Source organism: Pseudomonas rhodesiae (assembly GCF_007858255.1).
Taxonomy (GTDB): Bacteria; Pseudomonadota; Gammaproteobacteria; order Pseudomonadales; family Pseudomonadaceae; genus Aquipseudomonas; species Aquipseudomonas rhodesiae.
The window spans coordinates 110,088-167,047 of sequence record NZ_VFEU01000003.1 but is presented as its reverse complement, the minus strand read 5'-3'; the positions used below and the strand labels follow the sequence as shown (position 1 = coordinate 167,047).

52 protein-coding genes (2 of these 52 cut by a window edge) are annotated in these 56,960 nt (G+C 60.9%); 23 read left to right on the top strand and 29 right to left on the bottom strand.

Translation table 11 applies throughout. The features are described from left to right. The 7 genes from bufB to FIV35_RS05455 all read right to left on the bottom strand — a co-directional run. A protein-coding gene (gene bufB / locus FIV35_RS05485; RefSeq protein ID WP_034137276.1) for an MNIO family bufferin maturase crosses the window boundary here: on the bottom strand, positions 1–554 show its 5' portion. Its footprint begins 322 nt before the window's first position; the window shows 554 of its 876 coding nt (coding positions 1–554); the start codon lies at positions 552–554; its stop codon lies off the left edge, out of view. Between the two features lie 26 nt (positions 555–580). Then, a complete protein-coding gene (locus FIV35_RS05480; RefSeq protein WP_034137277.1) occupies positions 581–874 on the bottom strand; it encodes a BufA1 family periplasmic bufferin-type metallophore in 294 nt (97 codons plus the stop codon). Positions 875–1,051: 177 nt separating this feature from the next. Further along, the gene (locus tag FIV35_RS05475) at positions 1,052–1,753 is read right to left on the bottom strand and encodes an ABC transporter ATP-binding protein (protein ID WP_034137278.1); all 702 of its coding nucleotides are present in this window, start codon (positions 1,751–1,753) and stop codon (positions 1,052–1,054) included. A 1-nt stretch (position 1,754) separates the two neighbouring features. Next, the gene (gene livG, locus FIV35_RS05470) at positions 1,755–2,522 is read right to left on the bottom strand and encodes a high-affinity branched-chain amino acid ABC transporter ATP-binding protein LivG (RefSeq protein WP_034096297.1); all 768 of its coding nucleotides are present in this window, start codon (positions 2,520–2,522) and stop codon (positions 1,755–1,757) included. After that, positions 2,519–3,772: a high-affinity branched-chain amino acid ABC transporter permease LivM gene (locus FIV35_RS05465; RefSeq protein WP_034137279.1), complete on the bottom strand. Its 1,254-nt coding sequence runs from the start codon at positions 3,770–3,772 to the stop codon at positions 2,519–2,521. The genes livG and FIV35_RS05465 overlap by 4 nt, the downstream gene beginning before the upstream one ends. Next, positions 3,769–4,692 (bottom strand): high-affinity branched-chain amino acid ABC transporter permease LivH, encoded by a 924-nt coding sequence (livH, locus tag FIV35_RS05460; RefSeq protein WP_034096299.1) that lies wholly within the window; start codon positions 4,690–4,692, stop codon positions 3,769–3,771. The genes FIV35_RS05465 and livH overlap by 4 nt, the downstream gene beginning before the upstream one ends. A 229-nt stretch (positions 4,693–4,921) precedes the next feature. Next, entirely contained in the window at positions 4,922–6,049 is a 1,128-nt protein-coding gene (locus FIV35_RS05455) for a branched-chain amino acid ABC transporter substrate-binding protein (RefSeq protein ID WP_034137280.1), read from the bottom strand. A 341-nt stretch (positions 6,050–6,390) separates the two neighbouring features. On the opposite strand from FIV35_RS05455, the gene FIV35_RS05450 reads away from it, so the two are divergent. Continuing rightward, the gene (locus FIV35_RS05450; protein WP_034112217.1) at positions 6,391–6,693 is read left to right on the top strand and encodes a DUF2288 domain-containing protein; all 303 of its coding nucleotides are present in this window, start codon (positions 6,391–6,393) and stop codon (positions 6,691–6,693) included. Between the two features lie 241 nt (positions 6,694–6,934). Here the strand turns inward: FIV35_RS05450 and FIV35_RS05445 are convergent, their stop codons facing one another. The 3 genes from FIV35_RS05445 to FIV35_RS05435 all read right to left on the bottom strand — a co-directional run bounded on the left by FIV35_RS05445 (position 6,935) and on the right by FIV35_RS05435 (position 12,086). After that, a complete protein-coding gene (locus tag FIV35_RS05445) occupies positions 6,935–9,112 on the bottom strand; it encodes a hypothetical protein (RefSeq protein WP_034137281.1) in 2,178 nt (725 codons plus the stop codon). 205 nt (positions 9,113–9,317) lie between these two features. After that, complete coding sequence (locus tag FIV35_RS05440; protein WP_034137282.1) at positions 9,318–11,582, bottom strand: putative bifunctional diguanylate cyclase/phosphodiesterase; 2,265 nt, start codon at positions 11,580–11,582, stop codon at positions 9,318–9,320. A 138-nt stretch (positions 11,583–11,720) separates the two neighbouring features. After that, a complete protein-coding gene (locus FIV35_RS05435; protein ID WP_034137283.1) occupies positions 11,721–12,086 on the bottom strand; it encodes a YkgJ family cysteine cluster protein in 366 nt (121 codons plus the stop codon). Positions 12,087–12,340: 254 nt separating this feature from the next. Between FIV35_RS05435 and FIV35_RS05430 the strand changes: the two genes are divergently transcribed. After that, positions 12,341–13,687 (top strand): spinster family MFS transporter, encoded by a 1,347-nt coding sequence (locus tag FIV35_RS05430; RefSeq protein ID WP_034137284.1) that lies wholly within the window; start codon positions 12,341–12,343, stop codon positions 13,685–13,687. Between the two features lie 242 nt (positions 13,688–13,929). Here FIV35_RS05430 and rapA read toward each other — a convergent pair whose 3' ends face one another. Then, positions 13,930–16,776: an RNA polymerase-associated protein RapA gene (gene rapA / locus FIV35_RS05425; RefSeq protein WP_034096306.1), complete on the bottom strand. Its 2,847-nt coding sequence runs from the start codon at positions 16,774–16,776 to the stop codon at positions 13,930–13,932. Between the two features lie 218 nt (positions 16,777–16,994). On the opposite strand from rapA, the gene FIV35_RS05420 reads away from it, so the two are divergent. Beyond that, on the top strand, positions 16,995–17,336 hold the full coding sequence (locus FIV35_RS05420) for a hypothetical protein (RefSeq protein ID WP_034137285.1): 342 nt from the start codon (positions 16,995–16,997) through the stop codon (positions 17,334–17,336). Here FIV35_RS05420 and FIV35_RS05415 read toward each other — a convergent pair. From FIV35_RS05415 to FIV35_RS05405, 3 genes are all read right to left on the bottom strand, one after another. Beyond that, positions 17,333–18,514 (bottom strand): aminotransferase class V-fold PLP-dependent enzyme, encoded by a 1,182-nt coding sequence (locus tag FIV35_RS05415; RefSeq protein WP_034137286.1) that lies wholly within the window; start codon positions 18,512–18,514, stop codon positions 17,333–17,335. The two genes, FIV35_RS05420 and FIV35_RS05415, sit on opposite strands and share 4 nt — an antisense overlap. After that, on the bottom strand, positions 18,511–18,981 hold the full coding sequence (locus FIV35_RS05410; protein ID WP_034137287.1) for a RidA family protein: 471 nt from the start codon (positions 18,979–18,981) through the stop codon (positions 18,511–18,513). Before FIV35_RS05410 ends, FIV35_RS05415 begins: the two co-directional genes overlap by 4 nt. Positions 18,982–19,072: 91 nt before the next feature. After that, on the bottom strand, positions 19,073–19,945 hold the full coding sequence (locus FIV35_RS05405; RefSeq protein ID WP_034137288.1) for a LysR substrate-binding domain-containing protein: 873 nt from the start codon (positions 19,943–19,945) through the stop codon (positions 19,073–19,075). A gap of 133 nt (positions 19,946–20,078) precedes the next feature. Between FIV35_RS05405 and FIV35_RS29555 the strand changes: the two genes are divergently transcribed. After that, a complete protein-coding gene (locus tag FIV35_RS29555) occupies positions 20,079–20,240 on the top strand; it encodes a hypothetical protein (protein ID WP_094064713.1) in 162 nt (53 codons plus the stop codon). Between the two features lie 143 nt (positions 20,241–20,383). Next, complete coding sequence (ccoM, locus tag FIV35_RS30075) at positions 20,384–20,500, top strand: cytochrome c oxidase subunit CcoM (RefSeq protein ID WP_034137290.1); 117 nt, start codon at positions 20,384–20,386, stop codon at positions 20,498–20,500. Between the two features lie 154 nt (positions 20,501–20,654). Here the strand turns inward: ccoM and FIV35_RS05400 are convergent, their stop codons facing one another. Both FIV35_RS05400 and FIV35_RS05395 read right to left on the bottom strand, forming a co-directional pair. Further along, positions 20,655–22,130 carry an inorganic phosphate transporter gene (locus tag FIV35_RS05400; RefSeq protein ID WP_034096310.1) on the bottom strand — a complete coding sequence of 492 codons (1,476 nt, stop codon included), beginning with the start codon at positions 22,128–22,130 and terminating at the stop codon, positions 20,655–20,657. A gap of 311 nt (positions 22,131–22,441) precedes the next feature. Next, complete coding sequence (locus tag FIV35_RS05395; protein ID WP_034137291.1) at positions 22,442–22,642, bottom strand: hypothetical protein; 201 nt, start codon at positions 22,640–22,642, stop codon at positions 22,442–22,444. A gap of 562 nt (positions 22,643–23,204) precedes the next feature. On the opposite strand from FIV35_RS05395, the gene pcaR reads away from it, so the two are divergent. The 11 genes from pcaR to pcaC all read left to right on the top strand — a co-directional run bounded on the left by pcaR (position 23,205) and on the right by pcaC (position 33,858). Continuing rightward, positions 23,205–24,047, top strand: coding sequence for a pca regulon transcriptional regulator PcaR (gene pcaR, locus FIV35_RS05390; protein WP_003189296.1), 843 nt, complete (start codon positions 23,205–23,207; stop codon positions 24,045–24,047). Between the two features lie 145 nt (positions 24,048–24,192). Continuing rightward, complete coding sequence (pcaK, locus tag FIV35_RS05385) at positions 24,193–25,533, top strand: 4-hydroxybenzoate transporter PcaK (protein WP_034137292.1); 1,341 nt, start codon at positions 24,193–24,195, stop codon at positions 25,531–25,533. Positions 25,534–25,674: 141 nt separating this feature from the next. Next, positions 25,675–26,532 carry a CoA transferase subunit A gene (locus FIV35_RS05380; RefSeq protein WP_034137293.1) on the top strand — a complete coding sequence of 286 codons (858 nt, stop codon included), beginning with the start codon at positions 25,675–25,677 and terminating at the stop codon, positions 26,530–26,532. Next, entirely contained in the window at positions 26,532–27,311 is a 780-nt protein-coding gene (locus FIV35_RS05375) for a CoA-transferase subunit beta (protein WP_034137294.1), read from the top strand. Before FIV35_RS05380 ends, FIV35_RS05375 begins: the two co-directional genes overlap by 1 nt. After that, positions 27,308–28,510 carry a 3-oxoadipyl-CoA thiolase gene (gene pcaF / locus FIV35_RS05370; protein ID WP_173603576.1) on the top strand — a complete coding sequence of 401 codons (1,203 nt, stop codon included), beginning with the start codon at positions 27,308–27,310 and terminating at the stop codon, positions 28,508–28,510. The genes FIV35_RS05375 and pcaF overlap by 4 nt, the downstream gene beginning before the upstream one ends. Before the next feature lie 23 nt (positions 28,511–28,533). Continuing rightward, positions 28,534–29,238: a protocatechuate 3,4-dioxygenase subunit beta gene (gene pcaH, locus FIV35_RS05365; protein ID WP_034137295.1), complete on the top strand. Its 705-nt coding sequence runs from the start codon at positions 28,534–28,536 to the stop codon at positions 29,236–29,238. Position 29,239: 1 nt separating this feature from the next. After that, entirely contained in the window at positions 29,240–29,806 is a 567-nt protein-coding gene (gene pcaG, locus FIV35_RS05360; RefSeq protein ID WP_034137296.1) for a protocatechuate 3,4-dioxygenase subunit alpha, read from the top strand. Positions 29,807–29,979: 173 nt separating this feature from the next. Further along, positions 29,980–31,272 carry an MFS family transporter gene (locus FIV35_RS05355; protein WP_034137297.1) on the top strand — a complete coding sequence of 431 codons (1,293 nt, stop codon included), beginning with the start codon at positions 29,980–29,982 and terminating at the stop codon, positions 31,270–31,272. A 10-nt stretch (positions 31,273–31,282) separates the two neighbouring features. After that, positions 31,283–32,647 carry a 3-carboxy-cis,cis-muconate cycloisomerase gene (locus FIV35_RS05350; protein WP_034137298.1) on the top strand — a complete coding sequence of 455 codons (1,365 nt, stop codon included), beginning with the start codon at positions 31,283–31,285 and terminating at the stop codon, positions 32,645–32,647. 10 nt (positions 32,648–32,657) lie between these two features. Further along, positions 32,658–33,449: a 3-oxoadipate enol-lactonase gene (gene pcaD / locus FIV35_RS05345; protein ID WP_034137299.1), complete on the top strand. Its 792-nt coding sequence runs from the start codon at positions 32,658–32,660 to the stop codon at positions 33,447–33,449. Positions 33,450–33,459: 10 nt separating this feature from the next. Then, on the top strand, positions 33,460–33,858 hold the full coding sequence (gene pcaC / locus FIV35_RS05340) for a 4-carboxymuconolactone decarboxylase (RefSeq protein ID WP_034137300.1): 399 nt from the start codon (positions 33,460–33,462) through the stop codon (positions 33,856–33,858). 43 nt (positions 33,859–33,901) lie between these two features. On the opposite strand, the gene FIV35_RS05335 is transcribed toward pcaC, so the two are convergent. The 5 genes from FIV35_RS05335 to FIV35_RS05310 form a co-directional block, all read right to left on the bottom strand. Further along, a complete protein-coding gene (locus tag FIV35_RS05335) occupies positions 33,902–35,464 on the bottom strand; it encodes a M91 family zinc metallopeptidase (RefSeq protein ID WP_080761404.1) in 1,563 nt (520 codons plus the stop codon). Between the two features lie 122 nt (positions 35,465–35,586). Further along, positions 35,587–36,486, bottom strand: coding sequence for a polysaccharide deacetylase family protein (locus FIV35_RS05330; RefSeq protein WP_034096322.1), 900 nt, complete (start codon positions 36,484–36,486; stop codon positions 35,587–35,589). 84 nt (positions 36,487–36,570) lie between these two features. Then, entirely contained in the window at positions 36,571–37,821 is a 1,251-nt protein-coding gene (locus FIV35_RS05325; protein WP_034137301.1) for an OprD family porin, read from the bottom strand. A gap of 137 nt (positions 37,822–37,958) precedes the next feature. Continuing rightward, positions 37,959–39,572 (bottom strand): J domain-containing protein, encoded by a 1,614-nt coding sequence (locus FIV35_RS05315; RefSeq protein ID WP_034137302.1) that lies wholly within the window; start codon positions 39,570–39,572, stop codon positions 37,959–37,961. 11 nt (positions 39,573–39,583) lie between these two features. Continuing rightward, entirely contained in the window at positions 39,584–41,281 is a 1,698-nt protein-coding gene (locus FIV35_RS05310; RefSeq protein WP_034096325.1) for a molecular chaperone HscC, read from the bottom strand. Positions 41,282–41,537: 256 nt separating this feature from the next. Between FIV35_RS05310 and FIV35_RS05305 the strand changes: the two genes are divergently transcribed. Then, complete coding sequence (locus tag FIV35_RS05305) at positions 41,538–41,990, top strand: hypothetical protein (RefSeq protein WP_034137303.1); 453 nt, start codon at positions 41,538–41,540, stop codon at positions 41,988–41,990. A gap of 78 nt (positions 41,991–42,068) precedes the next feature. Here FIV35_RS05305 and adeC read toward each other — a convergent pair whose 3' ends face one another. The 3 genes from adeC to FIV35_RS05290 are packed head-to-tail and all read right to left on the bottom strand — an operon-like array spanning position 42,069 to position 47,833. Further along, positions 42,069–43,526 carry an AdeC/AdeK/OprM family multidrug efflux complex outer membrane factor gene (adeC, locus tag FIV35_RS05300; RefSeq protein WP_034112333.1) on the bottom strand — a complete coding sequence of 486 codons (1,458 nt, stop codon included), beginning with the start codon at positions 43,524–43,526 and terminating at the stop codon, positions 42,069–42,071. Beyond that, on the bottom strand, positions 43,523–46,684 hold the full coding sequence (locus tag FIV35_RS05295) for an efflux RND transporter permease subunit (protein WP_034137304.1): 3,162 nt from the start codon (positions 46,682–46,684) through the stop codon (positions 43,523–43,525). Before FIV35_RS05295 ends, adeC begins: the two co-directional genes overlap by 4 nt. 3 nt (positions 46,685–46,687) lie before the next feature. Further along, positions 46,688–47,833 carry an efflux RND transporter periplasmic adaptor subunit gene (locus tag FIV35_RS05290; RefSeq protein WP_034137305.1) on the bottom strand — a complete coding sequence of 382 codons (1,146 nt, stop codon included), beginning with the start codon at positions 47,831–47,833 and terminating at the stop codon, positions 46,688–46,690. A 286-nt stretch (positions 47,834–48,119) separates the two neighbouring features. On the opposite strand from FIV35_RS05290, the gene FIV35_RS05285 reads away from it, so the two are divergent. Next, a complete protein-coding gene (locus FIV35_RS05285) occupies positions 48,120–48,752 on the top strand; it encodes a TetR family transcriptional regulator (protein WP_034137306.1) in 633 nt (210 codons plus the stop codon). 286 nt (positions 48,753–49,038) lie between these two features. On the opposite strand, the gene FIV35_RS05280 is transcribed toward FIV35_RS05285, so the two are convergent. From FIV35_RS05280 to FIV35_RS05270, 3 genes are read right to left on the bottom strand one after another with little or no spacing between them, the layout of a single operon-like run. Next, positions 49,039–50,094 (bottom strand): alkene reductase, encoded by a 1,056-nt coding sequence (locus tag FIV35_RS05280; RefSeq protein ID WP_034137307.1) that lies wholly within the window; start codon positions 50,092–50,094, stop codon positions 49,039–49,041. Positions 50,095–50,122: 28 nt separating this feature from the next. Beyond that, positions 50,123–51,289: an MFS transporter gene (locus tag FIV35_RS05275; RefSeq protein WP_034096331.1), complete on the bottom strand. Its 1,167-nt coding sequence runs from the start codon at positions 51,287–51,289 to the stop codon at positions 50,123–50,125. A gap of 13 nt (positions 51,290–51,302) precedes the next feature. Beyond that, positions 51,303–51,620, bottom strand: a complete 318-nt coding sequence (locus tag FIV35_RS05270) for an ArsR/SmtB family transcription factor (RefSeq protein WP_034096332.1) — start codon at positions 51,618–51,620, stop codon at positions 51,303–51,305. A gap of 153 nt (positions 51,621–51,773) precedes the next feature. On the opposite strand from FIV35_RS05270, the gene FIV35_RS05265 reads away from it, so the two are divergent. Then, positions 51,774–52,358 (top strand): acyl carrier protein phosphodiesterase, encoded by a 585-nt coding sequence (locus FIV35_RS05265; RefSeq protein WP_034137308.1) that lies wholly within the window; start codon positions 51,774–51,776, stop codon positions 52,356–52,358. A 37-nt stretch (positions 52,359–52,395) separates the two neighbouring features. Here the strand turns inward: FIV35_RS05265 and FIV35_RS05260 are convergent, their stop codons facing one another. Beyond that, positions 52,396–53,187, bottom strand: coding sequence for a lysophospholipid acyltransferase family protein (locus FIV35_RS05260; RefSeq protein ID WP_034096334.1), 792 nt, complete (start codon positions 53,185–53,187; stop codon positions 52,396–52,398). Beyond that, positions 53,187–53,942 carry an L-ornithine N(alpha)-acyltransferase gene (gene olsB / locus FIV35_RS05255; protein ID WP_034096335.1) on the bottom strand — a complete coding sequence of 252 codons (756 nt, stop codon included), beginning with the start codon at positions 53,940–53,942 and terminating at the stop codon, positions 53,187–53,189. The genes FIV35_RS05260 and olsB overlap by 1 nt, the downstream gene beginning before the upstream one ends. A 184-nt stretch (positions 53,943–54,126) precedes the next feature. Here olsB and FIV35_RS05250 point away from each other — a divergent pair, with 184 nt between their 5' ends. The 4 genes from FIV35_RS05250 to FIV35_RS05235 all read left to right on the top strand — a co-directional run. Next, a complete protein-coding gene (locus tag FIV35_RS05250) occupies positions 54,127–55,200 on the top strand; it encodes a serine hydrolase domain-containing protein (protein WP_034137309.1) in 1,074 nt (357 codons plus the stop codon). Continuing rightward, positions 55,197–55,511 (top strand): hypothetical protein, encoded by a 315-nt coding sequence (locus FIV35_RS05245; RefSeq protein WP_034137310.1) that lies wholly within the window; start codon positions 55,197–55,199, stop codon positions 55,509–55,511. Before FIV35_RS05250 ends, FIV35_RS05245 begins: the two co-directional genes overlap by 4 nt. Before the next feature lie 168 nt (positions 55,512–55,679). Continuing rightward, complete coding sequence (locus tag FIV35_RS05240) at positions 55,680–56,270, top strand: YceI family protein (protein WP_034137311.1); 591 nt, start codon at positions 55,680–55,682, stop codon at positions 56,268–56,270. A 1-nt stretch (position 56,271) separates the two neighbouring features. Next, positions 56,272–56,960, top strand: the 5' portion of a protein-coding gene (locus FIV35_RS05235) for a phospholipase D-like domain-containing protein (protein WP_034137312.1). The gene runs 469 nt beyond the window's last position; 689 of the gene's 1,158 nt are visible here — the first part of the coding sequence; it begins with the start codon at positions 56,272–56,274; the stop codon falls past the right edge of the window.

Here is a 56,960-nt window from a genome sequence, read left to right as displayed (position 1 = left end):
AACAGCAGCCCACAACCGGTGCGACGGATGACCTCGGTGATGAAGTCGGTTTCAGCCAGGGTGGAACGCTCCAATTGCAGATAAGTCGATGGGTTTTCCAGCAGCATGGGCCGCTTGAGTGTGCTTTGTACCTGGTCAATATGTTCACAGACGCGGTGCAGGGTGGCGCTGTCGTAAGCCAGTGGCAGCAGGTCATTGAGAAACACCGAGCCATGACTGGACCAAGCCAGGTGTTCGGAAAAGGCTTGAGGTTGATAGCGCTCGATCAGTGCGGCCAAGCGCGCCAGGTGCTCGCGATTGAGCGAACCTTCGCCGCCGATGGACAGGCCCACGCCGTGCAAGGACAGCGGGTACTGGTCGCGGATCAGCCCCAAATAATGATGAAACGGGCCGCCGGCCATCATGTAGTTCTCGGCGTGTACTTCAAAAAAACCGAGGTCGGGGGAGGTTTCGAGCACTTCGATGAAGTGCTCGTGTTTCAGCCCCAGCCCGGCTCGGTCAGGCAGGCCGGGCGCCTGAGCCGGTGAGGACGTGTGCGCGAATATAGGTGTCATCGTCAGTACTCAGGCGCGGCCGGGTTTCAGGACTTGGCGTCGAATGCGGCCTCCTGGCCGAAACCGGTCGGCGAGCTGGTGCTAGGGGTTTGGGTACAGGTGCCGGCAGGTACCAGTTTCCAGGCATTGGCCTGATCCTTGGTTTTCGAAGTGCCGGCGCAGGAAGTGCCGGGGCCTGCGGCGCAATCGTTCTTGCCGGCTTCCGCGATGCCATAGCATTTCACGTCGTCGGCGGCGTGGGCGGTGGTGGTCATTGCGGACAGGCTCAGGGACGAGCCAAGGGCGAGGATCAGCGCGGTGGCGGACAGTTTGGTGGTCATTGAATTATCTCCAGCAGTGGGTTGAGGAGCGGGCTTGAATGCCTGCTTGCACCACTAGAGGCGGGAGGACGCAGTTCGTTACAGGGGCGGGAGAATTAACTTCAAATAATGCAAAAAAAAAGTGGGAGGGGTTGCCCCCTCCCACATTGATAGCTCGGTTCATGTAGCAACCGGGTGTTAACCGCCCAGGTACGCCTCGCGCACTTTCGGATCGGTCAACAACTGCTCGCCCGAGCCCTCCATCACCACCCGGCCGTTTTCCAGCACATAGGCACGGTCGGCGATTTTCAGTGCCTGGTTGGCGTTCTGTTCCACCAGGAACACGGTCACACCGTCCTTGCGCAGTTGTTCGATGATGTCGAAGATCTGCTGGATGATAATCGGTGCCAGGCCCAGGGACGGTTCGTCCAACAGCAGCAACTTGGGCTTGCTCATCAGCGCCCGACCGATGGCGAGCATTTGTTGCTCGCCGCCGGACATGGTGCCGCCGCGCTGGCTGAAGCGCTCCTTGAGCCGGGGGAACAGGTGCAGCACCTTGTCCATCTGCTCTTGGTAGTCGCCCTTGTCGGTGAAGAACCCGCCCATGGCCAGGTTTTCTTCCACGGTCAGGCGCGAAAACACCCGGCGGCCTTCCGGCACCACGGCAATGCTCTTGCGCATGATCTGCGACGACGGCTGGCCCACCAGTTCCTCACCCATGTAGCGGATGCTGCCGCTGTAGGCCTGTGGCGAACCGCACAAGGTCATCAACAGGGTAGATTTGCCGGCACCGTTGGCGCCTATCAGGGTGACGATCTCGCCCTGGCGTACTTCCACATTGACGCCGTGCAGGGCCTGGATCTTGCCGTAGAAAGTGGAAACGTTTTCGAATTGCAGCATTTTACGCTTCCCCCAAATAGGCTTTGATCACTTCGGGATTGTCGCGGATCTGCTCCGGGGTCCCGTCGGCCAGCGGCGTACCCTGGTTGATCACCACGATATGGTCGGAAATGCTCATGACCAGTTTCATGTCGTGCTCGATCAGCAGCACCGTCACGTTGTTTTCCTCGCGCAGCACGCTGATCAGCGCCTTGAGGTCTTCGGTTTCCTTGGGGTTCAGGCCGGCGGCCGGTTCGTCGAGCATGAGAATCCGCGGGCGGGTCATCATGCAGCGGGCGATTTCCAGGCGACGTTGCTGACCGTAGGCCAGTGTGCCGGCGGGACGGTTGGCAAACTCGGTGAGGTTGACCTTGTCCAGCCAGTACGCGGCGTATTCCATGGCCTCGCGTTCGCTTTTGCGGAACCCCGGGGTCTTGAACAGGCCGGCAAAGAAGTTGGTGTTCAGGTGACGGTGCTGGGCAATCAACAGGTTCTCGACGGCGGTCATGTCCTTGAACAGCCGCACGTTCTGGAACGTGCGCACCACGCCTTTGCGGGCGATCTCGTGGCCGGCCAGGCCCTGGATCGGTTGGCCGTCCAGCAGGATGCTGCCGCCGCTCGGTTTGTAGAAACCGGTAAGGCAGTTGAACACCGTGGTCTTGCCGGCGCCGTTGGGGCCGATCAAGGCCACGACCTGTTTCTCTTTTACGGTCAGGGCTACGCCGTTGACCGCCAGCAAGCCGCCGAAGCGCATGCTCAAGTTTTCGACTTTCAGGATCTCGCGGCTCATTTGCGCAGCTCCATGTGTGGACGTTGCATGGGCAGCAGGCCTTGAGGTCGCCAGATCATCATCAGCACCATCAGGGCGCCGAACATCAACATGCGGTATTCGCTGAACTCACGCATCATTTCCGGCAGCAGGATCATCACGATCGCCGCCAGGATCACGCCCAACTGCGAGCCCATGCCACCCAGTACCACGATGGCGAGAATAATCGCCGACTCGATAAAGGTGAACGACTCCGGCGTCACCAAGCCTTGGCGCGCGGCGAAGAAGCTGCCGGCGAAACCGGCGAACGCAGCACCCAGGGTAAACGCGGAGAGCTTGATGATGGTCGGGTTCAGGCCGAGGGCACGGCAGGCGATTTCATCTTCGCGCAGCGCTTCCCAGGCACGACCGATCGGCATGCGCAACAGGCGGTTGATCACGAACAGCGCGGCCAGAGCCAGCAGCAGGGCGACCAGGTAGAGGAACACCACTTTGCTCACCGGGTTGTAGGCGATCCCGAAGTATTCGTGGAACGTCTGCAGGCCTTCGGCGGCGTTACGGTCGAACGACAGCCCGAAGAACGTCGGCTTGGGGATGCTGCTGATGCCGTTGGGGCCGCCGGTGATGTCGGTGAGGTTACGCAGGAACAAGCGGATGATTTCACCGAAGCCCAGGGTCACGATGGCCAAGTAGTCACCGCGCAGGCGCAGCACCGGGAAGCCCAGCAGGAAGCCGAACGTCGCCGCCGCCATGCCCGCCAACGGCAGGCAGATCCAGAAGCTCCAGCCCAGATAGTGCGACAGCAGCGCATAGGTGTAGGCACCCACCGCGTAGAAGCCCACATAACCCAGGTCGAGCAGGCCAGCCAGGCCCACCACGATGTTCAGGCCCAGGCCCAGCAACACGTAGATCAGGATCAGGGTGGCGATGTCCACCGCGCCGCGCGAGCCGAAGAATGGCCAGATCAATGCGGCCACGATCAGGCCGACGATGATGTAGCGCTGGGTACGCGGCAAGGTCAGGAATTGGCTGACCTTGGGCGATACCAGTGGGCCACGGTTGCCTTTGAACAATGCGCCGACCTGCTGGGTGAACAGCACGCGCAGGAACATCAGCACCGAGCACAGGGCAATGATGGTCAAGGTCACGGGACCGGTGCCATGCACTTCCAGGTTGATGCCGACAATGCTCAGCTTGAGGCCGAGGACCGGGAATGCCACGGCCCATACCAACAGGGCGCTGAAAAACGCCGATTTAAGATATCTGCTCATACTTTCTCAACCTCCGGACGGCCCAGGATGCCGGTCGGACGGAACAACAACACCAGGACCAACAGGCCGAACGCCACGACGTCCTTGTACTGGTCGCCGAAGATATCGGCGCCAAACGCTTCGGCCACACCCAGCACCAACCCGCCGAGCATCGCGCCCGGGATACTGCCGATGCCGCCCAATACCGCCGCAGTGAAGGCCTTGAGGCCCACCAGGAATCCGGCGTTGGGGTTGATCACGCCGTACTGCATGCTCAGCAGCACCGCCGCGACGGCAGCCAGCGCGGCACCGATCACGAAGGTCAGGGCGATGATGTTGTTGGTATTGATGCCCAACAGGTTGGCCATCTTGATGTCTTCGGCGCAGGCCCGGCAGGCGCGCCCCAGACGGGAGCGAGAGATAAACACGGTCAAGCCCAGCATGGCCACCAGCGTGACCACGAAGACCAGAATCTGCATGTAGGAAATCAGGACTTCTTCCGCGCCGCCCGGGCCGAAGGAGATGCTCCCCGGGATCAGGTTGGGGATGGATTTATCCTTGGAGTCCTGGGACAGCAATACAGTGTTCTGCAGGAAAATCGACATGCCGATGGCGGAAATCAGCGGGATCAAACGGTTGCTGCCGCGCAAGGGGCGGTACGCGACGCGTTCGATACTGTAGCCATAGGCACTGGTTACGACGATCGATGCAATAAAGGCAGCGGTCATCAACAGCGGCAGCGAGTGGATACCCATCATGGCCAGCCCGGCAAGGGCGATGAAGGCCACATAGGAACCAATCATGTAAACCTCGCCATGGGCGAAGTTGATCATTCCAATGATGCCGTAAACCATTGTGTAGCCAATGGCTATCAAGGCATAGGTGCTGCCAATGGTCAGGCCATTAACCAGCTGTTGGAAAAAATGATAGATCTCAGGCATTACAGCGCTCCTAAAAACCCGATACGCATTTCACTGGTGGAGTCATGTTCCGGCCCCGTGCTGTGTTCTGTGAGCACATTTGCACGTTGCGTTTGCCAGCGAACCGCTGGTGACGGTTTTAAGATTTTCAGGTGAGCCAGCGCCCGGATCGCGGGTGACATGGCCCATAAACCTCGTAAAACAAAGCCCACTGCTTTCACAGTGGGCTTGTTGACCAGTAACGCCTGGCTTACTGAGGGGAAACTTCGGTTTTAGGCTTGCCGAAGTGCCACTGGTAGACCACGAACTTGAAGTCTTTCAGGTCGCCCTTTTCGTCAAAGCTCAGGTCGCCGGTAGGCGTCTTGAAAGTGCCCGCGTGGATGGCTGCAGCCACTTTGGCGGTGTCTTCGCTCTTGGCGGCTTTGATGCCACCCGCGATGACTTCGATGGCCGAGTAGGCTGGGAACACGAACGGACCGGTTGGATCCTGCTTGTTCTTGGTGAACTCTTCCACGATGGCTTTGTTGGCAGGGTCGGTGTCGAAGGACTTCGGCAGGGTCACCAGCAGGCCTTCGGAAGCGTCCTGGGCGATCTGCGAGATGGAATCGTTGCCGACGCCTTCCGGACCCATGAACTTGGCGTTCAGGCCTTTTTCCTTGGACTGGCGCAGGATCAGGCCCAGCTCTGGGTGGTAGCCGCCGTAGTAGACGAAGTCGACGTTGGCTTGCTTGAGCTTCTGGATGATCGAGGAGAAGTCTTTATCGCCAGCGTTCAGGCCTTCGAAGACGGCTACTTTTACGCCTTTCTTCTCGAGGGTCTGCTTGACGGCGGTGGCGATGCCTTCACCGTATTGCTGTTTGTCGTGCAGTACCGCAACGACTTTCGGCTTCACGTGGTCGGCGATGTAGTTACCGGCCGCAGGGCCCTGGGCGCTGTCCAGACCAATAGTACGGAAGATCAGCTTGTAGCCACGGGCGGTGATTTCCGGGCTGGTGGCTGCCGGGGTAATCATGATGACGCCTTCGTCTTCATAAATATCCGAGGCGGGTTGGGTGGAGCTGGAGCACAGGTGGCCGACTACGAATTTGACGCCGTCGTTGACCACTTTGTTGGCTACGGCCACGGCTTGCTTAGGATCGCAGGCGTCGTCGTATTCCTTGGCTTCGAGCATCTTGCCGTCGACACCGCCTTTGGCGTTGATATCGGCGATGGCCTGCTTGGCACCCATGAACTGCATGTCGCCGTACTGGGTCACAGGGCCGGTTTTAGGGCCGGCGATGCCGATCTTGATGGTGTCGGCTGCGAACGAATGGCCGGCAACCCCAGCCAGGACCATAGCGGCAAACAGTTTGGAAATCTGCTTAGTAGCCTTATTCATAGTGCTCCACTCTTACTGTTGTATTTTTTATAGTTCTGGCGGCCTTGTGAGCTGCTGAACCGGATCGGATATCTCGGATATCCCCCCGGCAACCGCCTGGCAACTGTACCGGTACAGTGTAGAGCGCCGGTTGATCGCTTGAAAAGCTGGCTGCCAGGGGCAAATCCGGGGGTGTCGCTTAAATGAAAGAAAAAGACAGAATTGCGGCGGGGGTGATACCTGTATCTCGCGCATTCCTTGGCTTTCCTGACACTTTCAATCGATGAAGCATTTGCAACCGGGTTTTTCTGCCTGAAGCGTGACGCTATGATTGCGCCGATTTTTTCTTCAGGTGAACTCCCATGACGCAAGAACCTAGCACCCTCTATGCCAAGCTGCTCGGTGAAACCGCCGAAATCTCCTGGAAGGAGCTTGAACCGTTCTTTGCCAAGGGTGCCCTATTGTGGGTCGACCCCTGCCTGGATTTGATCGAGGCCGCTGAGGGAATGGCCGAGGACAATCGCGACAAAGTCGCTGCCTGGCTGGCCGCGGGCAGCCTCGGCGAAGTGTCTGCGCCGCGGGCATTGGACTTGGTGGAGCGTGATCCAAGCCTATGGGCGGTGGTGGTTTCGCCGTGGATTCTGATCCAGGAAAGGGCGTCGTAAGAAAATTCTGCACGAGAATGGTGCGTTATTTCTGCTCGAAGAAGTGTGTAGCGGAGTAACCGCTGGCGGCGTGATGGCATCTTGCCGTAGAGAAAGGTCACAGCCGAGGGTGACGTGCACGTCACGGGAACAGTTTTAAAGGGCTAGGAAGGCCTGGGCAATTGTTTCCAAGTATGCCAATGAAATGAAGGCCTTCATTCAAAGCGCCATCGCGGACCCGCCGCGATGGCATCGCCTCACGTCAGCCGGTCTTGCCGGTATGGTTGTTCAACGAGATCACCTTGGTCTTTCCGATCCGGTGACGGTAAATCTCACGCAGGTACTTGATCGCCTTTTTCACGCAATCCCGTGACAGGCGAATGTCATTGATCGACACGAACTTCTCTTTGTCGTTGATCAGCTCGCGGTACTTCTTCTCGTACATCGGTTTGATCGCGTACCAGTTGGTATCGAGGATCTTCGCCGGGTTTTCAAACTCATTGAGCAACTCGTCGATACGGTCTTCGTCGAAATCCTCGTGGATGATGAAGTCCAGGATCGAGTTGTCCAGGGTGTCGTCGAAACGATACGGATTGCGCGCAAAGCAGCGTTTGATAAACGCCACGATCAAAGTGAGGAAGTCGTCCGACAGGCACGGGCTCTTGGCGATCAGGGTGGTCAGCGACAGGTTGGCCGACGCGCCGATCACCAGGGCATAGCGCTTGAGCGTGGTGTTGGGGAACAGGCTGTTGAGGTGAGTCTTGAGCCGATTCAGGTCCATATAGGACAGCTTGTAGTCCTTGGGCAGCGAGACGATCGACACCACCGACGAGCAGTTCTTGAAGAAGTGCAGGTCGTGCAGCGCCGCCGCGTCATAGCCGGAGTTCTTGTACTGCTCCAGCGACGCCTTATAACGCTTGGACTCGATAGGCAGCAGGCTGATGCCTTCAATGGCCTGGGTGACTTTATTGAAGTGCGGTAAATCAATGGAGCGGAAGAACAGGTCGTCGATGTTCAGGCGCTGAGGTTCTTTTTCGAACACCTTGAACTTGTCATTCGACGGCGCCGGGGTTTCCGGGACCACGGATTCGGCGTAGGCAATCGCCACCGGGCCGGCCAGGCTCATAAACAGGTCGTTGGCATCCAGGCGAATGGTTTCGCCGATGTCGATACCGGCGCGGCGGAAGTAGTTCTGGTCGTAGTCGGTGGTCACCGCCTGGGCCGTGAGGATGTTGAAGATCTGCTGGGAGATGTACTGGTTGGCGTGTTTCTCCATGGCATTGACATCAATGTTCTGGATATTGCCGTCGTCGCTCTCTTCGGCGTAACGCATGATGTCGTTGGAGATCAGCATCATGGCGTTCCACGGCCGGATGCGGCCCTTCACGCTGGCTTCGCTGCTATCTTCATTGGCGAAGTTGTACGAGAAGTCCCATTCTTCGGAAAGGTATTTGCACAGTAGGCGCCCGGCGTTGATGTGCAAGGCTTCGGACATTTCGCTGCGGTGGTCGGAAATATTCGGCAGTACGCAAATGCCGCTGGTGAAGATCGGCTCGAATACAAAGGCATGTCCGCTCTTGCTGTCGTGCTCGTCGGCGGGTTTGGTGTCGAACGTTTTGTTCATGTACGAGTGTTGTTGGGCCAGGCCGAATTCGGACGCCATCCCCGAGCCGGTGCCGCCGCCGGCGCTGAAAATCGAAAAGTACAGGCGCGACTGGTTGGCTTTGATGCCGCAGGAGTCGATGAGGTACGAGTGGATCATCTTCCAGTCGGGGCTGGAGAAACGCTGGGTATCTTTGTTGAGGATGATCTTGGCCAGGTACTGGCCGAGGATCGGGGCGTTACCGGCGCCGCCGGCATGCACTTCCGACAGGTCCATGATTTTCATTTTGCTGTAGTCGCGCAGGAAGCCGCTCTTTTCGTTCTTGCGCGAGAAGCGAATGCGCCCGGCGATGTCCTTGTCCAGATCGCCCAGCATTACCAGCGGTTCCACCAGGAATACCGGTTTGCTGGCCTTGCCGTTGCCCAGGCGCAGGTTATTGCGAATCCATTGGGCTGGGCTGTAACCCTTATCGATCGACTTGTCTTCGGTGCTGAATTCGTTCAGGTAAAACTTGCGCGCGTTGTATACCAGCTCTGCCACATCCAATGCGATGTTCGAACCGCAGCGGCCCAGGCCGATCAGGCACACCGAGGGGAATTCCTGCTCGCTGTGCTGCTCGCCATCGCCTTCGGCGTGGGGCGGGCGCGGGAACACCATGTCGCGCAGGCCGTCGAGGTTATCGAGGATGCGGTCGGTGTTGGTTTCGGTGAAGTACAAATACTGCTGAGTGGCCAGCGCGGAGGGGGTGCTCAATGACTTTGAACCTGAGGTTTTTTCCGCAGGAGCTGTGAGCAACACGTCGGATACCACGTTGGCAGAGTTATTTTTAGAAGTCATTGTGCGCCATGTGCCTGGGCGGATGGCTGAGGTGAATCAAAAGGCCATCACGGAATGGGAGTTCGCGACTTTACAGTGCGTCCTTGTCCTGCGCCGTTGAACTTGAGGCTGAAGCACTCAAGAAAACGCTACTGCGGACTCTGATGAATCGGCCGTTCGTCGGCGATCTTTAGGGAAATGATGGCGAACTGCCAAAGATCGATAGTCAGCGGATGGGCCTTACGATCGAACTCGCGCCGCTGCGGCTGGGCGAAGGCTCCTTCACATGCGCTGACTCCTTGCTGGCGACCGCACGCATCCCGTGGAGGGGGTTGCGCCGCTCTATGCCCTGAACCACACCAATGATGTCACTGACGGCCACCGCCGGGCTTAACAGGTAGCCCTGGATAAAGTCGCAGCCCAGGCCATGCAGCAGTTCGAATTGGCTCTGGGTTTCCACGCCCTCGGTCACCACATGAAGGTGAAGGGTATGGGCCATGCCGATGATCGCCTGGACGATCTCCAGATCGGCGGTGGACTTGGGAATGTCTTGGATAAACGAGCGATCGATCTTCAATGTGTTGAGCGGCAAGCGTTTGAGATAAGCAAGGGAAGAGTAGCCGGTGCCGAAATCGTCAATGGCCAGTGACACGCCCAGTGAGCGAATTTGTCGCAGTAGCGCCAAGGTGCTGCTGATATTGCCCATCAGCGCGTTCTCGGTCACTTCCAGCTCCAGGCGATTGGCGGCCAGGCCGCTGAAGCGCAGGGCATCTTCGATTTCATCCGCCAGTTCATCCCGCGCCAGGTTCAGGGCCGAGCAGTTCACCGAGAGGGTCAGGTCAGTGTAGCCCCGGTCCGTGAGCAGGCTCAGGTCATGACAGGCCTGGCGCAACACCCAATGGTCCAGCTCGGCGATCAGGCCGTTGTTTTCGGCAATCTCGATAAACCGATCGGGCGCAAGCAGCCCATGCTGTGGATGCTGCCAGCGCACCAGGGCTTCCAGGCGACTGACTTTGCCCAGTTTCATGTCGAAGATCGGTTGGTAGAACAGTACCAATTGGGTTCCCGTGCGCAGGGCGTTGCGCAGTTCTTCTTCCAATTGCAGTTCGAGAGTGGCGCGGGCCTTCAGGTTGGAACTGAAGAAATTCAGGCTGTTGCGCCCCGCATCTTTGGACTGATATAGCGCCAGGTCGGCAGTTTTGAGCAGTTCCTCGCATGTCTGGCCGTCATCGGGAAACAGGCTGATGCCGATGCTGGTGGTCATCACCATCCGACGGCCAGCCAGTTCCACCGGTTCTTTCATTTTTTGCATGATGCGCTGGGCCAGATGCCGCGCTTCGTCGCGGTGGTGAATGCTGATAAGGATGCAGAACTCGTCGCCGCCGAACCGGGCGACCACGTCGGCATGGCTGCGCACCGAGCTTTTGATATGGCTGGCCAGCACTGTCAGTAGCTGATCCCCGGCGTCATGGCCGAGGCTATCGTTAATGCGTTTGAAATGGTCGATATCGAGGAAGATCACCGCCATCATGCCGTGGGTGACCGTTTTTTCCGCGACTTTCTCCGCAAAGATCTGGTTGAACCCGCGACGATTGAGCAGGCTGGTCAGCGCGTCGTAATGGGCCACCTGCTGCAACGAGGCGCGGGCCTGATCCAGTTCGCTGAGCAATGCGTTGACCCGGCGCAGGTCGCGTTCCTTGTGCTGCAGCTTCTTATCCGCCAGGGCCGCGCTGATGCTGCTGCCGATCACCAACAGCGTGATGACGGCCACGGAAAGGCCCAGTTGGATAGGGTTGTTGTCCAGTCGCAGCGAAAGGTCCGCACCCGTTGGCACCATCAATTGCAATGCCGCCATGCCGGTGAAGTGCATGCTGATAATGCCCGCCCCAAGCATCAGGCTGGCCGCGTATTTGAGCAGTTGATGGAAGATCCCGGCGCCGGTGCGCAGATAACTCGACAACAACAACGCCGCCAGGCTGGCGCCGATGGCGATCCCGATGGAGCCCAGTAGCAGCCATGAGTCGAAATACATTTGGGCTTGGGAGCGCATGGCCGACATGCCGACGTAATGCATCAAGGCAATGCCGAGGCCCATCCACACGGCTGCCAGCAGGTACTGATGCAATCGCACCGTCGTGTGACTGAGGGTTTTCATGGCGAACAGCGAAGCGACGAGGGCGATCAGCAGAGATGCGAAGGTCGTCAGCAGTTCATAGTGGATCGCGATGGGGGCCTGGAAGGCCAGCATGCTGATGAAGTGAGTCGACCAGATGCCGCCAGCCAGACAACCGGCGCCGAGCCAGCGCCAGTGGCGGCGGGCAGTGGGGGCTTCGACATGGCCGACCCGTTCGGCCATGTCCAGCGTGCCGAACCCGGCCGCGCAGGCGACCAGATAAGCCAGCAGCACCAGGAATGGGTTATGACTGCAGTTGAGTAATAAGTGCCCGTTCGCTGGAAGGTCGGTGAAAAAGTGCAGACCTAGCCATTCCATAGCATGTCCCGTCATAGCGTCACGTCACTGCCTTCGGCGATGACCTATGAGGTCGAGTATAGAAGCCTCGCAGGATTTTCCATGGCTAATGGCACTTTGCTCTGAACCGTTTCGGCATGCTGCCCATAGCGTTTGATGCTAAGCGCTGATGGGCAGGTCTAATTCGAACGGTGCTGGCAGCGGCGCCAGGCCGAACGCAGCGCGCGCAGCATCGCAGTCGACGTTCTGCACGCCCTGGCTCCAAGACGATTCGAACTCGCGGCACACACTGGAGCGTTGTTCATAGATGGTGCACCGGGTGCCTTCTCCTACCTGGCCTACAAGGCTGCAGCACCGCGCGGGTTTTTGATCGGTGCCGATCATCGCCACGCGGGTGGGGTTGATCTGTACCACCAGATCATCGGGCACCGTACCCCCCGACGAGGCGCACTCGCCCCAGAAGAACGACACGCGAAAATAGGAACAGCAGGCACCGCAACTCAGACACGGACTGGCTTCGGACATGGGCGTCATCGATACGAAAAGTGGGATAGGGGCACTACGGGAAGGCTCGCCATTCTATCCACGCCATCGCCGTTGGGAAGAGGGGGGCGCATATATATTTTGTGTGGGTTAAGTCCCGCAGCGCCGGGTGAAATTACGTCCTATCAGCTTTACGAATCATTACAGACAACCATCGCCAGCGTGACTATGTTGCAGGAACCTGAGCAGGATGCAGCGGGCATCGCAGCTCTCATAACAATAAAAGAGACGGACCCATGCAGAACTCGACCCAAGCGGCGAATGCCTGGCGCATTCTGTTCCTGCTGTTCCTCGCCAACCTATTCAACTTCTTTGATCGCACCATCCCGGCGATCATCATCGAACCCATTCGCATGGAATGGCACCTGAGCGACTTTCAGCTCGGCATTATCGGCACCGCCTTCACCATCGTCTATGCCATCGCCGGCCTGCCCCTTGGGCGTCTGGCCGATACCGGTTCGCGCAGCAAATTGATGGGGTGGGGCCTGTTTGCCTGGAGCGGGCTGACGGCGGTCAACGGCCTGGTGGGCAGTTTCTGGAGTTTTCTGCTGGTGCGTATGGGCATCGGCATCGGCGAAGCCAGCTACGCACCGGCCGCTAACTCGCTGATCGGCGACCTGTTCCCGGCGCACCGCCGCGCCCGTGCCATGGGGATCTTTATGCTTGGGCTGCCACTGGGGCTGTTGCTGGCGTTCTTTACCATCGGGGCGATGGTCAAGGCGTTCGACAGCTGGCGCGCGCCGTTCTTTATTGCCGCAGTGCCGGGGCTGATCCTGGCGGTGTTCATGTTCTACATCAAAGAGCCCAAGCGTGGCGCGGCGGAGGCCGTGCAGGTGTCCCAGACGCGTGTCGACCGCCCGATCCGCCGTGTGCTGGCGGTGCCGACGTTCCTGTGGCTGGTGCTGGCCGGGCTGTGCTTCAACTTCGCGACCTACGCGTGCAATTCGTTTCTGGTGCCGATGTTGCAGCGCTATTTCCTGCTGCCGTTGCAAGACGCGGCGGTGGCCACTGGGGTTATTGTCGGTGTGACCGGCCTGGTCGGCCTGACCTTGGGCGGTTGGGTGGCCGACAAGATTCACCAGCGGATTGCCAATGGCCGTCTGTTGTTCGCCGCCTGCAGCCTGATTATTTCCACCGTCACCACCGCTTGGGCGCTGCACGCCGGGCGCATTGAAATCGGCGTATTTGTCGCGTTGTTCAGCGTTGGCTGGTTGTTTGCGTACAACTTCTACACCTGTGTCTACACCGCGATTCAAGACGTGGTGGAGCCGCGCCTGCGGGCGACGGCGATGGCGCTGTTTTTTGCTGGGTTGTACCTGCTGGGCGGCGGCATGGGGCCGATTGTGGTGGGCGGCTTGTCCGACTACTTTGCCCATTCGGCGATGTATGCGGACGGGGCGCAACAGATGACGGAAGCCTACAAGGCCGTGGGGTTGCACGACGCCATGTACCTGATTCCGGTGGCGCTGTTGTTGACGATGCTGTTTCTGTTCCAGGCCTCGCGCAGTTTTGTGCGGGATGCCAAGCGGATGAAGGAAGGTTTGAGTGCGGTTGAAGTGCCGGCTGTTGCCGCGACCGCTTGAGACTGAGGTGATGCCATCGGGGGCAAGCCCCCTCCCACATTGATCAGTGATCGACATGACGGCTCGGTCAACTGTGGGAGTGGGCAAGCCCCCTCCCACATTGATCAGTAATCGACATGACAGCTCGGTCAACTGTGGGAGTGGGCAAGTCCCCTTCCACATTGATCAGTGATCGACATGACAACTCGGTCAACTGTGGGAGGGGGCTTGCCCCCGATAAGGTCACCAGGGCAGGAGAGTCATCAACCCGCCACCAGCACCCGAATTGCTTCCAGGCGCAGCGCGGCTTTGTCGAGCATGGCCAGGCCTTGCTCGCGTTGCTGGCGCAGGGCAACCAGTTCGCTGTCGCGCACGGTCGGGTTGACCGCTTGCAAGGCGGTCAGGCGCGCCAGTTCTTCATCGGTATCCGCCGCCAGGCGACGTTTGGCTTCGGCCACGCGTTCGGCGTGGCGCGGGGTGATCTTCTCTTCACCGGCGTTGATGCGCGGGGTGAGTTGATCGCGCTGGGCCTGTACGAACTTGTTGGCGCTGGCCCGTGGCACGCTTTCCAACTGATCGTTAAGGGTTTCGAACGACACGCGACCGGCCAGGTCGTTGCCATTGGTGTCCAGCAGGCAGCGCAGGGCCGCCGGTGGCAGGTAGCGACCCAGTTGCAGCGAACGCGGCGCCACCACCTCACTGACATACAACAGTTCAAGCAGCACGGTGCCGGGTTTGAGCGCCTTGTTCTTGATCAGCGCCACGGCGGTGTTGCCCATTGAACCGGACAGCACCAGGTCCATGCCGCCTTGCACCATCGGGTGTTCCCAGGTGATGAACTGCATGTCTTCGCGCGACAGCGCCTGGTCGCGATCGTAGGTGATGGTCACGCCTTCGTCGTCGCCCAGGGGGAAACTGGCGTCGAGCATTTTTTCGCTGGGCTTGAGGATCAGTGCATTTTCCGAATGATCTTCACTGTCGATACCGAACGCATCGAACAGGGTTTCCATATAGATCGGCAGTGCGAACTGATCGTCCTGCTCCAGGATGGCTTCCACCAGCGCATCGCCTTCACCCGCGCCGCCGGAGTTGAGTTCCAGCAGGCGGTCGCGACCGGTGTGCAGTTCCTCTTCCAGACGCTCGCGCTCGGCACGGGCCTCGTCGATCAGCGCTTGCCACTCGCCATCGTCAGCGTTTTCCAGCAGCGGCAGCAGGCGCGGGCCGAACTGATGCTGCAAGGCGTTGCCGGTCGGGCAGGTGTTGAGGAAGGCGTTCAGCGCTTCGTGGTACCACTGGAACAGACGCTCCTGCGGGCTGGTTTCCAGGTACGGCACATGCAGTTCGATCACATGTTTCTGGCCGATTCGGTCCAGACGGCCGATCCGCTGCTCCAGCAGGTCCGGGTGGGACGGCAGATCGAACAGCACCAGGTGGTGGGCGAACTGGAAGTTGCGGCCTTCACTGCCGATTTCCGAACAAATCAACACCTGGGCGCCGAATTCCTCATCGGCGAAGTAGGCGGCGGCGCGGTCACGCTCAAGAATGTTCATGCCTTCATGGAACACCGTGGCCGGAATACCGGAACGCACGCGCAGCGCGTCCTCCAGGTCCATGGCGGTTTCGGCGTGGGCGCAGATCACCAGGACCTTGGTGCGCTTGAGCATTTTCAGCTGGTCGATCAGCCACTCGACCCGTGGGTCGAAACGCCACCAACGGTTTTCTTCGTCGATATCCGGCTGCGACTGGAAGCTGACTTCCGGGTACAACTCGGCGTGCTCGCCCAGGGGCAATTCGAGGTATTCGTCCGGGTTCGGCAGCGGGTAGGCGTGCAACTTGCGCTCCGGGAACCCCTGCACCGCGGCGCGGGTGTTGCGGAACAGCACACGGCCGGTGCCGTGGCGGTCCAGCAGCTCACGCACCAGACGGGCGCTGGCATCGGTGTCGCCATCGTTGACGGCGGTGAGCAGCGCTTCGCCTTCGTTGCCGAGGAAGCCGTGGATGGTCTGGTGTGCGGCCGGCGACAGACGACCCTTGTCCAGCAGTTCCTGCACTGCTTCGGCCACCGGGCGATAGTTTTCGCTCTCGGCACGGAAAGCTTGCAGGTCATGGAAGCGATTCGGGTCAAGCAGGCGCAGGCGCGCGAAGTGGCTGTCCTGGCCCAGTTGCTCCGGGGTTGCGGTCAGCAGCAGCACGCCGGGAATGACCTCGGCCAGTTGCTCGACCAGCGCGTATTCCGGGCTGACCTTGTCTTCATGCCACACCAGGTGATGGGCTTCGTCGACCACCAGCAGGTCCCAGCCGGCGGCGAACAGCGCGTCCTGGGCTTTCTCGTCGTCCACCAGCCACTCCAGGGCCACCAGTGCGAGCTGGGTGTCTTCGAATGGGTTGGTGGCATCGCTTTCGATAAAGCGTTCTTCGTCGAACAGCGCAACCTGCAGGTTGAAGCGGCGGCGCATTTCCACCAGCCATTGGTGCTGCAGGTTTTCCGGGACCAGGATCAGCACGCGATTGGCGCGGCCCGACAGCAGCTGGCGATGGATCACCAGGCCGGCTTCGATGGTTTTGCCCAGGCCCACTTCGTCGGCCAGCAATACCCGCGGCGCGATACGGTCAGCGACTTCACGGGCGATATGCAGTTGGTGCGCGATAGGCTGCGCACGCACGCCGCCCAGGCCCCACAGCGAAGATTGCAGTTGGCGGCTGGTGTGTTCCAGGGTGTGGTAGCGCAGCGAGAACCAGGCCAGCGGGTCGATCTGCCCGGCGAACAACCGGTCGCTGGCCAGGCGGAACTGGATGAAATTGGAGAGTTGGGTTTCCGGCAGGGTGACCTGCTCGTTCTGCCCATTGAGGCCGTGATACACCAGCAGACCGTCGACGTCGTCGACTTCCTGCACGGTCATTTTCCAGCCTTCGAAGTGGGTGATGGAGTCGCCCGGCGAAAACCGCACGCGGGTCAGAGGCGCATTCCGTAGCGCATACTGGCGGGTGTCGCCAGTGGCCGGATAGAGCACGGTCAACAAGCGGCCGTCCTGTGCCAGAACGGTGCCTAACCCCAGCTCTGCTTCGCTGTCACTAATCCAGCGTTGCCCCGGTTGATACTGCTGCGCCATGCTGCCTGACTCCCGCCGTGAAAAAGCCGACTATCTTAACGGAACAAGGTCCACCGCCCAAGGACTCTGACAAAAACTACGCCGTTTGCATGCCGCCTTGGGCGCTGAATCGACGGGTGGCGGGCACTTGCGAGTGTCGACTGGGTCACAGCTTCGAACCGTGGCGCTCAAGTCGCTCCGCACTACGCCGACAGCCTGAGATCAGGAGATGAAAATTTATGCTGCCACCCATGTTGCCCGTCAGCGTTGTGCCGGTCACGTCACAACTCGATCCGGTGCGCCAGAAGCCGGATATCCCGCCCGTGGTGCCCGTGCAACAAGGCTCCAACGAAAGCACGATCGATCTGAAAAAGGGCGATGCCGAACAATCCACTTTTCTGCTGCGCGAAGAACAACGTCGTCAGCAGGAACAGCAGAAGCGTCGGCGCGAGGCGGATGAAGATCCCGAGCAGCACCTGGCCATTCCCGGCGATGTGCTCAACGCCGACAACACCGTGCCGGTAGTGCCACTGATTGAAGACGCGCCGCGCCAGGGCCTGTGGGTGGACGTCGAAGTCTAGCGGCGCAGCGCCCGCAGGGCGTTTAGCAGGACCTCGATATCGCCATCGTCGTTGAGCGGGCTGACGGAGATGCGTGCAATGCTGGACAGGCCCCGTGCCTGCATGTCCAACGGAGTGTAGGCCACACCGTTGGCGCCAATGTTGATGCCCTGCAAGCCCAACCGCCGTTTGAGTTCGAACCCATCCCAGTCGTCGAGCGTGAAGGCGATCAAGCCCGATTGATGCTCGCCCAAGTCATGCAAAGAAATACCCGGAACCTCACGCAATGCCTGGCGGATTCTGGCACTTAGCTGCGTAACCCTTTCCCACACGCGCTGAATCCCAAGCCGGTTCATCTCCTGCAACGCATTGCCCAATCCGCCCAATAAGGCATAGGACACTTCGCTGGTTTCAAACCGCCGGGCGTCGTCGCGCAGCTCGAAACCTTCGGCACCCCACGGCGCGGAAAACACGTCGCGCTGAGCCGGGTTCAGGCGCGGCAGGAATGCCGGTCGCACATACAACAGTGCCGTACCCCGTGGTCCGCGCAGGTGCTTGCGCCCGGCGGACTTGAGTACATCGCAGTGCAGTGTCTGCACATCCACCGGCAGTTGGCCGACGGCTTGGCCGGCATCAATAAAGTAGGCAATGCCATGGCGCCTCGCCACGTCGCCGATGGCCTGGGCAGGGTTGATCAGGCCGCTGTTGGCGGGCAGCCAGGTCAAGTCGATCAGCTTGACCCGTTCATCGATCATCCCCGCCAGCGCCAGCGGGCACACGGCGCCGCTGGCATCACAGGGGATCACCTCAATGCGGGCGCCCGCTTGCACGGCCACTTGCATGCTTGCCAGGTTGCCGCCCCATTCATGCCGCCCCACCAGAATCCTGTCCCCCGGTTGCCATGGGCCGAGGGCCTGGAATGCCAGGTTCCAGGCACTCGAGCCGCTGCTGGCGAAGGCGATGGAGGAGGGTGGGGCGTTGAGCAACTGCGCGGCGGCGCGCCGGGCATTGTCCGCCAGCGCGGCACCCTGCTCGCCGGCTTCCATCGGACCGTCGTGGGCCTCGCGCTGCAGTTGCTCGATGATGGCGTCCAGGGTTGCCTGGCTGGGTAGGGACGCGCCTGCATGATTGAAGTGCACCAGGCCCGCTTGGCAGCCCGGTGTGGCCTCGCGCAATTGGCGGATCTCCAGCGGACTCATGGCCGCACCTCGAAGATCGCGTCAACCTCCACCGCCACGCCGGCGGGCAGGCTGGCCACGCCCACCGCAGTGCGCACATGCCGGCCCTTTTCGCCAAGAACGTTGACCAACAGGTCCGACGCGCCATTGGCCACTGCGCCTTGGCGTTGAAAATCGCTGCTGCTGGCAATGAACACCCCCAGGCGCAGGATCCGCACCAGCCGCGACAAGTCATCGCCCAGGGCATCGCTCAGTTGCGCGAGCAGTCCCAGGGCTGCCAGTTCGGCCGCCTGAATGCCTTCCTCATCGCTGAGGGACTCGCCCAATCGGCCCACATAAGTAGGCTTGCCGTCCACCAATGGGATTTGCCCGGAGATAAACAGGTGCTGGTGGCTGACAACGTGATTGATGTAGTTGGCAATCGGCTGGCTGGGGGAGGGCAGCGTCAGGCCCAGAGCATTTGCGCGGGCGCGGAGGGAGTCGCTCATGATCAAGCCTCTTATGAGTGGGAGGCGTGAGCATGTTGGTCTTGATCGACAGCGACAAACGGATAGATCTCACCCGACGTATCGAAATAACTCACGCGTCAGTGCAGGCGTTCTTCAGCCACGCGACGAAGGATTCAGCCGCTGGGCTGATGCCACCTTGCGGGGCGATCAGCCAATAGCCGATGTCGCTGTGATAGGGCGGCCAATCGAAGGCCGGCACCAGGCTGCCGTCCTGCAAACGGCGTTCGATCAAGCGGTGACGCCCCATGGCAATGCCTTGTCCGGCCACAGCGGCTTCGACCACGATGTTGTAGTCGTGCAACAACACGCGGGGGTGTGGCTCAAGGTCTACATGGTAATGCGCGGACCAATCGGTCCATTCGAACGGTCGGTGCGAAGTGGCCATCAGCAATGGGCCATTGGGCACCTGGCTGGCCTTGAACGCGGGGCTGCACACCGGGGAGATCACCTCGGTCATCAGCCGGCTGGCCTGGACGTCGGCCCAGTCGCCCTTGCCGTAGCGGATGGCTAGGTCGACTTCGGCGGCGGCGACGTTGGCCAGTTGAATGGCTGGCAGCAACTCAACCTGAATAAGCGGGTAGCGGTTGAGAAAACCGGCCAGACGCGGGGCCAGCCACAGAGTGGCGAATGAGGCCAGCAGGCCGATGCGCAATACCGTCGTGTGCGGCGCAACTCGTTGCGCGCGGGTGGCGGTGGCGATTGCATCGAGGGCCGGACGGATAGTGTCGTAGTACTGTTGGCCATCAGCGGTCAGATCAATCGCACGGGTGCGTCGGATAAACAACGCTTTACCCAAGTGTTGTTCGAGTTTCTGCACTTGATGACTCAGCGCGCTTTGGGTCACTGACAATTCGGACGCTGCCTTGATAAAGCTCAAGTGCCGTGCCACGGCTTCGAACGCGCGCAGCGCCAGCAACGGCGGAAGGTCTTTGTGCAGTGCCACCTGAATGCACCTCGAACGGTTGGGCAGAAGCGCCGATTTTGGTCGATGGCCTGCCTTTTGTCGTCCGCTGATTTGCCGTGGGGCGGGGTTGGCCGCATTATTGGGGCATTCCCGCCACCACAAAAGCCAAGCCATGAGTGATGAACCCAAGCTGATCGACCTGAATGCCGAACGCGCCAAGCGGGTGCATGACCTTAACGAGAAACGTCTGAATGAAGTTCGCCAGGCATTCGAACAGGCCATGCCCCTTGGAAAAGCCAAGAAGAAACCGAAAAACAAACCTAAAAAGCGTTGAAATGGCCTGCATCTATTGATGCAGGTCAGTTATTTCCCTCCTTTACGCCCCGTCGCGGGCGACATTGATCCCCGTCAATTTTCCAATGTGCCTTCTCCATTAACTTAGCCCCATCGCAACAGGGCAAGCACAGGAGGCCGGTCATGTTTATCGATAATGTGGTGTTTGCCGGAGTGCTGACGGTCAGCCTCATGGTGTTGTTCTTTGTAGGGTTTGGAATTTTTATCTGGAAAGACTCGCATAAGCGTAAAAAACCTTAAGTCTTTCCGGATTACATGAGCACGCAAGGCATTTTGGGCGACTTCGGTCGCCCTTTTTTTTGCCTGTTATTTAAGCCTGGCATTAATGCGCAGCCATAAAAAAAGGTGCGGTCCTCCTGCGAGGCCGCACCTTTTTTTATTCAGCGCAGGGTGATCAGCTACCCAGCGCCTTGGACGCCAGCCAGAACAACCCGGCCGACAACGCCACCGTCGCCGGCAAGGTCAGCACCCAGGCCATCAGGATGGTCTTGACCGTGCCGCCTTGCAGGCCGCTTTTGTTGGCAACCATGGTGCCGGCAACGCCCGACGACAGCACATGGGTGGTCGACACCGGCAGGCTGAAGATGTTGGCCAGGCCAATCATGCTCGCCGTGGTGATCTGCGCCGACATGCCTTGGGCGTAGGTCATGCCTTGCTTGCCGATCTTCTCGCCGATGGTCAGCACTACGCGCTTCCAACCGACCATGGTGCCCAGGCCCAGGGCCAATGCAACGGCCAGGATCACCCAGAACGGTGCGTACTCGGTGGTGGCGGTCAGGTCTTTGCGCAGCTTGTCGAGGTCGGATTTCTCACGGGCATCCAGGCCTGGCAGCTTGCCGACTTTCTTCGCGGTGTCGTCCAGGCAAAGCAGGTAGCGACGCACTTCGATACGTTGATCGGCGCTCAGCGAATGGTAGTCGGACACACCTTTCAAGGTGTTGACCAGCGCGTTGATGGTCGGCTCGGTCTGTTGCGGGTTGCACTGGAACTTGCCCGGCAGGTCGTCCTTCATGCTTTTGCCCAGGGCCAGGAACTCGCCGAGGGTTTCGTTATTGCGCTGATAGAACTGACTCAAATGCACGGTGGCGTCGCGGGTGCGTTCGATCTGGTAAGTGGTGCTGCCCAGATCGAGAACGAACTGCGCCGGTACGATACCGATCAGCACCAACATGATCAGGCCGATACCCTTCTGACCGTCGTTGGAACCGTGCACGAAGCTTACGGCCATGGCTGAGATCACCAGTACCAGACGGTTCCAGAACGGCGGGTGCTTCTTGTCGTCGAGCTTGCGGCGCTGGTCCGGCGTCTTGTGCATCTTCGACAGCGGGCGCCACCACTTCAGGCCGATCAACACCAGGGCTGCGACCAGGAACCCGGCCATCGGCGAGAACACCAGAGAGGCACCGATATCGATCGCTTTCTGCCAGTTCACACCGTCAGCCAGGGGGATGTCGTTGATCAGTGCGTTGGCCAGGCCGACACCGAGGATCGAGCCGATCAAGGTATGGGAACTGGAAGCAGGGATGCCGAAATACCAGGTGCCGAGGTTCCAGGTGATCGCCGCCGCCAATAATGAGAAGACCATGGCCAGACCATGGCCGGTATTCACATTGATCAGCAGCTCCACCGGCAGCAGATGCACGATGGCGTAAGCGACACCCACACCGCCGAGCAACACGCCGAGGAAGTTGAACACCCCGGAGAAGAACACGGCCAGGTGTGGCGGCATGGCTTTGGTATAGATGACTGTGGCCACCGCGTTAGCGGTGTCATGAAAGCCATTGATGAACTCGAAGGCGAGGACAAAGGCCAGGGCGAGCAACAGGCTCACTAGAACCCACGCATCCAGTCCGCTGAATAAATCGATCATGAAGGTTTTCTGACCCGGTCGTAAGGGGGCGCGATTATGCCAGAAAACCTCGGTAATCGATGCACTAGCTGCTCATCGGTAACATTCATCAATGAAAAAATACCCAGGGACGGCGTGTATCCCAGGGATTCCGGGGCTTTGGCAAGTGTTTGATTTATAAAGCAGAGGGCGTGCGAGGAGGGGGAATGTCACCAAAATGTCATATCGGAAACATTTGTATGAAATTTTACTGGAAGTGGTGAGGTACCAAGGAGCCGGCTGCTAGCCATACGCCAGCAGCCAAGGCCACACCCAGGCTGTAACCGAATCGCTTATGGCTCTTGGGCCTTGAGTTCCTGTTCTATCTTTTGGATTTCCTGGGCAAACGCCTGATCCAGCAGGCTGGCGCGCTTGCGCCACGGTTTGCGCTCAGGTTCAGGCTGGGCGGCGTAGGTGGTGACTTCCCCGCCGTAAACGTCCTTGTAACGTTGTTCCTGGCGCTCAAGTTCCGCGCGCAGTTCATCTTTCGTCACATTGTTACCTAAATGAGTTGAGTGTATTTAAGTTCAAGCGTCATGCCTGATGGCCGCCCCGGATTGTTCAAAGTTGAACCGGTGTCGTGTTCAAGTTTGAAAATACAGAAGACAGACCGTGGCGGTCATTTCAGGCAAGTAGTTGCGCTCGGTCATGCACTGCCTGTGCACGATTTCGGGCCCGCTTGCGCTAGCAACGTCGAATGGGCCTGAGCACAGGGTGCATTATAGCCGCGCATCTGAATAACACTATCGGCATAGAGTTAAAAAGCTTCAAGGATGTGTGAACATCTTGTGATACCCGCGTGTGAGTATTAATAAAAGTCTAGCGTCAGAAAGTCCGCAACTGCTTTAACGGCGAACATCGTTTTGTATAACTTTGCGCAGCATCATCAGGTTTGAGCGCTGGGCCTGCCGGGCAGGAATACGACGAGTTGCGATAATCGAATACCCGTTCGATAATCGCCCGGCGTCGTCGCCCCAAGCTTGTATCGCGCGGCCGGCGCGGCTTGTAATACCGGGCAAACCTCCCCTGCGGCTGACAATAAGAGAAGGCATCGAGATGAATGATCAATTGCGCAATTCTTTCGCGTCCGTAGCCCCTCCGATCGTTGCCTCGCCGGCAAAACGCATCCAGGCGTTTACCGGTGATCCCGACTTTATGACCTCCCTGGCCCGCGGCCTGGCCGTGGTGCAAGCCTTCCAGGAGCGCAAACGCCACCTGACCATCGCCCAGATCAGCCATCGCACCGAAATCCCGCGTGCCGCCGTGCGCCGTTGCCTGCACACCCTGATCAAACTCGGCTACGCCACCACCGACGGGCGTACCTATTCGCTGCTGCCCAAGGTTCTGACCCTGGGCCACGCGTACCTGTCGTCCACGCCGCTGGCGGTATCGGCACAGCCCTATCTGGATCGCATGAGCGAGCAACTCCACGAAGCCTGCAACATGGCGACCCTCGAAGGCGATGACATCCTCTATATCGCCCGTTCGGCCACCACTCAGCGCCTGATCTCCGTGGACCTCTCCGTCGGCGGGCGTTTGCCGGCGTACTGCACCTCCATGGGTCGCATCCTGCTGGCGGCGCTGGACGATGCGTCGCTGCAGGACTACCTCGACCACGCCGATCTGCAAACCAAGACCAGCCGTACCCTTACCACGCCTCAAGCCTTGTTCGAATGCCTGCAACAGGTACGTCAGCAGGGCTGGTGCATCGTCGATCAGGAGCTCGAACAGGGCCTGCGCTCCATCGCCGTGCCGGTGTATGACGCCTCCGGCCAAGTGCTCGCGGCGCTGAATGTGAGCACCCACGCCGGGCGGGTCAGTCGCAGCGAGCTGGAACAGCGTTTCTTGCCCAGTATGCTCAGCGCCAGCCGCGAGCTGAGTGCGCAGCTGTTTGCCTAAGTGTTCGGTGACCGCACAGATCCCGATCTGATCAATTGACGGTGTTTCCCCCGGCTTATTAATGTGCGGCAGCGCTGTTCCAGCGCCCTTTAATAAGAATGACGGCCCCAGGCCGTCAGCCCGCCATCGGTGTGGAATAAAAATAATGAATCAGCCTTCTGTCGGTACTTCTCTGGACGTGCAGTCCTTTATCAATAGCCAGCCACTGTCGCGCTATCAGTGGCGCGTGGTCATCCTGTGTTTCCTGATCGTGTTTCTCGATGGCCTCGATACGGCGGCCATGGGCTTCATCGCGCCGGCTTTGTCCCAGGACTGGGGCATCGACCGCGCCAGCCTTGGCCCGGTGATGAGCGCCGCGCTGATCGGCATGGTGTTCGGCGCCCTGGGCTCCGGCCCGCTGGCCGACCGTTTCGGGCGCAAAGTCGTGCTGGTAGGCGCGGTGCTGGTGTTCGGTGCATTCAGCCTGGCTTCGGCCTACAGCAGCAGCGTCGATCAGTTGCTGGTGTTGCGTTTTCTCACCGGCTTGGGCCTGGGCGCGGGTATGCCCAACGCCACCACCTTGCTCTCCGAATACACCCCTGAGCGCCATAAGTCGCTGCTGGTGACCAGCATGTTCTGCGGCTTCAACCTGGGCATGGCCGGCGGCGGGTTTATCTCGGCCAAGCTGATCCCCGCGTTTGGCTGGCATAGCCTGTTGTTGATCGGCGGCATTCTGCCGTTGATCCTGGCCGTGGTGCTGCTGGTGTGGTTGCCGGAATCGGCGCGTTATCTGGTGGTACGCAACCGTGGCACCGACAAAGTGCGCCGGACCCTCTCGCCCATCGAACCCAATCTCGTCGCCCAGGCCACCCATTTCAGTGTGCCCGAACAAAAAACCGTGAAGGCACGCAACGTGTTCGCGGTGATCTTTTCCGGTACCTACAGCGCCGGCACCTTGTTGCTATGGCTGACCTACTTCATGGGCCTGGTGATCGTGTACCTGCTGACCAGCTGGCTGCCCACCCTGATGCGCGACAGCGGCGCGAGCATGGAGCAGGCCGCGTTTATCGGCGCGCTGTTCCAGTTCGGAGGTGTATTGAGCGCGGTCGGCGTGGGCTGGGCAATGGACCGGTTCAACCCGCATAAGGTCATCGGTACGTTTTACCTGCTGGCCGGTGTGTTTGCCTACGCGGTCGGGCAGAGCCTGGGCAGCATCACGCTACTGGCAACCCTGGTGCTGATCGCCGGGATGTGCGTCAACGGCGCGCAATCGGCGATGCCTTCCCTGGCGGCGCGCTTCTACCCGACCCAAGGCCGCGCCACTGGGGTGTCGTGGATGCTTGGCATCGGGCGTTTCGGCGCGATTCTCGGGGCCTGGATGGGCGCCACGCTGCTGGGCCTGGGCTGGAACTTCGAGCAAGTGCTCACCGCCCTGGTGATTCCCGCCGCACTGGCCACCACTGCGGTTGTGATCAAAGGCATGGTCAGCCATGCCGACGCGACCTGATCGATAGCCTGCCAACAATCAGTTCGATAATCGAACGCTTAGTCGATTATCGGATTGTTCGGCCCATTTGCCCGGCTTAATCTGCAAGCACTCGGCGCGCCCTCAGCGCCTTTTTCGATCAACACCGGGAGCCCGACCCCCATGGCTGAAATCCTTGCCCTGCGTGATGCGGTAAAGCAATTCGTCAACGACGGCGATACCGTCGCAATGGAAGGTTTTACCCACCTCATTCCTACGGCAGCGGGTCATGAAATCATTCGTCAAGGCAAGAAAGACCTGACGCTGGTACGCATGACACCTGACCTGATCTACGACCAGTTGATCGGCGCCGGTTGTGCCCGCAAGCTGATTTTTTCCTGGGGCGGCAACCCCGGCGTAGGCTCCCTGCATCGTCTGCGCGACGCGGTCGAAAAGCAGTGGCCGCAACCGCTGGAGATCGAAGAACACAGCCACGCCGACCTGGCCAATGCTTACGTAGCCGGGGCCTCCGGCCTACCGTTCGCGGTGCTGCGCGCTTACGCCGGTTCCGACTTGCCCAAGGTCAACCCGCTGATCAAGAGCGTGACTTGCCCATTCACCGGCGAAGTGCTGGCAGCGGTGCCGTCGGTGCGCCCGGATGTCACGGTGATTCACGCGCAGAAGGCCGACCGCAAGGGCAACGTGTTGCTCTGGGGCATTCTCGGTGTACAGAAAGAAGCCGCGCTGGCCGCCAAGCGTTGCATCGTCACCGTGGAAGAAATCGTCGACGACCTGAACGCGCCGATGAACAGCTGTGTGCTGCCGACCTGGGCCCTGACAGCGGTGTGCCATGTGCCCGGCGGCGCGCACCCGTCCTACGCCCATGGCTACAACGAGCGGGATAACCGTTTCTATCAGGCGTGGGACCCTATCGCTCGCGACCGTGAGACCTTTACCGCATGGATCGACGACTACATCCGCGGCACTGCCGATTTCACTGAGTTCCAGGCCAAGCTGGCCGCCGCACCGGAGGCCAAGTAATGACCTATTCGACCAATGAGATGATGACCGTCGCCGCCGCGCGCCGCCTCAACAACGGTTCGGTGTGCTTCGTCGGCATCGGCCTGCCCTCCAAGGCCGCCAACCTGGCGCGCCTGACCTCATCGCCGGACGTGGTGCTGATCTACGAGTCCGGCCCGATCGGCGCCAAGCCGTCCGTGCTGCCGCTGTCCATCGGTGATGGCGAGCTGGCGGAAACCGCCGACACCGTGGTGCCCACTGGGGAAATTTTCCGTTACTGGCTGCAAGGCGGGCGCATTGACGTGGGCTTCCTCGGCGCGGCCCAGGTCGACCGTTTCGGCAATATCAACACGACCGTGGTCGGCGATTACCACCAGCCCAAGGTGCGTTTGCCGGGGGCCGGGGGTGCGCCGGAAATCGCCGGCTCGGCCAAGAGCGTGTTGATCATTCTCAAGCAGTCGGCGCGATCGTTCGTCGACAAGCTGGACTTCATCACCTCGGTCGGCCATGGCGAAGGCGGCGACTCGCGTAAACGGCTGGGTCTGCCAGGCGCAGGGCCTGTAGGGATTATTACCGACCTGTGCGTCATGGAGCCGGAGGAGGGCACCCATGAGTTCGTGGTCACCGCGCTGCATCCCGGCGTGACCCGTGAACAGGTGGTGGCCGCCACCGGTTGGGCGATTCGTTTCGCCGAACAGGTCAGCACCACCGCCGAACCCACTGAGGCCGAGCTGACCGCGTTGCGCGACCTTGAAGCCCGCACCGCCGCCGCCCACGGCCAAGCCCCGGGAGAAGCCTGATGCGCGAGGTATTTATCTGCGACGCCATTCGCACCCCCATCGGCCGCTTTGGCGGTGGTTTATCCAGCGTACGCGCCGACGACCTGGCGGCGCTGCCGATCAAGGCGCTGATGGCGCGCAACCCGTCGGTGCAATGGGACGCGGTCGATGAGGTGTTCCTCGGCTGTGCCAACCAGGCCGGCGAAGACAACCGCAATGTGGCGCGCATGGCGTTGCTGCTGGCCGGCCTGCCGGAGAGCGTGCCGGGCGTGACCCTCAACCGTTTGTGCGCCTCGGGCATGGAGGCCATCGGCACTGCGTTTCGTGCCATTGCCAGCGGCGAGATGGAGTTGGTGATTGCCGGTGGCGTCGAGTCGATGTCCCGTGCGCCCTTCGTGATGGGCAAGGCCGATGCCGCGTTTTCGCGCAACATGACGCTGGAAGACACCACCATCGGCTGGCGCTTTATCAACCCGTTGATGAAAGCCCAATACGGCGTGGATGCGATGCCGCAAACCGCCGATAACGTGGCCGACGATTACAACGTCTCCCGCGCCGACCAGGACGCGTTCGCCCTGCGCAGCCAGCAACGCACGGCTGCCGCGCAGGCCGCCGGTTACTTTGCCGAGGAAATCGTGCCGGTGCGGGTCGCCCATAAAAAAGGCGAAACCGTGGTGGAACGCGATGAACATCCACGGGACACCACCCTGGAAGCCCTGGCCAAACTCAAGCCGGTCAACGGCCCCGACAAGAGTGTCACCGCCGGCAATGCCTCGGGGGTCAACGACGGCGCGGCGGCGCTGATTCTGGCGTCCGCCGAGGCTGTGCGACAACACGGTTTGACGGCCCGCGCCCGCGTATTGGGCATGGCCAGTGCCGGTGTAGCCCCGCGCGTAATGGGCATCGGCCCGGTGCCGGCGGTGCGCAAACTGTTGGCCCGTCTGGACCTGGCAGTAAGCGATTTCGATGTGATCGAGCTCAACGAAGCCTTCGCCAGCCAAGGCCTGGCCGTACTGCGTGAACTGGGCCTGGCCGACGATGCGCCGCAGGTCAACCCGAACGGCGGCGCTATTGCCCTTGGCCATCCATTGGGCATGAGCGGCGCGCGGCTGGTCTTGACGGCCCTGCATCAATTGGAAAAAACCGGCGGCCGCAAAGGCCTGACCACCCTATGCGTGGGCGTCGGCCAAGGCCTGGCCCTGGCGATCGAACGCGTCTGAGTCTAATAAGAGAGGATGGCTCCATGAGTGATAAGCCCGGTTACCGGCGCCCCCAGGCGGGCACCCAGCCTGAATACCTGCATCCGGCGTACCAGTCGACGAACCTGCGTTCGCCGTCCAAGCCGTTGGTGTTTCTGCCCCATTCCTTGTCGGAAATCACCGGCCCGACCATCGGCGCCGAGCGGGTCGGCGAGAAGGACAACGACCTCACCGCCCAGCATGACGGCGAGCCCCTGGGCGAACGCATCATCATCCATGGCCGCGTGCTGGATGAAAACGGCCTGCCGGTGCCCGGTATTCTGGTGGAGATCTGGCAGGCCAACGCGGCCGGGCGCTACAACCACCCGCGCGACCTGCACGATGCGCCGCTGGACCCCAACTTCACCGGCACCGGGCGTACCGTTACCGACGCCGACGGCTGGTACCAGTTCCAGACCATCAAGCCCGGCGCCTATCCGTGGGGCAACCACCACAACGCGTGGCGTCCGGCCCATATCCACTTTTCGCTGTTCGGCCCCAGCGTGCTCACGCGTTTGGTGACCCAGATGTATTTCCCCGGCGACCCGCTGCTCGAATACGACCCGATCTACAACTGCGTGCCGGACACCCGTGCCAAGGAACGCCTGATCGCGCGTTTCGATCTGGAAAAAACCATTCCGTCCTATGCCCTCGGCTACCGCTGGGACATCGTCCTGCGCGGCCGCGATGCCACGCCGATGGAGAAATAAGATGACACTCAACGCAACCACGTCCCACACCGTCGGGCCGTACTACCACATTGGTCTGACCTGGCTGAACCGCGAAGACCTGACCACCCCGGCCACCCTAGGCGAGCGCGTGGCGATCAGCGGGCAAGTGGTGGATGGCAAGGGCGAGGTCGTCAATGACGCCATGCTGGAAGTCTGGCAGGCCAACGCCGCCGGCAAGTACGACCACCCCGAGGACGAGCAGGACAAAGCCCTCGACCCAAGTTTTGAAGGCTTCGGCCGCGTGCCGGTGGACGCCGAAGGGCGGTTTCGCTTCACCACCATCAAGCCGGGCAGTGTGCCGGGGCTCAACGGCACGACCCAGGCACCGCACTTGGTGATATTGGTGTTTGCCCGTGGTCTGGTGAAGCACTTGCTTACGCGGATTTATTTCGATGGTGAAGCACTGAATGGGGATGACCCGTTGCTGGCCTGTGTGCCCGCGGAGCGCCGGAGTACCTTGGTGGCCAAGCCGGACGCGCACGGTGTGTATCAGTGGAATGTGATTTTGCAGGGGACCGATAAGGAAACGGTGTTCTTCGATTATTGAGTCGTTTGGTAGGGCCTGATCGGGGGCAAGCTCCCTCCCACAGTTGTTAGGCGGTGCGGTCAAGATGTGGGAGGGGGCTTGCCCCCGATCAGGCCGTCTCAGGCACCGCTTTCGGAACATGGCTGTTGCAAAGTGTGTCTAGGCTATAACCGTTCCCACTGAGTGAAAACACTATGACCACCACCAGTCATTACACCGGCGAAGAACGCAGCAAGCGCATCTTCGCGATTGTCGGTGCCTCTTCCGGCAACTTGGTCGAATGGTTCGACTTTTACGTCTATGCCTTCTGCGCCATTTATTTCGCTCCGGCGTTTTTCCCATCGGATGATCCCACCGTTCAACTGCTTAACACCGCCGGTGTGTTCGCCGCCGGGTTCCTGATGCGGCCGATCGGCGGCTGGCTGTTTGGTCGAGTGGCCGATAAGCATGGGCGCAAGAACTCGATGATGATCTCGGTGCTGATGATGTGCGCCGGGTCGCTGGTTATCGCCTTTCTGCCCACCTACAAGGATATCGGCGCCTGGGCCCCGGCATTGCTGCTGGTGGCGCGGTTGTTCCAGGGGTTGTCGGTGGGCGGCGAATACGGCACCACGGCCACTTATATGAGTGAGGTGGCGCTCAAGGGGCAGCGCGGCTTCTTCGCCTCGTTCCAATACGTGACGCTGATCGGCGGGCAATTGCTGGCCGTGCTGGTGGTGGTGATCCTGCAACAGCTGCTCAGCGAAGAGGAGCTGCGCGCCTGGGGCTGGCGCGTTCCGTTCGTGATCGGCGCGATTGCCGCGCTGATCTCCTTGTTGCTGCGTCGCACCCTGAAAGAAACCACCAGCCAGGAAACCCGCCAGGACAAAAACGCCGGCAGTGTGGCCGCGCTGTTCCGTCATCACAAAGCCGCGTTTATCACAGTACTGGGCTACACCGCCGGCGGTTCGCTGATTTTCTACACATTCACCACCTACATGCAGAAGTACCTGGTGAACACCGCCGGCCTGCACGCCAAGACCGCCAGCTTCATCATGACCGGCGCGCTGTTTTTGTACATGTGCATGCAGCCGTTGTTCGGCATGCTCTCGGACAAGATCGGCCGACGTAACTCGATGCTCTGGTTCGGCGCGCTCGGCACGCTGTGCACGGTGCCGATCCTGTTGACGTTGAAAACCGTGACCAGTCCGTTTCTGGCATTTGTGTTGATTTCCCTGGCACTGGCGATTGTGAGTTTCTACACCTCCATCAGCGGCCTGGTGAAAGCCGAAATGTTCCCGCCCCATGTTCGCGCCCTCGGCGTCGGGCTGGCTTACGCCGTGGCCAATGCGCTGTTCGGCGGCTCGGCGGAATATGTGGCGTTGGGCTTGAAGTCCATGGGCATGGAAAACACTTTCTACTGGTACGTGACTGGCATGATGGCGGTGGCGTTCCTGTTCAGCTTGCGTCTGCCGAAACAGGCGGAATACCTGCATCACGATCTGTAAGGACTCAGTTATGACGTTGCGCACGAGTAACCAACTGTTCGACGCCTATTTCACCGCCGACAGCATGGCCGAGGTGTTCTGCGACCAGGGGCGCTTGCAGGGCATGCTGGATTTCGAAGCCGCTCTGGCCCGGGCGCAGGCGCGCGTCGGGTTGATTCCGCCAGCGGCCGTGGCACCGATTGCCCAGGCGTGCCTGGCATCGCTGTACGACGTGGATGCCCTCGGCATGGCGATTGCCTCGGCGGGCAACTCGGCGATCCCAGTGGTGAAAGCCTTGGGCAAATTGATTGCCAGCGAGGACGCCGACGCCGAGCGCTATGTGCACCTGGGCGCCACCAGCCAGGACGTGATGGACACCGGCCTGGTCCTGCAACTGCGGCGTGCCTTGGTGTTGATCGAAAGCGACCTGGCGCAATTGGGCGATGTGCTGGCCGCGCAAGCCCAGCGCTATGCCGCGGTGCCATTGGCCGGGCGCACCTGGTTGCAACATGCGACACCCGTGACCCTGGGCATGAAAATCGCCGGATGGCTGGGCGCGGTGACGCGCAGCCGGCAACGTCTGGCCGAACTCAAACCGCGTTTGCTGGTGCTGCAATTCGGCGGCGCCTCCGGCACGTTGGCGGCGTTGGGCGAACAGGCCATGCCGGTGGCCGAAGCCTTGGCCGCCGAACTGCACCTGAGCCTGCCCGATCAACCCTGGCACACCCAGCGTGATCGCCTGGTGGAGTTCGCCAGTGTGTTGGGCCTGATCGCCGGCAGCCTCGGCAAGCTGGGGCGGGACATCAGCCTGCTGATGCAGACCGAAGCGGCGGAAGTGTTCGAACCTGCCGCGCCGGGCAAGGGCGGTTCTTCCACCATGCCGCACAAACGCAACCCGGTGGGCGCCGCCGTCCTGATCAGCGCCGCCACTCGTGTACCGGGGCTGGTGGCCACGATGTTCAGCGCCATGCCCCAGGAACACGAGCGCAGCCTGGGCCTGTGGCATGCCGAGTGGGAAACCCTGCCGCAGATTTGCCGGTTGGTTTCCGGTGCCTTGCAGCAGGCGGTATTGCTGAGCCAGGGCTTGGAGGTCGACCCGGCGCGCATGGCGCGCAACCTCGAATTGACCCAGGGCCTGGTGCTGGCCGAAGCGGTGAGCATTGTGCTCGCCCAGCGCCTGGGCCGCGAAACCGCGCACCATCTGCTGGAGCGATGCTGTCAGCGGGCGGTCGCCGAGGGGCGCCATCTGCGCGCGGTATTGGCGGACGAACCACAGATCACCGCCGAACTGTCCGCCACGGAGCTGGATCGCCTGCTCGACCCGGCCCATTACCTGGGGCAGGCGCACACTTGGGTCAGCCGCGCCGTGACCGATCATTTTGCATTGACTGCCTGAGGAGACTGCTGTGGCTTTTGTACAACTCGCCGAGGGCGACCTGCACTACCAACTGGAAGGCCCGGTGGATGCGCCGGTGCTGGTGCTGTCCAATTCGTTGGGCACCAACCTACGTATGTGGGATACCCAGATCCCGGCGTTCACCGAGCATTTTCGCGTGTTGCGCTATGACACCCGTGGGCATGGCAAATCGCTGGTGACCGAGGGGCCTTACAGCATCGAGCAATTGGGGCGCGATGTGCTCGCGCTGCTGGATGGGTTGCAGATTCGCCGCGCGCATTTTTGCGGGTTGTCCATGGGCGGCCTGATCGGCCAATGGCTGGGCATTAACGCCGGTGAGCGCTTGCAGCGTCTGGTGGTGTGCAACACCGCCGCCAAAATCGGCACGCCCGAGGTGTGGAACCCACGCATCGAGACGGTGCTGCGCGATGGCGCGGATGCGATGGTGGCTTTGCGCGATGCGTCGATTGCGCGCTGGTTCACCCCCGACTTCGCGGCCGCCAACCCACATCAGGCCAAACTGATCACCGACATGCTCGCCGCCACCGCGCCCCAGGGCTACGCGGCCAACTGCGCGGCGGTACGGGATACGGATTTACGCGCAAACCTAGGGTCGATCCAGGTGCCGACCCTGGTCATCGCCGGCAGTGAAGATGCCGTCACGCCGCCAGCGGGTGGGCACTTTATCCAGCAACAGGTCAAGGCTGCCGAGTACGCCGAGTTCTACGCCGCGCACCTGTCCAATGTGCAGGCCGGTGCTGCGTTCAGTGACCGGGTGATTAAATTCCTGTTGTGCCGCTAAGGAGCTTTTCGTGGACGAGAAACAACGTTACGCCGACGGCCTGCAAGTGCGTCGTGAAGTGCTGGGCGATGCCCATGTCGACCGCAGCCTCAATGCGTTGACCGAATTCAACAGCGAGTTCCAGGAGATGATCACCCGTCATGCCTGGGGCGATATCTGGACCCGACCGGGCTTGCCCAGGCACACCCGCAGCCTGATCACCATCGCCATGCTGATCGGCATGAACCGCAGCGAAGAACTCAAGCTGCACCTGCGCGCCGCCGCCAGCAACGGCGTGACCCGCGCCGAGATCAAGGAGGTGCTGATGCAGAGCGCCATCTACTGCGGGATTCCGGCGGCGAATGCGACCTTTCACCTGGCCGAGTCGGTGTGGGATGAGCTGGGTGTGGAGTCGCGGGAACCGGTTTGAACAGGGGGTTCCCGCGCAGGCGTGGAGGGCTCGGACCTCAGGTCTATGGATTCTCAAAGACACGTTTGCGTAACGGCAGACCCATCTCCCGCTTCAGGGCATTTTCGGTGAAGGGGGGCGGGTTGGTCGTGGTCGGGGCGGTGTTTGGGTCACCATCAAAGTCAAAAGGTGCTGAGGTGGTTTGCAGGCCCACGGCTTGCCGTTCCAGATTCGGCTCCTCGGTATTATTGTTGGCCGAGTCCGCCGTATTGCCCGGCACAAATGTGCCGGTGGCACCGTTGAACGCGTGGGCCATTTCATGGGCCAGGCCGGTGATTGGGCTGGAAGTTTCGTTATACATGGACAAAGGGTTGTAGAGGATTGTGCCGCGGTCAGCCTTTGCTCCCGGCTGACCGTCAACGATGAAACCTTGCTGTGAAAGCGTGAGCGAGTCCAAGTCACCTCCCGCTTCAAGGTGTTGTCCAATGGATGTGTTGTTGAAACCGTACAGCATGTCATCGCGGGCGCTTAATTCACGGAGGGTAATGGGGGCGTTGTTTTGCTCGGCCAGTTCGTCGGCCTTCTGCAATACGCCTTGGCCGGTCGGCGACATTCGCAACAGCTCCAGATTGTCCTCGAAGTTTTGTTTGAACTCGGCAGAGCCCTCTACTCGAAAGGCTTTTTTTCCGGCGTTACTGGGCTCTACATCGATCCGGCGTGAGTTGAGCGAGCTAACCACGTTGTCTGAGGGCTTGGCGTAGATCGTCGTATTGTCGTGGTAGGACCTGACCCTGTTGCTACCACGGCCGCTGTAGATGACCGCGCTGTCGTGGCTGACCATCAGGTTGTTACCACCGCCACCGTGCATCACGGCGTGGCGCTTTCTAGCGACCATTGTGTCGTCACCGTTTCCGCCGTCCATATGCACCATGCCTTTGGCGAGAGGCGTTACGGCATACATCCTATCGTTGCCATTACCGCCATACAGTGCAGTGCTACCGCTGCCCGCGACCAACAGGTCGTTGCCGTCCTCGCCCGAGGCCGCACCGCGCCCACTGCCCATGACGATATAGTCGTCTCCTGCGCCACCCCTGATCTGAGTAGTGGCGCCACCGGCATGGGCGTAATCGTTACCGGCGCCCAGGTCGATGCGGATGAGGGGGGTGGTGACGTCGGGGGCAATCACTACAGAGTCGTTGCCGCCGTGGGTTTTGATATGCAGGGGTTGGAACTGCCCCAGGTCGGGGCGCGCGTGTAACTGGAGGGTGTAGGCCTTTGCGTTGACGGTGGCGAGCAACTTTCCGTCGGTGCCCTTGGTGATGTGGATGTTGTCTGCGCGGTTGCCGGTTTCCAGCACGATCTGGGTGGATATCAGGCTTACGTCGCCTTTTTTTGTCGCTGCGAATTCGAAATCCTGGGAGATTTTGACGTTCTTGTCTTGGAACAAAACTTCGTTGTTGATGTAGTTTTTTTCTCCGATTCTGCCAGCCGGAGAAGGCCGGGAGGCGGCGGTGAATGCATCGGAGTCAGGGCGTTTGTACTTGATCTCAACGGACGGCTCTGGCGGCGTCGTTGATGAATGGCCGGAGTAGGTCGTCGGGCGAGATGTGCTTGCGGAAATAGTCATACTGAAGGCTCGGGGTTGTTAACGGATGTGCCTTATCAGTTGGTTTGCACATAAGTCCCGTTCCGCGTGGGGTCTCCTCGATTGCTTTTCGCGATGTTTATTAATGCCACTCGGCTTTGGTTTTAGTGCGAGTCCGCATCCCACACCCAATTCCACACGCCCGGCAGGTGTACGGTGTCATTCACGTCCTTGACCGTACGGGCCAGGGCGGCGCGTTCCAGTGCTGGGTGGTCGGTGTAGAAAGGTTCTGCGGCGGTTTTCATGCCGTTGATGCGGGCGCTGTCCAACAGGATCTGCAAGTACTCCTGCAGGTGCCGCGCGGTGTAGCGGTTGATGTCGTGGAAGGTCACCACCACCGGGATCACGCCGTCCACCGTGGGCAATTCGCCGAGGGCGATGCGCTCGCGCACCACCGACAGTTGCCGATACAGATTGGCGCGGCGGCGTGGGCTGGCATTGAAACCCCAGATCTTGCCGTCATTGGCGCTCAGGTCCGTAAGCAGTACCTGCATACCGTGGCGTTGATAGGCGGCAAAGGTGCGGCGGTCATAGTTCCAGAACGGCGGGCGCACCAGGCGCGGCGGTGCGCCGGTGATGGCGGCGATATCGGCCGCACCCTGGGTGAGGGTGCGTTCCAGTTCGGCATCGTTGAGCCAGCGGTGATTGGTGTGGAAGGTGGTGGCGGTGTGAAACGCCAGCACATGCCCGCCGGCGTACTCGCGTTCCATGGTCTTGCGACCCCGCGAACTGCCGCCTGCGCGCGCGGATTCGGTCTGTAAGAAGAACACCGCCTTGATGCCCGGCAGCACCGGGTTGTGTGCCAGGTCGGCGATCACCGAGCGGGTCGGGTTGTTATAGCCCGAAGCACTGGGACCGTCATCGAAGGTCAACAGAAAGCGGATTGGCGCCTGGGCTTGCAGGCGTTGTTCGGTCTGGGGCGTCAAGGCGATTGGCGCGCTGATGCAGCCGCCGAGGCTCAAGGCCAGGGCAAGCACGGCAGCGGCGAAAGCAAAGGGTTTCATGGTGGGCACGGGCTCGGCAAAGAGGCCGCTGCTGGGCGGATCAGCAGCGGCAGGCGCGCACCATACAGCAAGTGCCGCGCCGGTTTACAGCAGACTGATCGGGTAACTGACGATCAGCCGGTTTTCATCGAACTCGTTGTTGCTGTAGTCGCGGCGCATGCTGGAATTGCGCCAGCGAACCGTCAGGTTCTTCGCCGCGCCGCTTTGCACGGTGTAGCCCACTTCGCTTTCGCGCCCCCATTCCTTGCCATCGGTGACGATGCCGCTGTGCACATTACTGCCGCTGATATAGCGGTTCATCAGGGTCAGGCCCGGCACGCCGAGGGCGGCGAAGTTGTAGTCGTGGCGCACTTGCCAGGATTTCTCCTGGGCATTGTCGTAGCTTGAGTTGTAGCTGTCGTTGGCCAAGGTACCGCCGCTTGTGCCGTTGACGCGCATCCACGCGCTGTCGCCGCTGAGCTTTTGCAGGCCCACGTAGAACGTGTTGCCGCCGTATTTGGCCGAGAGCAGGCCGGACCAGGTTTTATTGTCCAACTCGCCCGCGCGGGCGCTGCCGTCTTCTTTGCCATAGAAGAACCCGAGGTTAGCGCCCAAGGTCCAGTCGCCCACGGGCTGGCTGTGGATCAGGTTGACGAACTGTTGGCGGTAAATGTCCTTGAGTTGAGCGTTCCACAGGCCGATCTGGGTGCGCTTGTCGTTGAATACGTATTCGGCGCCTTGGAAGTTGAAGCGGTCCGAGGTAAAGGCCGTTTTGCCCACCATCGACATGTCCGACAGACTGCTGTCGTCGCGCGGGCTGTTAGCGCGGAATTGGCCGCCGTAGAGGGTCAGGCCCTCGATTTCCTTGGATGTGATCTGCCCACCGCGCAAGGTTTGTGGCAGGGAGCGGCCATCGTCGGCGCGCAGGATCGGCAGCACCGGCATCCACTCGCCCACCTTCAGCTCGGTCTTGGACAGCCGTGCTTTGAACGCCACGCCCAAACGCCCGAAGTCATCCGCCGGGCGGCCGTCGTGATCCAACGGCAACAGCTGGGTGCCGCCGGTGCCGCGTCCGCCGTCGAGCTTGAGCGAATACAGCCCCAGGACATCCACGCCGAACCCCACCGTGCCCTGAGTGAAACCGGATTTGGCGTCGAGGATAAAACTCTGCGTCCACTCCTGGGCGCCACCCTGGGTTTTGCTCGGGTTGGTGAAGTTACGGTTGAAGAAGAAATTACGCAGGTTGAGGTTGGCGCTGGCGTCTTCGAAAAAACCGTGGTCTTCGGCGACGGCAGGCAAGGCAAGACTGGCGACAGCGGTGGCCAGCAACAGCCGGCGCGGGTGGAAAGTGCTCATGGTATCGAACCTGTTGTTATTGGGGTTATGCAGGTGGCGGCCATGGTGCGCGGCGGTGCGTGGGCGGTTCAATCGGGGGAGGGCGGGTTGTGGGCGATGATCGAACGCAAGTTGCCGGGCGCGCAGGCCCGGCAGGCTCAGCGTTTGGGCAGGTCGATGTGGGTCCAGGGGAACGCCGGCAGGTAATGCTGGGCCGCGATGATCACGGCCACCATCACCACCAGGAACACCGCTTGCCATGGGCTCCAGAACGCCCAATGCAGGCCGTTGAGCCACGGGTAGCCTTCGCTGAAGCGTTGGCTCATATGACCGATGCGTTTTTTGTGCAACAGGTTGATCAACACCATGCCGGCATAGGTGAACGCGCCGAGGACGCCGAGCATCAAGGCGCAGGCCACCAGCATGATCGCTTGCGGCACGCCGTGGCGGATCACCAGCCAATAGTCGTTGGGGTTGAGTCGCTTGGGGATCAAGCGCTGGCTCAGCCACAAGTCCAGCACTCTGTAGGTCGAACTCATCCCGGCCCAGAACTGAGTGACGCGAAAACCGATACCGGCCGGCACCAGTGCCATGAACATAAAGATCGACACCGACATCAAGCCCAGCTTGTCGGGCCTGGAATGGGCGATGCTCAGGCCGATACCCAGGGCGAACACGGCCCACAACCGGATAAACACTTGGGTGTAGATCGGCCGTGGCACGAATTTGCGCCAGAAGAATAAGTCAGGCTGAGGCAGCCGCTCGATCAGTTGCGGATAACGCCAGGTCAGGGTCTCGGCCAGGTGCTGGCAGGCGTTCCATTCGTTTTCGCCGAAGGTGTCGATGATGCGTTTTTGTTGAGTGGTGGACATCGGCGTCAGCAATAAGCGCGCGGCCAGAGCGTCGGCGGAGTTGCGTCGGGTGTCCTGGGCTTTTTCTTGCAGATGAGTGAAGAAACTCTCCTGCTCACAACGCGACACCAACTGGCGCCACATCCACGCCGGTTCCGGGTACACCCCTTTCTGATCGTCCCAACCAAATGTCTGGCACACCCGTTCGAACAGCGGCACGCTCCATTGGGTGTCATGCAGCAATTGCAGAACGATGCGTTGCCACTGTTGCTGCAAGTCGAATACCTGTAACCAGGCTTGGCTGTTGTACTGGGTCAATTGGCTGATGAACTCGCGCTCGGCCTGTTGCTCCAGCAGTTCTTGCAAGGTGCGGCGATAGTCCTGCAACAGTTCGCCGGTCAGCGCCTCGTATTGCCAAGGGGTCATCGCTACCTGCTGCCACGGCGTCAGCCATTCCAGGTGCTGCGCGGCCCATTGGGCGATGGCGCTGCGTTCGCCGGGGGCATTGAAACAATGGCGCAACAGGCCGGCCTGGAACGCGTCGGCGCAACCCTGTTGCCGAGCCTGCGCCCAGCGTTCATCGAGGTTATGGGCATTGAGGCCGCAGATCAGCGCCTCGGCAGGGTCTGGCGCGGGGGCGTCGAACGGCGCCGGGCTGAGGGGGCGCACGTCCATCAGTTCGGCCAGATCGCGGAGGTTGTCGGGGGCCGCTTCGGCCAGCGGTGCCTCGACGGCCACTGCCTCGGCGTTGTCCATGCGCCAGCGCGCTTCGCTCAGCGCTTCTTCATAGGCCTCGCGCAGGCGCTGGAAGCCGGCGGCATCTTCATCCGGGCGGCAGCTTTTAAGCAGCCGCGCATAGCTGCGTTTGATGGTGCGCTCGTCGGCATCTTCCGGCAGCTGCAGTACGGTCCAACAATCCATGGGATCTTTCCTCAGCGCCAAAAGCCGTTATCGAGCTGCTCCAGTTGCCGGGTCAGTTCGCTGCGGGCTTCGCGGATGCGGCGTTCGTCCTGGGTGTCGAGCACCTGCTGGAACTGAGCGGCCCAATGCCCGAGTTGTTCGCGCAGCTCACCCAGGCTTTCCTGATAGAGCCGTTCAAGGCGCGCGGTCAGGACGGTGTTGACCTGCTGGTCACGCGGATGAATCTTCAGTAGCGCCAGGGCTTGCAGGCGTTGCTGGATTTCCTGCGGGCTGAGCACACCTGGGTTGTTTTCGATCACCAGGGAATGTTGCTCGCCGGTCAGCGGGATATTCACCTGGGCTTCCAGCAGGCCGTTGTTGTCGTAGGTAAAGCGTACGTCCAGGGAGACTTCACCTGCCTTGCGCTTGGGCACGGCGATTTCCAGTTGGCCCAGTTCGATGTTGTCTTTCACCAAGCGGCTTTCGCCTTGATAGATCTTCAGCAGCACGCGGCTCTGGTCATCGTGCAGGGTGACCACACTTTTGACCCGGCTCACCGGCACGCTGCTATTGCGTTCGATCAGGGGCAGGTAGTGGCCGCTTTCGATATGGCCGCCGTATTGGTTCGAGGTTTCGATGCCCAGGGTGTAGGGGCACACGTCGGTCAGCACCACTTCTTCCAGCGCGGCGGAACGCGCTTTGAGGGCGGCCTGGATTGCGGCGCCGTGGGCCACCACTTGGTCGGGGTCGAGGCTGATGGAGGGAAAACGCCCGAACAACCCGGCGGCGAGTTTGCGCACCAGCGGCATGCGCGTGGTGCCGCCCACCAGCAGGATTTCATCCAGGTCACTGACACGAATGCGCGCATCGCGCAGGGCCCGCTCGATTGGCGCGCGCAGGCGCTCCAACAGCGGCGTGTAGAGCTTGGCCAGCTCCGCTTGAGTGATGGTTTTGACCCACTGTTGGCCATCGACGCGCAGGGTGAAGTCGGCGCTGTCATCTTGGCCCAATGCCTTGCGTACGCGCTCGGCCTCGCGGCGCAAGGCGTGCAGCACGCTGCTGGTGGGCGGAAAGCCTTGGGCGTTGCGCTGGCTGTCGACGAAATGCTCCAGCAGCAGCGTGTCGAAATCTTCGCCGCCCAAGAAATTGTCGCCGGCGCTGGCGCGCACTTCCATGACCCCTTCGAACAGTTCGATGATCGACACGTCAAACGTGCCGCCACCGAGGTCGAACACCAGGAACGAGGTTTCTTTGTCGCGTTGATGCAGGCCGTAGGCGAGGGCGGCGGCGGTGGGTTCGTTGATCAGTTTTTCAACGTTGAGCCCGGCCAGCTCACCGGCAATGCGCGTGGCTTTGCGTTGGCCGTCGCTGAAGTACGCGGGCACGCTGATCACGGCTTCGGTGACGGTGTGGCCGTAGGTGCGCTCGATGTCTTCTTTCAGGCTTTTGAGCACCAGTGCCGAGAGTTCTTCCGGGCGGAATGAACGGTCGCCCAGGCGCACTTCGGTGGCGCTGCCCATGTAGCGCTTAAACAGCGACGTAGTCAGGTGCGGGTGAGTGTGCAGGCGCTCCTTGGCGGCCTGACCGACCAGCACGCGCCCCTGATCATCCAGCCCGACTACGCTCGGGGTGAGCAATTGGCCAAGGGCATTGGGCACCAATTCGGCGGCGTCACCGCGCCAGACCGCTGCGAGACTGTTGGTCGTCCCCAGGTCGATTCCTACGATCATTACGACAAGCTCCCTCTGTGGTCTGTAAGAATCTGTAACCAATTTTCCCGAAAGGTTGAACGCAAAGCAAGACGGTGGCCGCTGACCCGAGCGGGCTGGCGGTTTTTGTCGTCGCGAACGGGCTGCTCAACCTTTCAACCTTACGTTTCACCGCTGCGGTGTCTACTGTCAGGGTTGACAGTAGAAGAAGGGTTTTTCAGGGCGTAGTTTTGTGGTGGTCACAGTAGATGTTGAAGCACGCGAGGGAGGAAAACTCATGAGCTTCGGAAAAGATATAGGAGAGATCTTAACGTCCGGGGACAGGTTCGAGGCGAACTTGATCATTGATCACGGAGAGCCGGTGCCGATTAAATTTGACCACCTTGAGCTGGAGTCCTACATCAAGGGGTTGCAACTACGTATTCGCCTCGGCATCGAGGATAACCCCGGCTCCAAGAATGAGCTGACTCTTGAGGCCGACAAGGGTGAGCTGAAGGCACCCATGACATATCCGATCGGCTCGGGCCAGTTCATCCGTGCCCATTTTGGTCTGGACGGTTATGTGGAGTACCTCCCTTCATCGTATTGGGGAAGTTTGACCGTCAACCGTCTCGAAACAGATGAGGCTAATAATAAAACTTCGATGGATCTCAGCTTCTCAATCGGTTGGAAGGCCACTGATGGCCGAGAACTGGAGGTCGATTGTTCAAAGCTTGAGATCAGCCAATGAGTTCATTGTGATACTGAGAAAAATGCGCATAAAAAAACGCCTCCTGTCAGGGAGGCGTTTTTCTTGACGACGGCGTTATCAGAACGCCTTGAACGCCGGCGCTTCTTCTTTCAGCGGTTCATTCTTTGCAGTCTGCTCGTTCCAGCCACCGCCGAGGGCCTTGTACAGGTTGACCTCGCTGGTCAACTGCGCGAGGCGGTCGGTGATCAGCGATTGTTGCGCGCTGAACAGCTGGCGCTGGGCATCGAGGAACGTCAGGTTGCTGTCCACACCGATGCGGTAGCGACGCTCGGCCAGGCGGTAGTAATCCTGGTTGGCCTCGACGAAACCGCGTTGGGCTTCCAGTTGCTGCTTGTAGGTCGCCCGCGCGGCAAGGCCGTCGGAGACTTCCTGGAAGCCGGTCTGAATCGCCTTCTCGTAGTTCGCCACGTTGATCTCTTTCTGGATCTTCGAGTAGTCCAGGCTGGCGCGCAGGCTGCCGGCGTTGAAGATCGGGATGTTGATCTGCGGCGCGAACGACCAGGTGCCCGAGCCGCCTTTGAACAAGCCGCCCAGGTTCGGGCTGGCGGTGCCGGCGCTGGCGGTCAGGCTGATGCTTGGGAAGAACGCCGCACGGGCTGCGCCGATATTGGCGTTGGCGGCCTTGAGGTTGTACTCGGCCTGCACAATGTCGGGGCGACGTTGCAGCAGGTCCGACGGCAAGCCGGCCGGCACTTCGCTGAGCAGGTCATCCGACAGCGGCTGGCTGGCCAGATTAGCCGGCAGGCCGGTGCCCAGCAGCAGGGTCAGGTTGTTTTCGTCCTGGGCCACCTGGCGGGTGTAGCGGGCCAGGGACACCCGAGCGTTTTCCACCGAGGTGCGCGCCTGGCTGAGGTCGAGGGCCGAGGCCACGCCGACTTCGTTGCTACGCGAAGTCAGCTTGTAGCTCTGCTCGAACGCGGCGAGGGTGTCCTGGGTCAGCTTGAGCAGTTCTTTGTCGGCCTGCCAGGTCAGGTAGGCGTTGGCCACGCTGGCCACCAGGCTGATCTGGGTGCTGCGCCGCGCTTCTTCCGTGGCGAAGTACTTTTGCAGGGCTTCTTCACTCAGGCTACGCACGCGACCGAACAGGTCCAGCTCGTAGGAGCTGATCCCGAGACCGACCGAGTACTGGCTGGCGATCCTCGATTCGCCGGTCTGCGACAGGCGAGCCGGGGTGCGCGAGCGCTCACCGCTGCCCGTGGCCGAAACGGCCGGGAACAGGTCGGCGCGCTGGATGTTGTACTGCGCAGCGTAGGCATCGATGTTCAGGGCCGCGACACGCAGGTCGCGGTTGTTCACCAGTGCGGTCTGGATCAGCTGTTGCAGGGCAGGGTCATGGAAAAACTGCTTCCAGCCTTGCTCGGCAGCAGCCTGACCCGGCGCCTGGGCCGACGAATACGCCGGCCCCTGCGGGTACTGCGCTGCTACCGGCGCGTCGGGGCGCTGGTAGTCAGGGATCAGCGAGCAGCCACTGAGCACGAAGGCTGTGACGGCTAGGGAAAGTAGCGACTTGCTCATTGGCCAGCCTCGTTAGAAGTTTGCTTGGTTTCGGGTTCTCTGCGGTTGCCGATGGCCGACACGGTAGCGAAGAACAGCGGCACCCAGAAGATCGCCAGGACAGTGGCGGTGATCATGCCGCCAATGACGCCGGTACCGATGGCGTGCTGGCTGCCTGAACCGGCGCCCGAGGAGATCGCCAGGGGCAGTACGCCGAGGATGAACGCCATGGAGGTCATGATGATCGGCCGCAGACGCATGCGAGACGCTTCGATAGCCGACTCGACGATGCCTTTACCCTGTTCGTGAAGCTCTTTGGCGAACTCCACGATAAGGATGGCGTTTTTCGCCGCCAGACCCACCGTGACCAACAGGCCCACCTGGAAGAACACGTCGTTGGACAGCCCGCGCATGCTGGTGGCGATCAACGCACCCACCACGCCCAGCGGTACTACCAACACCACCGCAATCGGGATCGACCAGCTCTCGTACAGTGCCGCCAGGCACAGGAACACCACCAGCAGCGACAGCGCATACAACGCCGGTGCCTGGGAACCGGACAAGCGTTCTTCGTACGACAGACCCGTCCAGGCATAGCCCACGCCCGCCGGCAGTTGCTTGGCGATGCGTTCCACTTCGGCCATTGCTTCACCGGTGCTGTAACCCGGTGCCGGGGTGCCGAGGATTTCCATCGCGGCCACGCCGTTGTAACGCGAGAGCTTCGGCGAACCGTAGATCCACTTGCCGGTGGCGATGGCCGACAACGGCACCATCTTCCCGGAGTCGCTGCGCACGTACCACTTGTTCAGGTCTTCTGGAGACATGCGGCTGGCGGCTTCACCTTGCACGTACACTTTCTTCACGCGACCACGGTCGATGAAGTCGTTGACGTAGCTGCCACCCAGGGCAATCGCCAGGGTCTGGTTGATGTTGGATAGGGAGATGCCCTGGGCGCTGGCCTTCTCGTCGTCAACGGTGAGTTCGTATTGCGGCTCATCGTTCACGCCGTTGGGGCGCACACCGGCCAGGATCTTGCTCTGTGCCGCCATACCCAGGAACTGGTTGCGCGCGGCCATCAACTTCTCATGACCGACACCGCCCTGGTCTTGCAGGAACACGTCGAAACCGGTGGCGTTACCCAATTCCAGTACCGACGGCGGCACGATGGCGAATACCATGGCGTCCTGGAACGTCTGCATGAAGTAACCCTGGGCGCGCTTGGCGATCTCGAACACCGAGGTGGACGCATCACGCTCGTCCCACGGCTTGAGCATCACGAACGCCAGGCCGGAGCTTTGGCCACGACCGGCGAAGTTGAAGCCGTTCACGGTAAACACCGATTTGACGCCTTTGCCTTCGCCCGGCTCACCTTCTTTATCGTTGAGCAGGAAGATACGCATGTCGTCGATGACTTTCTGCGTGCGTTCAGCGGTGGAACCGACCGGTGTTTGCACCTGGGCAAAGATCACGCCCTGGTCTTCGTCGGGCAGGAACGCCGCCGGGATGCGCATGAACAGCCAGATCATGCCGGCGAAGATCAGCAGGTACACCAGGAACGCCGGGATCTTGTGCTTGATCATATTGCCCACGCCGCGCTCGTAGCTCACTACGCTACGGTCGAAGGTGCGGTTGAACCAGCCGAAGAAACCACGCTTGGGTTGGCCGTGCTTCTCGGGATCGATCGGCTTGAGCATGGTGGCGCACAGCGCCGGGGTAAAGATCAGGGCAACCAGTACCGACAGCGCCATGGCCGAAACGATGGTGATGGAGAACTGTTTGTAGATCACCCCGGTGGAACCACCGAAGAACGCCATCGGCAACAGTACCGCCGACAGTACCAGGGCAATACCTACCAGGGCGCCCTGGATCTGGGTCATGGATTTGACCGTCGCTTCTTTAGGCGACAGGTGTTCCTCGGCCATCACCCGCTCGACGTTCTCTACCACCACGATGGCGTCGTCCACCAGCAGGCCGATGGCCAGGATCATGCCGAACATGGTCAGGGTGTTGATGGTGAAACCGAACGCCGCCAGGATGCCGAACGTCCCCAGCAATACCACCGGTACGGTCATGGTGGTGATGATGGTGGCGCGGAAGTTTTGCAGGAACAGGAACATCACCAGGAACACCAGCACGATCGCTTCGACCAGGGTGTGCACTACACCGGAGATCGATTCGGTCACCACTGGGGTGGTGTCATACGGCACCACCGCCTTCATGCCAGGCGGAAAGAACGGTTCCAGCGACGCCACGGTGGCGCGGATAGCCTTGGCGGTATCCAGGGCGTTGGCGCCGGATGCCAGTTTGATCGCCATACCGGAGGCCGGCTTGCCGTTGAACTGCGCGCTGATGCTGTAGGTCTGGCCACCCAGCTCGATGCGCGCGACGTCCTTGAGGCGAACCTGGGAGCCGTCGGTGTTGACCTTCATCAGGATGTTGCCGAACTGCTCGGCGGTCTGCAGGCGTGTCTTGCCGATGATGGTGGCGTTCAGCTGGGTGCCGGGCAGGGCAGGCAGGCCGCCCAATTGGCCGGTGGCCACCTGTACGTTCTGTGCGGCGATGGCGGTGCTGACGTCGACCGGGGTCAACTGGTAGTTGTTCAGCTTGGCCGGGTCGAGCCAGATACGCATGGCGTACTGGGAGCCGAACACCTGGAAGTCACCCACGCCGGCTGTCCGCGAGATCGGGTCCTGGATGTTGGACACGATGTAGTTGGACAGGTCGTCCTTGGTCATGCTGCCGTCTTCGGACACCAGACCGATCACCATCAGGAAGTTCTTCACCGACTTGGTCACGCGGATACCCTGTTGCTGCACTTCTTGCGGCAGCAGCGGGGTGGCCAGGTTCAGCTTGTTCTGCACCTGCACCTGGGCGATGTCGGGGTTGGTACCCTGGTTGAACGTTACGGTGATGGTCATGCTGCCGTCGGAGTTACTGTCCGAGGACACATACCGCAGGTTGTCGATACCGTTGAGCTGTTGCTCGATCACCTGCACCACGGTGTCCTGCACGGTTTGTGCGGACGCGCCTGGGTAGGTCACCTGGATATCGATGGCGGTCGGCGCGATGGCCGGGTATTGGTTGATGGGCAACTTCAGGATCGAGAGTGCCCCGACCAGCATGATCACCAGGGCAATCACCCAGGCGAAAATGGGACGGTCGATAAAGAATTTCGACATGGGTTACTCCCCTTTGCCAGCAGCGGCAGCAGGAGCAGCGGTACCGGCGGGCTTGGCGTTGTCCGCGTCCTTGACCTTGACCTCGGCGCCCGGCTTGACGTACTGCAAGCCTTCGGTGATCACACGGTCACCGGCGTTCAAGCCTTTTTCCACCAGCCAGTAGGCGCCGGCGGTACGGTTGGCCACCAGCTCGCGTTGCTCGACCTTGTTGTCCGCATTGACGATCAACGCCGTCGGAGTGCCTTTGAGATCGCGGGTCACGCCTTGCTGCGGTGCCAGGATCGCCTTGCTGTTCACACCGGCTTGCAGTTGGGCGTGCACGAACATGCCCGGCAACAGGGTGTGATCGGGGTTGGGGAACACGGCGCGCAGGGTCACGGAACCGGTGGTCTGATCGACCGACACTTCGGAAAATTCCAGTTTGCCGTCGTGCTTATAGTCGCTACCGTCTTCCAGGGTCAGCTTGACCTTGGCGGCATTGGCCCCGGCTTTCTCCAGTTGGCCGCTTTCCAGGTCGCGGCGCAGTTTCAGCATTTCGGCTGAAGACTGAGTCACGTCGACGTAGATCGGGTCCAGTTGTTGGATCACGGCCATGGCATCGGCCTGGCCATTGCTGACCAGTGCGCCTTCGGTCACCGAAGAACGGCCGATACGCCCGGAGATCGGCGCGAACACTTTGGTGTAGCGCACGTTGATCTGGGCGGTTTGAACGTTTGCTTCGGCGGTCATGCGATTGGCGACGGCAGTGTCGTATTCCTGACGGCTCACGGCCTGCTCATCCACCAACTGCTTGTAGCGGTCGCTGATGGATTTGGTCTGGCTCAGGCTGGCCTGGGCGCTTTTCAGGGTGGCTTCATAGACCGACGGGTCGATCTGATAAAGCTGCTGGCCTTCCTTCACGTCCGCGCCTTCCTTGAACAGGCGCTTGAGAATGATGCCGTTGACCTGCGGGCGAACTTCCGCGATGCGGAAGGCCGTGGTGCGGCCCGGCAGTTCAGACGTCAAGGTGAACGGTTGCGGTTGCAGGGTGACGACGCCGACCAGAGGGGTTTGAGCGGGCGGAGCCGCTTCTTCCTTTTTACATCCGCTGAGCAGCGATGCCAGGGCGACGGCAGTGACCAGAGCGGTAACAGCTGGCTTAAGTTGCATGAAGATCCTCGGGTCAGGCGCGCAGGGTGCGCACAAGAAGTGTGGAAGGGTAAAAAACAAGCCGTGAGTAGATAAGTAGCTTGCTACGCAATATACTTACGTTCATGGTTGTTTGTAAACTCTTGACAGGCTTTGCGGATTGTTGACAAAGCAATGTACAAAGCCTCGATTTTAGTACGTTCGGTGCCCATGACGGCGTCGTCCCAAAATTATTCAGATGATCGTTAACATCTATTAACACTGCGTTAACGATAGTCCCACGTGTTCTGATTGAGGTTTTACTGCCATGGTTCGTCGCACCAAAGAGGAAGCTCAGGAAACGCGCAGCCAGATTCTCGATGCCGCCGAGCAAGCCTTTTACGAGCGCGGCGTTGCGCGCACCACGCTGGCAGACATCGCCGCGTTGGCCGGCGTGACGCGGGGCGCTATCTATTGGCATTTCAGCAATAAGTCCGACTTGCTCCAGGCCCTGCTCGATACGTTGCACGAGCCGCTGGACGAGTTGGCGCGGGCCAGTGAAAGCGAGGATGAACTCGACCCGCTGGGCTGCATGCGCAAACTGCTGATTCGTTTGTTCCATCAAGTGGCCCTGGATCCGAAAACCCGACGCATCAATGAGATCTTGTTTCATAAGTGCGAATTCACCGACGAAATGTGCGACATGCGTCGTCAGCGTCAAACCCACAGCCTGGAATGCAACCTGCGTATCGGCCTGACGCTGCGTAACGCGGTCCATCGCGGGCAACTACCGGAAAACCTCGACACCACGCGGGGAGCCGTGTGCCTCCATGCGTACATCAACGGGCTGATCGGCCAATGGTTGCTGGTACCCGACAGCTTCCAATTGCAGCAGGAAGCCGAACGCTGGGTAGAGGCCGGGCTGGACATGCTGCGCTTGAGCCCCAGCCTGCGCAATTGAGACAAAATGCGTAATTGCGTCCAGTTGTGTCAACAGTAAAGTCTAAGGACGGTCAATCGTCCTTCTGACTTATTCGTGGGGTGACTTTATATACGGGCTGGCCGGCGCTTGATAGGTAGCCGCCTAAGTATTTTGTAGGGATTTTGTTGCAATGCTGTGAAGGAATGTTACCTAGGGCAAAGTGAGAGGGGGCGTGCCCCCGATAGCAGAGTGCTGGGCAGCTTATAGCCGACCCACCGCTATCGGGGGCAAGCCCCCTCCCACATTTGCTTAGTGTTTTAGGCGATTACAGCGGCAGGGTCGGGTAGTCGATATAACCGACCGGGCCTTTGCCATAGAAGGTTTCCGGATGGGCTTCGTTCAGTGGCGCATCGGCCTCCAGACGAGCCGGCAGGTCCGGGTTGGCAATGAAAGGCACGCCGAACGCCACCGCATCCGCTTTACCCTCGGCCAGCCACGCATTGGCGCTGTCCTTGGTGAAGCGTTCATTGGCGATGTACGCGCCGCCGAAGGCTTTTTTCAGTTGCGGGCCAAGGCTGTCCGCGCCTTCTTTTTCACGGGAGCAGATAAACGCGATGCCGCGCTTGCCCAGCTCAGTGGCGACATAAGTAAAGGTTTCTGCCAGGTTGGCATCGCCCATGTCGTGCGAGTCGGCGCGGGGTGCCAGGTGCACGCCCACGCGGCCGGCGCCCCAGACTTCAATGGCCGCGTCGGTCACTTCCAGCAGCAGGCGTGCACGGTTTTCCAGGGAACCGCCGTACTGGTCGGTGCGCTGGTTAGTGCTGCTCTGCAGGAACTGGTCGAGCAGGTAGCCGTTGGCGCCATGGATTTCCACACCGTCGAAACCGGCGGCCTTGGCGTTCTCGGCGCCGGTACGGTAAGCGTCGACGATGTCGGCGATTTCAGCCGTTTCCAGGGCGCGCGGAGTCGGGTAGTCGGCCAGCGGACGCACCAGGCTGACGTGGCCCTTGGGTTGGATCGCACTCGGCGCCACTGGGGTTTCGCCGTTCAGGTACGACGGGTGGGAAATGCGCCCCACATGCCACAGTTGCAGGAAAATCTTGCCGCCGGCGCCGTGCACGGCTTTGGTCACGTTGGCCCAGCCGCGCACCTGGTCGTTGGACCAGATGCCGGGGGTGTCCGGATAGCCCACGCCCATCGGCGTGACGGAAGTGGCTTCGCTGAGAATCAGCCCGGCAGACGCACGCTGCACGTAGTACTCGGCCATCAGCGCGTTGGGTACGCGACCGGCGTCGGCGCGGCAGCGGGTCAGCGGGGCCATGATGATGCGGTTCGATAGCTCCACGTCACCCAGTTTGATCGGATCGAAAATAGTCGTCATCGCACAATACCTTCTCTAGTTACTTGGATCAGTTGGTCGCAGGGGCCAGGTCGGCATCGCCGCTCTGACGGAAAGTTATCAAGGTCACCAGCAGGGCAAGGATCGCCAGGGCAGCGGCCGCCAGCGGCACACTGGTCAGGCCGAAACCATGGGCGATCACGCTGCCACCGACCCAGGCGCCGAGGGCGTTGCCGATGTTGAACGCGCCTATGTTCAAGGTGGACACCAGGTTCGGAGCGGCCTTGCCGAAGGTCACCACGTTGATCTGCAGCGCCGGCACGGCGGCGAACGCGGCGGTGGCCCACAGGAACAGGGTAATCTCGGTGGGGATCACGGCGACGCTGGTCCAGCTCAGTGCGGTGGACACCACCGCCATGCTGATAAATACGCCAATCAGCGTGGCCGCCAGACGTTTATCCGCCAGTTTTCCGCCGATGATGTTGCCCACGGTCAGGCCCAGGCCGATCAGCAGCAGGGTCCAGGTCACGCCTTTGGGCGACACCCCGGTGACATCGCCCAACAGCGGTGCCACATAGGTAAAGAGGGTGAACATGGACGCGGCGAATAGTGCCGTCATGCTCAGCGACAGCCAGATACCAGCACCCTTGAGGGCGGCCAGTTCGGCGCGCATGTCGAGCTTTTCTTCATCGCGCTTGGCCGGCAAGAAGCGGATCAGCCCGATCAGCGCCACCACACCGATCACCGTCACGGCCCAGAAGGTCGAGCGCCAGCCGGCTTGCTGGCCCAGCGCGGTGCCCAGGGGCACGCCGAGGACATTGGCCAGGGTCAAACCGGTGAACATCAGGGCTACGGCCGAGGCCCGCTTGTTGGCCGGCACCAGGTTGGCCGCCACCACCGAACCAATGCCGAAGAACGCGCCGTGGCATAGCGCGGTGACCACGCGGGCAAACATCAGCACGTTGTAGTCGCTGGCCAGTGCGCAGAGCAGGTTGCCGATAATGAAGATCCCCATCAACGCGACCAGCGCCGCCTTGCGTGGCAGTTTGGCCGTGGCCAGTGCCATAAATGGCGCGCCAATGGCCACGCCCAGGGCGTAACCGGTGACCAGCCAACCGGCGCCAGGTATCGATACGCCGAGGTCTGCCGCCACATCGGGCAGCAGGCCCATGATGACGAACTCGGTGGTGCCGATGGCGAAGGCGCTCAAGGCCAGGATGAGGAGCGAGAGGGGCATTTGTGGATCCTTTTTACAGCGGTTCAGCGCTGAGTTCAGTGATAAGCGCCGTGAGGAAGGCTTGGATCGCTTCCTCATTGCGTTTGAAAAAGTGCCACTGCCCGGCCTTCTGGCTGCTGATCAGACCCGCCCGTTGCAAGGTGGCCAGGTGGGCCGACACGGTCGACTGGGACAAGCCGCAGCGCTGGTCGATCTGCCCGGCACAGATGCCGTACTCGTGGTTGTGCAATTGCTCGGGGAATTGCACTTTTGGGTCTTTGAGCCAGTTGAGGATGTCTCGCCGTACTGGGTGCGCCAGGGCTTTTATTATTTCGTCGAGGTCGATGGACATGGCAGTGCTCGGTGTCGTAAAGCGTTATATCGCGATGAGGCGAACTTTAAATCGGTATATCCCGATATACCAATACGATTTAGCTCTGAGATCAGCTCAAATCGGTATATCGGGTTATAACGATACGTTGGCGGCAGTGCTAAACTGCGCGCCATGAATTATCTCGCACATCTGCACCTGGGCGGCCAACTTCCTGCGCAACTGCTGGGCAGCCTGTATGGCGACTTCGTCAAAGGCCGTCTGCAGGGCCAGTTCAGCCCATCCATCGAAGCGGCGATCCAGTTGCATCGCTCGATCGACCGGTTTACCGACAGCCATCCGTTGGTGGGGCAGGCGTTGTCGCGCTTCAGCCTGACCCGTCGGCGCTATGCGGGGATTGTTCTGGACGTGTTCTTCGATCACTGCCTGGCGCGGGATTGGACCTTGTATGCCGACCAGCCGCTGGAGCACTTCACCTCGCAGGTATACCGCGTATTGGCTGCCGAACCGCAGTTGCCCGGGCGCTTGGCGCAGATTGCGCCGTTTATGGCGGCCGATGATTGGTTGGGCTCGTACCGTGAATTTGCGGTGATGGAGCAGGTGTTGCGTGGGATTTCGCGGCGGCTGACGCAGCCTGAGGCGTTGGGGCAGGCGATGCGGGAGTTGCGACTTTTATATGAACCGTTGAGTGAAGACTTCCGGCGCTTCTACCCTGAATTGCAGGTGTTCGCACAGTCGCAACTGACAACATCAAACTAAATGTGGAGGAGGGGGCTTGCCCCCTCCCACATTTGTTTCAAGCTGCGAACGCTGGTCGTGCCGCTACTTGTTCTACCTCCGGCACCGGCCCAAACAACACCTTCTGTACCGCCTGCTGCGCCTGGTAAGCCAGCGCCGCGCGTTCCTGCCCGGCGCACGCAATCGGTGTGAGCACATGAATTTCCACATCGCCCTGGTCATTGGCGAACAACCGCATCAGGTGCGAGAGCAAGTCGTCATCGCCGATAAACGGCGCCAGGGGATCGACCTGTCCGTCACGCAGGTAACGGATCGCCACCGGTTGCAGCGACACATCCGCATCGATGGCGCTGGCCAGCAGGCGCCCGTGGAAGGTGCGCAGGCTGCGACCGTCGGTGGTGGTGCCTTCGGGGAACATCAGCAGCGGGTGCTGTTGTTCCAGGTGGCGGGTCATTTGTTTGCGGATTAGTTGGCTGTCGCCCGAACCCCGGCGGATAAACAGGCTACCAGCCTTGGCCGCCAGCCAGCCGGCCACCGGCCAGGTGCGCACTTCGGCCTTGGACAGGAACGACATCGGCGCCACGGCGCCCAACAGCGGAATGTCGGTCCAGGACACGTGGTTGCTCACCCACAGCATCGGCTGCGTCGGCAACTCACCGTGTACCGTTACGCGAAAGGGTAGGGCGTTGGTCAGCCTCGCCATGAAAAACCGCGACCAGCGTTGGCGCCGCACCATCGAGTTGGCGATGCCCAATCGCTCGAACACACCGAACACGCTGGCCATGCTCAAGCCCAGCGCCACCACCAGCAACACCCGGGCGATGCGCCCGTACACGCGCAGGCGGCTCATCACATGGCCGCCTTGAAATGGCGCGCATACCGTGGGCACAACTCGTCGCGCTTGAGCAGGATAAATACGTCGGCCACCTGGAAATCCTCATCCCAGCACGGCTCGCCGCAGATCTTCGCCCCCAGGCGCATATAGGCCTTGAGCAGCGGCGGCATTTCGGCGATCACGTTGGACGGCAGATCCAGGGCCGGCAGCGGTTTTTTCGGTTCGGCGCGCAGGTGCTCGTTGCACAGATAGCGTTCGCGCAGACGCTGCATGATCGCGTGGGCCTGGATGCCGCCGTCGTGCATGGGGATGCTCGCGCAGCCCATCAAATAGCTGTAGCCGCCCTGGTTGAGCACTTCGGCCAACTCACCCCACAACACGGCGATGGTGCCGCCGTTGCGATAGGCCGGGTCGACGCAGGTGCGGCCAATCTCCAGGATCGGGCCTTTGAGATGGAGCAAGCCATGCAGGCTGAATTCTTCTTCACTGTAGAACCGCCCCAGAGTGCTGGCGGCCTGGTGGTCGAGCAAGCGCGTGGTGGCTACCAGACGACCGGTGTTCAAGTCCCGCACGCCGATATGGCTGCAGTGCACATCATAATCATCCATGTCCAGGCCATGTTCCGCGCCTTTCAGCTTGGCATTGAACTCGCCGCTGAATACGTTGAACCGCAGGGCCTGGGCTTCCTGCAAAGCCTGGGCGCCGATCAGGCGTTCGGCTTGCAGACGGCGTTCATTGCCGGTGTCGCTGATGCGGGCGATCTGAGTCATGGCGAGTCTCCGAGTGCCGGCCACGTTTCGGCCGGTCGACTTTGTTGTCCAAACTCAGGCTATGGAGGCCCGGTGTCATCTCCATGAAGTTATGGTGACGCTTGGATGACAGGCACTGTGTCGTCAATCTGTCATCCACCGACGCTAGGCTCGCGGGTTTGAATGCCCCGTTGAGTCCGCGTCTATGGTCAAAGGCTTGTTGTGCGCCGTGCTGCTGTTAATCACTATTAACGGCCATGCTGAGACCTGGCCTGACCAGGAGTGGGCCAAGGGCACGCCCCTCACCGGCGCCGCCCTCGACGCGCTGGACGCCTATGCCTTTGCACCGCGCGACGACGCCACCCGCCAAGGCATTCGCACCGATGCCTTACTGGTGATCCGCGACGGTAAAGTTATTTACGAACGCTACGCCGCGCCCACCAGCGCCAGCACGCCGCACCTGACTTGGTCAGTGAGCAAAAGCCTGATGGCCTGCGTGCTGGGCGTGGCTTATGGCGACAATCGCTTCAAATTGAGCGACCCGGTGGCGCGTTTCTACCCGCCGATGAAGCAGCACCCGACGGTGACCATGGCCGACCTGCTGCACTGGGCCTCGGGCCTGGACTGGCAGGAAGACTACGAATTCGCCCCGCTCAAATCCTCTGTCGTGGCGATGCTCTACACCCGAGGGCGCGCGGATATGGCCGAGTTCGCTGCGAACAGCGACACCTTCAGCGCACCGGGCCGGGCGTTTCGGTATTCCAGTGGCGACAGCAATCTTTTATCCGCTGCTCTTAAAGGCATGCTTGGCCACAAGGCGTACATGAGTTACCCGTGGGATGCGCTGTTCACACCGCTGGGTATTCGCAATGCCACCTGGGAAACCGACGCCGACGAAACCTTTGTTGCCTCCTCCTATGCCTACCTCACCGCTCGCGATCTTGCGCGGGTCGGCCTACTGATGGCGCGGGATGGGCGTTGGAAGGACCAGCAACTGCTGCCCAGGGACTGGGTGGCCTTCAATCGCCAGGCGTTCGATAACTACAAAGCCGGCCAGGACGAAGCCACGCCCGGCGGCCATTGGTGGCTCAACCAAGGCACGCCAAGGCCTTGGCCCGATGCCCCCGCCGACACCTTCGCCGCCCTCGGCCACTGGGGCCAGGCGCTGTATGTGATGCCCGAGCAGCGCCTGGTGATCGTGCGCTACGGCGACGATCGCGACGGCAGCTACCGCCACAACGAACTGCTCAAACGCGTGCTTGCGGCGGTGCAACCATGATCCGTCGTCGTCCGTTCACCAGCCTGTTTCTATTGCTGTTGCTCGCGCTGTTGGGGTGGGTTTGGCACGAGCGCGTCAACCTGCAAGCCTTCCCCGATATCATCGCGGCGTACACCGCCAAGGAATATTGCTCGTGCCGCTATGTCGCGAATAACCCGGCGGCGTATTGCCTGGGGTACGTAAAACAGTATCTGCCGACCAGCGCGTTCAATGACAACCCGCTGCGTAGCGAAGTAACGGCCAGTGGCTTGGGGCGCACCCATACGGCGCGTTGGTTGGGGGAGCGCCAAGGCTGTCGCCTGAACCCCTGACACAAGATCCCCTGTGTGCGGGCTTGCCCGCCAAAGCTGTCTGTCAGTAAAGATGTGCCGACAGGCTCACCGCATTTTCGCGAGCAAGCACACTCCCACATTTGGATTTGCGCCGTGCGTGACATTGCGCTTAAGGTTCGTGCAGGTTTTTCGCCCCGCGAGTCCTTAATGTTCAATGTTTCGTTTATCAAACCCCTGGCTTTTGTCCTGCTGGCCGCTGTCGCCGTGCCCGCCCACGCCGACTGGTACCTGGACAACGAGTCCTCGCGCCTGTCTTTCGTCACCACCAAAAACACCGAGATTGCCGAGGTCCAGCGCTTCCTGGTCTTGCACGGCAAGGTCGACGACAAGGGCGCGGCGCAGGTGCAGGTGGAGCTGGAGTCGGTCAACAGCGGCATTCCGCTGCGCGATGAACGCATGCGCAATCAGTTGTTCGAGATCAAGACCTTCCCCGAAGCGCTGATCAGCGCACAGATCAACCTGCAACCCATCAATGACCTGGCCCCGGGCGCGCAACTGGAGTTACGCCTGCCCCTGAGTGTGACCTTGCATGGCAAGACCCAGACCTACAGCGCCGAACTGCTGGCTACGCGCCTGGATGACCGACGCTTCCAGGTGGTGACCCTGGAACCGGTGGTGCTGCACGCCGAGGATTTCGACCTGGCGCCCGGGGTTGCCGCGCTGCGCAAGACGGCCGGGCTCAAGTCCATCAGTTTGTCGGTGCCGGTGGGTGCGGTGCTGATCTTCACGGCGCGCTGACATGGGCGGCGCGGTGTTCCCGTGGCGCAGCGCCAACCGTTTCGAGTTGTTGATCGACGGCCCGCAGTTTTTTCCGCAGATGCTGGTGGGCATTGCCCGCGCCGAACGGCAAGTGGATCTGGAGTTGTACCTGGTAGAGGCCGGCGCGTGCGCCGAGGCAATGGTGCAAGCGTTGGTGCTCGCCGCCGAGCGCGGTGTGCGCGTGCGGTGCCTGTTCGATGACTACGGCAGCCTGGCGTTCACCCTGTCGCTGCGCAAGCGCTTGACCGACGCGGGCGTGGAGCTGCGTTTTTACAATCGCCTGAGCTGGCGTCGCTGGATGCGCAACCTGTACCGCGACCACCGCAAGCTGTTGCTGATCGACCAGCATGTGGCGGTGGTGGGTGGCACGGGCGTGACGGACGAGTTCTGGACACCGGGCCACGACACGGCCGAGTGGCATGAAGTGATGGTGCAGATCAGCGGCCCGCTGGTATTGGATTGGCAGGCATTGTTCGACCGCCAATGGCACGCCAACGCGGCGCGGCGCGCGTGGAAACCGGCCACCCATTTTGGCTTGCCGCGTCTGCCCAAAGTACCCGCCAGAGGGCCGGGGCTTGGCCGCGTCGCGTACGCCGACGCCCGCCAGCACCGCGATATTCTGCAATCGCTGATCCGCGCGCTGAACAACAGCCACCAGCGCATCTGGCT

Bases quoted from the DNA above. Each gene is read 5' to 3' on its own strand.
- FIV35_RS05480 (WP_034137277.1), bottom strand. From the start codon at position 874: ATGACCACCAAACTGTCCGCCACCGCGCTGATCCTCGCCCTTGGCTCG.
- FIV35_RS05475 (WP_034137278.1), bottom strand. From the start codon at position 1,753: ATGCTGCAATTCGAAAACGTTTCCACTTTCTACGGCAAGATCCAGGCC.
- livG (WP_034096297.1), bottom strand. From the start codon at position 2,522: ATGAGCCGCGAGATCCTGAAAGTCGAAAACTTGAGCATGCGCTTCGGC.
- FIV35_RS05465 (WP_034137279.1), bottom strand. From the start codon at position 3,772: ATGAGCAGATATCTTAAATCGGCGTTTTTCAGCGCCCTGTTGGTATGG.
- livH (WP_034096299.1), bottom strand. From the start codon at position 4,692: ATGCCTGAGATCTATCATTTTTTCCAACAGCTGGTTAATGGCCTGACC.
- FIV35_RS05455 (WP_034137280.1), bottom strand. From the start codon at position 6,049: ATGAATAAGGCTACTAAGCAGATTTCCAAACTGTTTGCCGCTATGGTC.
- FIV35_RS05450 (WP_034112217.1), top strand. From the start codon at position 6,391: ATGACGCAAGAACCTAGCACCCTCTATGCCAAGCTGCTCGGTGAAACC.
- FIV35_RS05445 (WP_034137281.1), bottom strand. From the start codon at position 9,112: ATGACTTCTAAAAATAACTCTGCCAACGTGGTATCCGACGTGTTGCTC.
- FIV35_RS05440 (WP_034137282.1), bottom strand. From the start codon at position 11,582: ATGGAATGGCTAGGTCTGCACTTTTTCACCGACCTTCCAGCGAACGGG.
- FIV35_RS05435 (WP_034137283.1), bottom strand. From the start codon at position 12,086: ATGTCCGAAGCCAGTCCGTGTCTGAGTTGCGGTGCCTGCTGTTCCTAT.
- FIV35_RS05430 (WP_034137284.1), top strand. From the start codon at position 12,341: ATGCAGAACTCGACCCAAGCGGCGAATGCCTGGCGCATTCTGTTCCTG.
- rapA (WP_034096306.1), bottom strand. From the start codon at position 16,776: ATGGCGCAGCAGTATCAACCGGGGCAACGCTGGATTAGTGACAGCGAA.
- FIV35_RS05420 (WP_034137285.1), top strand. From the start codon at position 16,995: ATGCTGCCACCCATGTTGCCCGTCAGCGTTGTGCCGGTCACGTCACAA.
- FIV35_RS05415 (WP_034137286.1), bottom strand. From the start codon at position 18,514: ATGAGTCCGCTGGAGATCCGCCAATTGCGCGAGGCCACACCGGGCTGC.
- FIV35_RS05410 (WP_034137287.1), bottom strand. From the start codon at position 18,981: ATGAGCGACTCCCTCCGCGCCCGCGCAAATGCTCTGGGCCTGACGCTG.
- FIV35_RS29555 (WP_094064713.1), top strand. From the start codon at position 20,079: ATGAGTGATGAACCCAAGCTGATCGACCTGAATGCCGAACGCGCCAAG.
- ccoM (WP_034137290.1), top strand. From the start codon at position 20,384: ATGTTTATCGATAATGTGGTGTTTGCCGGAGTGCTGACGGTCAGCCTC.
- FIV35_RS05400 (WP_034096310.1), bottom strand. From the start codon at position 22,130: ATGATCGATTTATTCAGCGGACTGGATGCGTGGGTTCTAGTGAGCCTG.
- pcaR (WP_003189296.1), top strand. From the start codon at position 23,205: ATGAATGATCAATTGCGCAATTCTTTCGCGTCCGTAGCCCCTCCGATC.
- pcaK (WP_034137292.1), top strand. From the start codon at position 24,193: ATGAATCAGCCTTCTGTCGGTACTTCTCTGGACGTGCAGTCCTTTATC.
- FIV35_RS05380 (WP_034137293.1), top strand. From the start codon at position 25,675: ATGGCTGAAATCCTTGCCCTGCGTGATGCGGTAAAGCAATTCGTCAAC.
- FIV35_RS05375 (WP_034137294.1), top strand. From the start codon at position 26,532: ATGACCTATTCGACCAATGAGATGATGACCGTCGCCGCCGCGCGCCGC.
- pcaH (WP_034137295.1), top strand. From the start codon at position 28,534: ATGAGTGATAAGCCCGGTTACCGGCGCCCCCAGGCGGGCACCCAGCCT.
- pcaG (WP_034137296.1), top strand. From the start codon at position 29,240: ATGACACTCAACGCAACCACGTCCCACACCGTCGGGCCGTACTACCAC.
- FIV35_RS05355 (WP_034137297.1), top strand. From the start codon at position 29,980: ATGACCACCACCAGTCATTACACCGGCGAAGAACGCAGCAAGCGCATC.
- FIV35_RS05350 (WP_034137298.1), top strand. From the start codon at position 31,283: ATGACGTTGCGCACGAGTAACCAACTGTTCGACGCCTATTTCACCGCC.
- FIV35_RS05335 (WP_080761404.1), bottom strand. From the start codon at position 35,464: ATGACTATTTCCGCAAGCACATCTCGCCCGACGACCTACTCCGGCCAT.
- FIV35_RS05330 (WP_034096322.1), bottom strand. From the start codon at position 36,486: ATGAAACCCTTTGCTTTCGCCGCTGCCGTGCTTGCCCTGGCCTTGAGC.
- FIV35_RS05325 (WP_034137301.1), bottom strand. From the start codon at position 37,821: ATGAGCACTTTCCACCCGCGCCGGCTGTTGCTGGCCACCGCTGTCGCC.
- FIV35_RS05315 (WP_034137302.1), bottom strand. From the start codon at position 39,572: ATGGATTGTTGGACCGTACTGCAGCTGCCGGAAGATGCCGACGAGCGC.
- FIV35_RS05310 (WP_034096325.1), bottom strand. From the start codon at position 41,281: ATGATCGTAGGAATCGACCTGGGGACGACCAACAGTCTCGCAGCGGTC.
- FIV35_RS05305 (WP_034137303.1), top strand. From the start codon at position 41,538: ATGAGCTTCGGAAAAGATATAGGAGAGATCTTAACGTCCGGGGACAGG.
- adeC (WP_034112333.1), bottom strand. From the start codon at position 43,526: ATGAGCAAGTCGCTACTTTCCCTAGCCGTCACAGCCTTCGTGCTCAGT.
- FIV35_RS05295 (WP_034137304.1), bottom strand. From the start codon at position 46,684: ATGTCGAAATTCTTTATCGACCGTCCCATTTTCGCCTGGGTGATTGCC.
- FIV35_RS05290 (WP_034137305.1), bottom strand. From the start codon at position 47,833: ATGCAACTTAAGCCAGCTGTTACCGCTCTGGTCACTGCCGTCGCCCTG.
- FIV35_RS05285 (WP_034137306.1), top strand. From the start codon at position 48,120: ATGGTTCGTCGCACCAAAGAGGAAGCTCAGGAAACGCGCAGCCAGATT.
- FIV35_RS05280 (WP_034137307.1), bottom strand. From the start codon at position 50,094: ATGACGACTATTTTCGATCCGATCAAACTGGGTGACGTGGAGCTATCG.
- FIV35_RS05275 (WP_034096331.1), bottom strand. From the start codon at position 51,289: ATGCCCCTCTCGCTCCTCATCCTGGCCTTGAGCGCCTTCGCCATCGGC.
- FIV35_RS05270 (WP_034096332.1), bottom strand. From the start codon at position 51,620: ATGTCCATCGACCTCGACGAAATAATAAAAGCCCTGGCGCACCCAGTA.
- FIV35_RS05265 (WP_034137308.1), top strand. From the start codon at position 51,774: ATGAATTATCTCGCACATCTGCACCTGGGCGGCCAACTTCCTGCGCAA.
- FIV35_RS05260 (WP_034096334.1), bottom strand. From the start codon at position 53,187: ATGAGCCGCCTGCGCGTGTACGGGCGCATCGCCCGGGTGTTGCTGGTG.
- olsB (WP_034096335.1), bottom strand. From the start codon at position 53,942: ATGACTCAGATCGCCCGCATCAGCGACACCGGCAATGAACGCCGTCTG.
- FIV35_RS05250 (WP_034137309.1), top strand. From the start codon at position 54,127: ATGGTCAAAGGCTTGTTGTGCGCCGTGCTGCTGTTAATCACTATTAAC.
- FIV35_RS05245 (WP_034137310.1), top strand. From the start codon at position 55,197: ATGATCCGTCGTCGTCCGTTCACCAGCCTGTTTCTATTGCTGTTGCTC.
- FIV35_RS05240 (WP_034137311.1), top strand. From the start codon at position 55,680: ATGTTCAATGTTTCGTTTATCAAACCCCTGGCTTTTGTCCTGCTGGCC.